Below are 57,671 nucleotides of genomic sequence, written 5' to 3' on the forward strand. Positions count from 1 at the left end.
AAAGAAAAAAATATATTGACAAAGCAATTTCTATTATGAAAGAGGCAAAAAAGATCTCTGCACCATCTGAATATAAAACTGCAGATAAAGAATATGAAAAATATCTAGATTTATTTGCTAAGTTAGTAGATGAAGCAAAAGGAAACCTTAAAAATGTAACTGCTGTACATAAAAGCTTTAGTGAAAAGGATTTAGAAAAGTTGGTTAAGCAGTATGAAGCTTTTGAAAAATCCTTAGGTAGTGATGCAAAAGAAAGTCTAATCAAAAAACAGCGGGAACACAGACGTGTAACACAAGAGGAATATATCGATGTAGTTAGGGTAGAAATTAGGAAGTTTTATGATTGTTTTGGAGATGGAAAACTATCTGAAAGAAGTTCATATGAAATAAAAACGCTTGAAAAAAATGCTAGGGAACACTTATATAAAATATCAGGTACTGTTCCACCTAAGAAGTTTGATGATGCAGAGAAAAAATATAGAGAAGCAGAAAAAAAATTCCACGAACTCTTAGATTTACTATATTTTGACCCAGAGATGAAAGAAAGTAAAACAGCTGAAAAAGTTCCTGTTTTATTTGATGAGGGTATGAAATTGAATAATGAGTTTATGGATATGTTAATAAAAGATAAATAATAGAATCAACTCAATTAGGTATATAAATTTCTGCACAAATTAATTCATTATGAAGTGAAGTGTATGGACTTATAAATCCATACACTTCTACTATTCTACTCACTCTAAATTAACGTTTTTAATCTATTAACCTTCTTGCCCTAATAGAATTTCTTCTTCACAATCTGTACAACATCATAATATTTGATAACCGCCTACAATTTTAGTATCATAAAAATCTGATTTTCTTCCACAAAATGTACACTTATTCATTATTCATTCTCCTTTCAATATCCCGTTTGATACTCAAAATCAAATTACATATTTTAAATAATTATATTTTATACCCTTATTTGTTAGATTAAACAGCTTTCTTTGTTCCTCAGTTACAGGAAATGCCCTGCTGTATCCCGTTTTCGCATGAAATACCATATGATGATTTAAAATCAAATATTGATTAACAATAAAATTCAACATATTATTAACCGCCAAAGCCGAGTATTGATTTGTAATGCTCCTTTGTGGCTGCGATACTATTACTTGATCACACGAAATATCACTGGGTGCTATTGTACCCTCATCTGTTAAAACATCTGGATACAATTCAGCAACAGGTGCTAAAATTGTTTCACCTTTCACTCTTAGCCCTGTTACTGTTTGCCCTGTATAACCGCTCTCTTCTTGTTGTTTTATAATTTCCTCATTTGGATTTCCTTTTATTAAATCCACTGCATCATTCCTTGTAATCTTGTGTAAAATAGTATAATTTCCAACTATTTTAGGCCGCATATAATCAACAGCTGCCACTATAGATTCAGGTTGAAAGTTCTGATCCAATAGCTCTTTAACCAAGAATGAATCTTCACGTATAAACTTTAGAACTTTTGCTAAATCAATAGGTACCATTAAATTAGCCACATCTGATTCACGATTATTCATCTCTAACAAACAATTCTCAAATTCTTTGTAATTAAAGACGGGCACTTTTTTTATCATTTTCATAGTCGATATATCCACCCTTCTTAGAAAATAAAAAAGACAAGGAATTGATCCTCGTCTTTTTTATAACTGCCATTAATTTTTCTCTTCATATTCAATTACTATAACCAAAAGCGGTTGGCCTTGTTCACGTTCCATGAACCGGCTTGGTGTTATTTTTTTAACTATTTTTCCATGATTAGTACAATACTTCAAAAAACCATTCACTTCTGCATCAATTCTTAATGCATCAGCAATAATAGTTCTAATTTGTACTAACATAATAAATTCCTCCTAATATTTTTTTATTTTAAATATGTAATTTCAGAAATTCGAAATCCATCTATTTCTGGTACATATTTAAATTCCAGAATTAAGTCGTTTTGTTTTACCAAAAACAATCCTTTTTTTACTTTTGTAACAGTTCTTGGTTCTTCATAATTAAATAGACTTGGTTTACTTTTATAAGTAACTTTGTAATTCTTATCTGTACTAAAATAGTCTGATGTAAATTCATCAGCTAATTCTGCAGTAGTTATATGATTTCCTAAAAACATTTCTAGTTCTTTTTTGTTTTGATAAATAGTTACGTGACCGTTCTTATCAATATCATCAAATATTAATTTGAATTGCCCACCTATGTCATTAATCACATTTTGTGATAATTCATCTTCAAGCAAATAATCGTATTGAATCTTTTTTTCAAATCTTCTACTTTGATTGAAGTTAAAGCATCTGTTTGAGGTTCATCCTTTATAAAGGTGTTATATAAAACAAACACCATAGCTAAAACGCCTAATACTAAAAATAATCTTTTAATCTTCATAAAATCTTGATCCTTTCACAATGTGATGTTCTCCAAAAAAACGCAAAAAAGCCCTTTTCGGAGTTATATTTAAAAAGAAAGTAAAAGTAAAAAACTCAAACTATCTTTGAAAATCGAAACCCCGAAAGGGCTATAGTAGTTATGGATATAAAAATTGAAATTAAAAAAAGGTATACTTAATTTTAACAAATTACACCTACAAAAACAACAATGTTCAGAATATTTAATCCATTAAATTTATGTTATGATGAATATAATAAACCCTCAGAATGGAGTTTGATTTATAATTGAAAAAACGTCTAATTTCTGTTTTTCCAATATTAATATTTATAATTGGCGTTACCTTACTTTTACTAAGACAGTTCGTTTTTTTTCCATATAAGGTTTCTGGAGTCTCTATGGAAAATACCTTATTTAATAATGACAAGGTTTTAATTAATCACCTCACCCATTCAATAGACGATCTGCAAAGATTTGATATAGTTGTTGTTAATCCCCACCTAGAAAACACTTCTAATAATAAAACAATTATAAAAAGAGTAATTGGTTTACCTGGAGATACAATAGAATATAAATCACAGCAGCTTTATATAAATGGACTTGTGGTAAAAGATCTATACGCAAAAGGTAATACAGCTGATTTTTCATTAAAAAGTATTTACGGTTTCGATAGGGTTCCGAATGATACAATTTTTGTATTAGGAGATAATCGCGAAGAAAGTTTAGACAGCAGATTTAAAGAAATAGGCTTTATAAATTTGAATAATATAGAAGGCAAGGTAGTTCTACGCTATAAACCACTCAATAAATTTATGAAATTGTAATAGAATTAATTAAACATATAAAAAAGCTCCAACTGTAGGACAGTCGGAGCTTTTTACAATATAATTTTGATTATTTAAGTTCGACTGATACAAAAACTGATAGATGAACCTTCTAAAATCTTATTTAGCTACATCATTAGAATTTAATGCAAGTAATCCATTACCCTGCTCTTTAGATGTTGTTTCTGCTGTTTTCTGTTCTGGCTTTTCTTTCTCAAGAACTACCACATTTACTGTTTCAGTTGAGCTGTTTCCTGCCTTATCAGTTGCCGTTACTTGAACTGATATTGTGCCTGGCTTACTTGTATCATATGCTCCTACTGTTACTACTGGATTTGAATCTTTATTATCTTTTACACTCGCTAAACTTCCTGGACTTAATTTATCTCCCACATGTACGGTTACAACTTGTTTCGCTGTTATTACTGGTGCTTCCGTATCCTTCTCCTCTTCCTTTTCTACTACTTTTACTGTTACCGTTACAGTTGAGCTGTTACCCGCATTATCAGTTGCTGTTACTTGAATTGATATTGTACCTGGTTTACTTGTATCGTACACTCCAACTGTTACTACTGGGTTTGAATCTTTATTATCTTTTACTTCTACTAAATCTTCTGCATTTAAGCTATCTCCTACATGTACAGTTACATCTTGTTTTGCTGTAATTACAGGTGCTTCTGTATCTTTTTCCTCTTCCTTTTCTACTACTTTAACGGTTACTGTTGTACTTGAGCTATTTCCTGATGCATCTGTTGCCGTTACTATTACTTGAATTTCCCCTGCTTTACTTGTGTCGTATGCTCCCACTGTTACCTCTGGGTTTGGATCTTTATTATCTCTTACGTCTACCAAATCTCCTGTGTTTAAGCTATCTCCTACATGTACAGTTACACCTTGTTTCACTGTAATTACTGGTGCTTCCGTATCTTTTTCTTCTTCTTTTTCTACTACCTTAACGGTTACTGTTGTACTTGAGCTATTTCCTGATGCATCTGTTGCCGTTACTGTTACTTGAATTTCCCCTGCCTCACTTGTATCGTACGCCCCCACTGTTACCACTGGGTTTGGATCTTTATTATCTCTTACGTCTACCAAATCTCCTGCGTTTAAGCTATCTCCTACATATACAGTTACACCTTGTTTCACTGTAATTACTGGTGCTTCTGTATCCTTTTCTTCTTCTTTCTCGACTACGTTGACAGTTACTGTTGTACTTGAGCTATTTCCCGATGCATCTGTTGCCGTTACTGTTACTTGGATTTCTCCTACCTTACTTGTATCATACGCTCCCACTGTTACCTCTGGGTTTGGATCTTTATTATCTCTTACGTCTACCAAATCCCCTGTATTTAAGCTATCTCCTACATATACAGTTACACCTTGCTTCGCTGTTATTACTGGTGCCACTGTATCCTTTTCTGGTTTTGTTGTACCACCACCATCATTATCTCCACCTGTTGGTGGTTTTGTACCGCCTCCACCATCGTTACCATCTCCGCCTGTTGGTGGTTTTGTACCGCCTCCACCATCGTTACCATCTCCGCCTGTTGGTGGTTTTGTACCGCCTCCACCATCGTTATCATCTCCGCCTGTTGGTGGTTTTGTACCACCTCCATTATTACCTTCACCACCTGTTGGCGGTTTCACTTCCCCGCCACTAGTGTCACTAGAAGTAGGTGGCTTTTTATCATTATTAATTGGAGGTATTGAGTTATCTGCAATAGCCACACCATCATTAATATTTAGATCGCCACCAAATACAAAGTTCTTACTATCCTTATTATCCGAGACAGAAGGATTGTTTGTTGCTGATGCAATTGAAGTATTTAAATCTGAAAAACGATTATTTGATTTATCACCGTCAATAACTGATGCTAAGTTTCGATCTGAGTTTATAGCTGCGGTTGCAATTGAATCTGTTAAGTCATCAAATTTCTTTTTGGTTTTGATATTTTCAATGATACCGGCTAAATTTTGATCAGAGCTACGTTTTGCATTATCAATGATTTCATCAAAATCATTAGTATTTAGATTTTCAGTCGTTTCATTCTTACTTTCATCTTTCTTCTCATCTTTTTTCTTTTCTTTTTCACTATCCTTTTTCTTTTTAGATACTGATGCCGTTTTAGTGCTCTTTTTTTCAGAAGAAAACAGCGAGCAGCCTGTAACTACCCCAACACTTAAGGTAGTTACAGTAGTCGTAAGTAACACTTTCTTTAAAATTTTCGAATAATCTAAAGGCACAATCAATTCCTCCTCATTACCTAACCTGCACTTATAGTTGCTACAGAAGTAGCAGAACTATTAGGTGTAGAATTATTAATTTTTTCGAGTAAATCCTTATTTCCAACCTTTTGAGCAAATTTTTTAGCTTCCTCAGATTTATTTAATTTCAAATAACTATTAACAATAATTCCTTCTCTTCTGCCATCTAGTGGCACTTGATCTCTTAAATTGATAACTTCTTCATGTTTGTTATCTAATGCAGCAATTTCAAAATTAATTAGTGGATTTTTTGTTTTTAATTCTTTTACTTTTATCAAATTATCTACAGCTATATAATATGAAACTACTGATTCTGCAAAATCTTGTTCTAAGTCAATTGCTTTTTGTGCTTTACCGCTTAATAGATACGTAAATAAAACTGCCTTTTTATCTTCTTTTCCTAACTTTTTATAATCGACTTTATCAAATTCCAAGGCAGCATCTTGATATTTTTGAACTGCAGATAATCTTAACCCATTTATTAAATTCGCATTAACTTCTAAACTATTTACATTATTTGCAGATGCAGCCTGTGAATTTTTCATATTGCTAAAGGCAAAACCTGCTACTACTAATAAAACAATTGATGCGATTCCTATAATAGCGTACTTTAATTTTTTCATATTATTTAAGATTCCTTTTTTATCGATTGCGACTTTCTCTTCTTGTTCAAATTTAGGTTCATTTGGTAGATTTCTTTCATTATTTAAATTAATTTCATCACTATCGGGCTCCCTTTTCACCACAGCTATTTTTTGTCTCTTTTGTGCTTCTTTTATTTTCTTTTCTTCCTCTAATCTTCTTTTTCTTACTTCTTCAAGTTTTTTCTCTTCTTCCTTCCGTCGTGCTTCTGCTTCTTTTCTTGCTTCTTCTTCAGCCCTTCTACGCGTTTCCGCTTCTGCTCGTTTTCTTGCTTCTTCTTCTGCCTTTTTACGTGCTTCCACTTCTTCACGTTTTCTTGCTTCTTCTTCTGCCTTTTTACGTGCTTCCACTTCTTCACGTTTTCTTGCTTCTTCTTCTGCCTTTCTACGTGCTTCCACTTCTTCACGTTTTCTTGCTTCTTCCTCTGCTTTTCTACGCGCTTCTGCTCCTGCTTGTTTTCTTTCTTCTTCTTCTGCCTTTCTACGTGCTTCTTCTTCACGTTCCCGTGCTTCTTCTATTTTTAAATCATTTTCAGAAGTGCCTGCCTGTTTTTGAATTGTAGTGATCCAAGCAAGAGCTGGGTTACTATTTGAAGGTTCATTTTTTGGTAAATTTACATTTACACTTTCTTCACGTTGGTTCCGCGGCTGTTCTGAATGCTCTTGTTGTATTTGCTCATTTATTGGATCTTTGTAGACATCCTCATATTGTTCTTCTTCCTCTGCTAGTAATCGTTCACGTCGTTCTTTTTCTTGTCTAATTCTTTCTTTAATTACGTTTCTTTTTCTATTATTTTGCATAAAACAACAACAGCCTCCTTTCTATCAGTACCTCATTAATGAGAGTAATTAAATTATTCATCCTTCATAATTAATCATTAGATATTTCCACAAAAAAACTAAGGAAAATTAGTGATAATATTATTTTTTAAGCATGATAAATTAAAAAAGGATAAATGGTCTGCACCCATTTATCCTTCTTTTTACTTTACATCTATTGAATTCATAGTACATGTTCTCCTCTTAATGCATCACTTTGTTTCAAATTTTAGATAAAAAAAGATACTACACACTTACTGCATTGAATATTCAGGGATATATGAGTTTATATTTTCACACCATATTAAGTTCATCCATAACTTTCAACTTTTCATGTAGTAGATTAAAAATTTCATCTTTATAGTCACATTTCTTCAATTTTTTAATTGCTTCTTCCTTTATTTGTGACACTCTTTCAGTTGTTATCATAAGTGCTTTTGCAATTTCTTTATGCAAATACACTTTACCATCTAAAAGACCAAAACATAGATTTAGTACCATCTTTTGTTTTGGGTTTAATACTTCATCAAATATTAACCATATCTCGTAATTTAAGTCTTCAATTACCATCTCATTTATTGAAGGAATTGCTGATTTATCATCATGGGATGAATTTGATATACCTATATCTTCATTTATTGTATCTATATCCAAAGTCATAGTAGTAGCTCGCTTATAATATACGTTGTGCCTAATGACTATTTCGCTAGTTACATCTAACTCTTTTACAACTTCCTCCACCGAAGGGGGTCTGTTGTACATTTGTAAATATTTATCTTCTAATTCGACATATTTTAAATTAAATTGATTCACATAGTTAGGTATTTTAAAAGGTCCCGACCTTTTTTTACATATAATTCCTAACATCCTTTTTTGTATCCACCAAAAAGCGTATGTGGAAAAGCAATAGCCTAAAGCTGGATTAAAATCTTCCATTGCCCGTAACATTCCCTCATTTCCTTCTTGAACCAGATCATCAAACTCTATATCAGGGTGCTTGTTTTTGTACTTTCTTGCAATAGATAATACTAACCCTACATTCACATGAAACAAATAATCACGTAGATCCTTTTCACCATGTTTGTACCGCTGAAATAAATTTAAACTTTCTTGTTTTGAAAGTACCTGATAATTTCCTATTTCCTTAATTTCAAAAGTGTTACCTTCTGGATAAGCCATTGGCTTAATACTTCTTGCAGTAGAACCTTGTGTTATAGTTTTATTTAATGACTCATAGCGATTCAAGCTGCTATATGATTGATTCATACTTATTCCTCCCTTCTCATTTTTAACGAATTGTTTCTAAAAACATCTTTGTCTCCTTTTGTACGTTACTAATCAACTTACAGTTCCTTGCGCATGTATTGGCAACTTCTTTATGTGCTTTCGTTTTTCTCAATTCTATATAAATATCGCATCCTTTGCAGATGCTACTAATACCTTCCATTATTTCTAATTGTCTTCTTCTTTCATATAAAAACTGCTCTTTTGTTTTCTTCTCGCTTACTCGTCTCCCCATTTGTTTCACCTCGTATACATAAATAGTATTATTTAGTACTTAAAAACTACTATCGGTATTACATAGATACGAAACTTCTCCTTCAAAACTCTTCCAAATTTCTCCTGTATGTATATGATATAGGATTATAACAAAATGTAAAATAAATTATTCTAAAAATTTCAAAAATTACCAGGATATTAAAATATCCATCATTTCCTTATGATTAAACTAATTATATATACAATTTAAACCCTGATGACTATCAAGAATACGTATAAAACAATGGATGTATTGTATTCTTCTATACAATACATCCTTCGATTTTATAAAACCCACTCATTCTAGTTATGGTATAGAAAAGTACTGAATCATTTCTACCCCTTATTAATATATATCCTAATTCACTTCAATTAAAATAGCGTTTATCTCACTTTCTCTATTGCTGGAATATAATCGTTTAACAGTAAATCATCTAGACCCTTTCCAAGATTAATATCCCAACTTGCATAATTAATACTTATCCCTTCTTGATAAAGCGCTTGCGCACATTCTAATAGCGACCGCTGAACATCTGAATTTGTAATCATATCCATATCTAAAGCGAACGTCGCCTGTCTAACTCCCATTTTTTTCAATGGTTCAATTAATATTCTCCATACTTTAACCCCTGGTATTGATACAACTGTGGTACCATACAATACTTTTTCCTCATTTGTTAGAAGCTCGTCTAAATTTTCTGCAGCAATATCAGACTTTAGAGCGCCTTCTGAAATCCATACATTATCCTTTTTTATTAGTTCTCCACGTTCCAAACTTTTCAACTCTCGACTAGGTACTGCTACATGTATTGGCAATGGGTTCCCAGCTCCTGTTCCATGGAATTTCCCACCTGAACTGATCCAAATATATTTACTTTCTAACTTTAATTGTACTTCACCTAATTTTTCACCTTCATAATTAATTTCATACCATTCTTTAACATCGATTTTACCTTTAAATATAGACTCTATCTTCCCATTGATTTTATAGGTCACCTCTATAACATTGGGTTGCTCAATAACTTCTGCCTTAAAGCTTGGTTTATGATTTTTTACAACTGTCATATATTCAGGATTATCAATTCTACATTGAAAACCGCATATCTGATTATATATATTTCTCTGCGGTATTAATAAAGAATCTCTCCTTCCTGCAAACGTAAAATATCTTCCATCCTTTGTTTCTTTTGCATAAAATCCTGGAATTCCAACAATATAGCTTGTTTTCCCTCCTACTTTTTTTATTAGCTCTTTCGTAGTATCCCAAGGTTTAATAGGAAAACTTTTGTAATTTCTAACATTTATTACTTCACTTGTAACCCTATGTTTCGATCCCATTAACATTTTAATATGTTCATCTCGCATGTCTAAAAATTCTAGGAATAAAGTATAAATAATATCAAGGTTGTAATCATTTTTCTTCCTATGTTCCTTAATCATCTGATTTTGAGAAAAGTCATATCCCCTTTTTTGATCTTCAGCTATTATATGTAAATAGCCTGCTTCCCCCAATACTGTTTCAGATGAAATTCGTCCACATATTATTTTAGTTTCAGAATCATTAACCATGCACCATCCTTGCTTACCACATATAGGGCACGTTGTTCTATAATATTCAAACCACCTCTCATTACTCCCCTTATTCATGCTTCTCACTGGCCTTAATATTCTACTTGCTGCTAACTTTTCAATTGACATCACATATCTCCTTTCCCCTTGAGCAAATAAAAAAGCCCTTTGGAATACGGAGGTTAAATACCACACAAACGTGTAATTTAATCCGTAACCCGAAGGGCTTCATGTAATCACTAGAAATTAAAAAAATTAACAAGTTATAATAAGAATATACTAAAAATTCTTTATTTAATCTAGAGGTTAATTATAATATTATTAAACTCCCACTATAATTATACATGGGCATCTTACTGCTTAACCCCTTTTGGACCTTTTGAAGCGAGAACTCCTTCGGAATTAAATACTATTTTAGCAATCTATATTTACTAAGCTATAAGGAGCCTCCTTATTAACCGTCCACTAATGTTTTTCTGCTAACTTTTTTTGGTACAGTATACTCTCTACTAACCAATTAATTGCGCTATTAAGGGCACCGTTGTTAACCATAATCATTTTCTTGTAAACAAGCATCATAAGATTATATTTTGTTCAAATTTAATTAATCCTACTCAAAAACACTTTAGAATACGGACTATAAAACAGTCATATAATTATCAATCTCATGTTGATACCAACAGAAAATCAACACATCTCACCCGCATTTGACATTGACATATCAGCTGAGATTAACATGTCAAATGAAGCGCACCAACTTTATCGCTAGTATCCACCGGTTAACATTAACATAACATTAACAAGCAGCTACTTATCAAAAACGTTTGTACCTATCTAAACTTCAAAATCTATATTAGATGAACATTAATCCACTCCAACTGATTGTACGGAAATAAGTTAATTAATAAACTACCTTTGCAAATGTTTAAATGCTAGTACGACATAAAAAAAGAAACACCATGAAACTATCAATCTCATGTCGATACCAATGAAAAGAGAAATGGTTTTCAATCTCTTATTTGTTATTAACATGTTAACTGAGATTAACATGTTAATTGATTATTTTCTTTTGTTATCAATATCATTTTGAATAAGATTGACATAACATTGACAATAAGATTTCAAAAAAGAAGAATCGTTTATAACTTTCAAGATTTCAAAATCTATATCGATTGAATTTTTTCTTCTTCGGCAGTTTTCTTGAAGTGAATCTAGTGATGATCTATTCTAGAAAATGTCTCGACACCATTAAAACATAGTTGAAAATTTAATTGGGATAATAAATGATGACAGCATTTTACCCTTTATTTATCATTGACATTTAGTCTAAAAACAACACATAGAAAGGAATACTGTTTATATTGTTAATCTCATATCAACAATTTGCGTTTAACATTAATATGACATTAACAATTAAGTAGTTAAAATACACATAAATACAGATCTTAGGTCTTCAAGATTTGTATTAGTTATAAATTTATCTACCACAACAGATTTCTATCGAAAAACCAAAAAACACTTTAATAGAACTATAATTTTGGTTAGAAGCTAACAAGAAATCCATACAATTGATGGTTTCTTATTAGTGACATCAAAAAATAACAGTTTTCTTTTCATTTATCATTAACATGTAACTTGAGATTAACATGTTAAGCACTCGTATTCTTTTGTTATCGATATTATTCTAATTGATGTTGATAAGACATTAACAATAAAGTATCAAAAGCGAAAGCGTTTATGGATTTCGAGATTTCAAAATCTATATCGGTGAAAATTTTCTTCTGTGGAGGTTTACTCGAAGCAAATTTAGTGATGATCTATCCTAAAAGATGTTTTCACACTATCAAAACATAGTTAAAATTTAATCGCAATGACATATAGTCTAAAAGCAAAACGTAAAGAGACATGCTATTGAATTATTAATGTTATATCAAAAATTTGCATTTAACATTAATATGACATTGACAATTAAATAGTAGAAATGCACATAGAAGCAGATTTCGGGTTTTTAAAATCCACATTAGTTAAAAATTTTATCTACTACAACAGATTTCTATTAAAAAACAAAAAGGAAAACACCCTAAAAGAACTATAATTGTGGATAGACATTAACAAGAGATCCATACAATTAATCGTTTCTTATTAATAACACACGAAAATTAACAGTTTTCTCTTTTTTATCATTGATATATAACCTGAGATTAACATGTTAATAGGGCTAGTTATTAATTAATGGTAGTTTCATATCAACTATTGTTGATTAATATTGACATAACATTAACAATTTCTGATTCTAAAGTTGAGAATATACATACAGATAGAGTTTTAGATTCTACATCTATTAAAGGACTTTTTTCTATAGTAAAATTCACTGCATTAACTGCAGAAGATATCATTCTTGAAAACATTTTAATAGTAATAAAAAATAATGAATCGCTTTTTATTACTTACGATTTAAAAATAGCAATTGTATAAATCAATTTTGATTATATAGAGATCACTTGTAAAGGGTGATACCCCTTAAAAAAGTAAGTTTATATTAAACCCACATAAAAATACTTCAATAACCTATAATAGCCTTTACGTGCATTCTAAAGACCTACTGAAACCAATTAGCTATACAGTTCTTGGTTTTCTACTACCGGGTATCATAAATTATAATAAATATAGGCCTTTATTTACTATTAGTATGGACTTTTCTCTTTAGATTTATACATGCTTTTTAGCTTTTAAGTCTTTAAGTTTAATGCTATATCCTCATAATTTATTTACAAATCACTAATATTTTCTTATCATTAGTATATTGTAGACTGATTTGTTAATTTCATAGCAACAATAATCATTAATAACTAACGGATTATTAATAGGACATTAACAATAGTTAATTCAAAAGCCTGATTTATCAACTTTATGTTAACAAGTGATACTTTATATATCAATGACACATTTCATGTGAATGTCAATCAATAAAGGTATTGAGGTTTATATCGTCGAAAGACACTTAACATGTTAATCTCACTTTATATGTTAATTACATTTTGCTATGGCCATTATATTTCAAGGAGGTATAACGATGATTGAACAAGATAACAAAAATACAAATGAACATATGGAGTCCAATAATACAAACTCTAGTCATGAAGATACTTTTGAAAAAGCTTGGCGAATAACAGAGTTTTCAAAACTAGTAGGCCGACATCATAACACTGTATACAATTGGTTCAATATCCTAGAGGAAAAGGGGTTACACGGAACATTAAGAACCAATAATACAAATGAAAAGCTATATAATACACTGGATTTAGACATAGCTTTATTTATCAAGCTAAAGAGGGATGAAAAGTGGTCGCTAGATGCAATTATTGAGCTTTTACCACATCAATTTGAACTAAGACCAGTTTCTCCAGAAAATCAAACCAGTGAAGTCTCAACCCAATTAAACATGCAGGAAGCTGCAGCGACTATTGAAAAAATAGTAGAGCAAAAGATTCAAATGCATTTACAAAACATTGAATTAGAGTATCAAGGAAAGTTTGAAGAGGCTATACGTGCAGTGCTACCTGAACCAGAAGACCCTGAAAAGTTAAAAGAGCGCCAAAGACAAGAAAGACTAGATAATATAATTATTCAGCATAGAGCGCGTACAGAGTTAAGAAAACAAGCTGAAAACGAGTGGAATACACAGCCAGAAGAAACTCGTATAAAAAAAGTTGGTTGGTTTAAAAAAGAAGAAGATCTTGCGAGAAAACAACTTTTCATAGAAAACTATATTGATGAGAACATGATTGAATACATGAAAAATGTAATGAAAATAGAAAAATAAGCCTGGAAGATTCCAGGCTTATTTTTTATTTAGTTCCGAACATCTTATCTGGATCCATAAATGCCGCTAATTCTTCATCATTTTGCGCTTGTGATTCTTCATCTTTAACTGGTTCTAATTCAAAGTAATCACCAAAGTTAATATTGAAATCATCATCCGAGTCTTGCGCTTCAATAGTATTAATTTGAGACTTTGTATATTGAATTTGACTTTGTTTTTCTTTAAATTCATTATATTCTTCAACTAATCCTTTAGATAAACGTGATGGTAGTGCATCTGTCTTATAGAAAGTATACACGCTGCCCATAAAATCATTTTTACTCACTAAATAACCATTAAAAACAGTTCCATTGATTGGTAGTTTATTTGTCACTTCTACTTTTGCATCATCCATAAATGAATCATCAATGTTCTTCTGTTCATCTAAAATTGCTAACATACCAAAATGATGCACCTTCGATGCCTCTAAATCTCCATTTTCATTTGTCTTCATCAGGTCAATAGGGTGATGGAATGAGCTTCCTTTCAATGATTCTGAGAACATATCTACAATTTCTTTACTGTTTTCAATTTGATTCATATTACGTGAAACCTTATTAATGACTAAACAGCCTGTTCTTTCTAGTAAAATTCGTTTAAAGTCCTGAGAATCTAGAATTACTGATGTTCCTGAACCATTTGCAGCTGTGTTTAACTCATGAATAATATCTCCAATACGCTGATTTGCATAGTCTCGTGAGTTTCCAATGCCTTTTTTCTCATTCTCGTTTAATCCTTTAAACTCATCATAGAAATGTTGGTTATCTGCAAATACAACAAATGCAACGCCTTTGGCTGGATCATTAGCTAACTTCCAAATTTCTTGTGAGAATTTATTTACCTGTCTTAGTACATCCGGTCCATCTGCTCTAACTGGAAGTGTAACCACAATACCCATTTTAATAAAATCTTTACGCTCAATAGCATTATTGAAAGCAATTCTTGCATACTTTTGTTGATTTTTTATTAATTCTTCTCTAGGAATTTTCATTGCCATACTTTTAAGTTCTTCAGCAATTACAGGTTTATTATGAAAAGCGGAGAATTCTTCAATTGCTTGAATAATTGTAGATGTACCTGTACCACCACCTAAACCAGCAAAAAATAGTACTAATTCATCAGTTGGTCTAACACGTTCCGTTATAAATTCTTTTAGTTTATCTTTAGCTTCTTCATTAGATTCTAAGACCTTTACAGCACGCTCAGGATTCTTACCTAAACCACCTAATTTTAGTGAAACTTGGTTACTTTTCGGCACATTTTTTAGTTCAGCTAAATCTCCATCATTACTATTCAATGCTAGACAATTATAAACTGCTGTACCGTCTGTATGCTTATACTCAGCAAATTTATCTACCATTCTAGTTCCAGCTTGACCAAAACCAACCATAGTCATTTTCACAGCTACTTCGTTTTTCAGAAAGTTTTTTGCCATTATTTTATCTCTCCCTTATTCTCATTACTTTTTTTACGTTTCCCTAATTCAACTAATACTTGTTGTCCCCTAATAGTTGAAATTAAAAACTTATACGGATGCATAATTTTTTCTGTTATTAATGACATTGAAGCTAAAGTAGCAACACTACCTTCTGCCGATCTTCTTGAAATGTTAGTTCTTTCAAGTTCTAATGAATAGGATTTACCCTTAGGTTTCTTTACTCTCCTATCAATAACAACACTTTCTACTATTTCATTTATTGAGATTCCTCTCATATACTTTGTCTCTTGGTATTGTTTGTTTACTTGTGACCCTATGTAATGAAATACATTGTAGAGTATTTCGTCTTCTTCAATAATGTCTGCAAACATTTCCACAACTTCTTCAGTGAATTTGTTTTGTTTATATTTTTCACTTAATACCTCGTTCAAGTTGTCCCCCCCTTAAAACGTTGGTTAATTATTCCTAAAAATATATTACATCATTGTAAGACGTATATCAAGTCATTATATATAAGTCTTATATTAAGTTGTTATATACAAGACTTATATAATATTTACAAAATGTAAAATCGAAGCAATGTTCTATATATCAATGTTAAATATATAAGACGTACATGAAAGTCGTTTATATAAGCAGTAAATAAAACATGTTAATATGAGGTTTCATATAACTAACAATAACTATTAAATTATAAATATGAGTGCAGTATTTATGTATATTTTTATCTGGAATTATAATTCCAATATATAATACTCCTAAAATAACCTACTATTATCATGGTTATTTCATTTATACGCCTTATATATACGAACTATATATAAGACGTATAAATAAAAACTTGTTATTAAAGGATTTATATGCTTTTATATTAATTTTATGTCAATAGAATATTACCACGATTTATTACACGCCCTATTTAAAGGTCTTATATGAAAGACTTATCAATAAAACGTGTATATAAACCTATAAAAAAGAGTAATACTTCTTAAGTATTACTCTTTTAACTATATAGTTTTATATAAAACACTTAGTTTATTAAACAGATCTTTATGATCCTGCTTCTTTTTCAATAACTCATTTTTCTGTTGGTTGTCTACAGAAAGGAAAGGGGATGTCAATGTCATGTTATATTTCGTTATTTCTTTTATTAATTCCGTAGTTATTTTTGAGATTTTTAGAAATAACACATAAAATTGTGATTCATTTTCATTCATTTGTTTTTCTCTAAAATTAAGTTCTACAAACTTGTCAGTATAACTTGTCAATTTCATATCAATATAATCACTATAACTCACATGTAAAGCCATAAAGCGATTAAACTCTGATAAACTAATTAATTTCTTTGTTAAACATAGATGTACTAAATAAATCTTATATACAGCTTTAAATGAAATAACATATTTAGTTCCTTTTTTTATTAACTGGATGTATTCACCGTATCTGTTAATTAAATACCTTAATTTATTAGGTTTCAGTCTCAATAGTCTACTAACTTGTGAAGTATTGTAGATTTTATAAGGATCTAGAGCAGCAAACTGTAATGGGATTATCTCATATTCGTTATTTAATGTGTTAGTTACCATGTTATAAAGAACGTCTGTTTCAAATTCACTTTGTATAATTGTTTTTATTAGCCCATATTCTGTGTTCAAATTCCGCATTTTTTCACCCCTTAAATCAGATTGTAACATGCAAAATATGAAATATACACAATTTTCATTTACTTTATTATGTTTATTTACTTATTTCTTTTATGATGTGATTTTTCCTTCTGATAAACAAATAGCTCTACAGAATTAAATACAATTTTGTTTAATACTTAATATCATCTATGCAAAAGAATATTCACTGTACATTTTATTTATTTTTGTTACTCTACACATATATGACGAGATACATATGCCGAACCCTTTTTTCATTATTAGAGTTCGTCATATGTTCTTTTATCTATGTCGAAGTACAAATGACGAACTCTAATAGTAAATTCTCACTTGATATCATTGATTTTAATTACCCACACCTGACGAAATAATATGTGTTTTTAAACCGAGATTTTATAGGGGATAATGGGTTACTTTTTTGCAAATTTCCGTTAAAATATACACTAATCATTTTTATGTACTGAACTGCTTAATTTATCCAACATTAATTACTTTCATTTCATGACAATCGCAACCGATTTTATGCAGATTCCCGTATATTATTTCCATATCAAGGGAGTGTTTTAAATTGAAAAAATCATTTGATCATGCCGTTAAATATATCGTCGGAGAGAATGACCGTGGAGTTTATTTTAATCGTTCTGACATTTTTACAGTCTTATTTTTATATGAACAACGAACAGTATCTCAAATTCAATTACGAAAATTTTATGAATTGATAAGTGGGGGGCCTATAAGTCGAACTACGTTTTCATCCAAGTTAACTAAGTGGGCAAAAATGAAATTAATAAAAAAAGAAAATATAAGTGTGAGAAAAAAACGTGGCTTTACATTGGATTTCGTTTCTATAGCTTCAAAGGGAGCAGAAATATTATATCGTTTAAAATTAATTACTGACTGCAACACCTCGTTTGTTACCAAAAGGCAATATGAACACAATATAGCTATTACACAATTTGTGCTCAATTTACTTGAAGCAGAATCCCAAAATGAACATACCGGTGCAATTGTAGGTGGTAATGGCGATTATCTTTTTCCATTAAACTCAATTGTGAAGCAAAACTTACATTTACCCAACCTAATGTATTCCGATTCAAATGATGTTTACTTCTTATACGAAGATGAAGAGTATCGCGAAATGTTTCAGCCAGAACTTCAACCCGTTTCCTTCCAACCAGATTTACCTCAACTCGTTTATTCATTTCGTCCATTTAAAGAGTTTTATCCAGACGCAAAGGGAGACCCATTAATCATTCCTGATTGGGTTCTTACATGTAATGATTCTATTATCAATATTGAAGTTGATACAGGAACAGAAAACATTCCATTTCTAGAAAACAAACTTAAAAAATATTTTGATATCGCTGCTTCTAATCCGTCTAAACAGTTTTACGTTTTATTTTCAGTAATCGATGATTCCTATCACACAATTTCTACTTACAAAAAAAGAACTACACGTGTAACAAATTTAAAAAAGGCTTTCAGCAATATACCACGTTTAAGTGTAGTGAATAACCTAAATGTTTACGTGTGCAATATGGGTGGATCTGCACTTGTAATAAATAATATTCTTCAAGAAATTCGCGAAATTAATAGTTTAAACAAAAGTCATTTGCTCAAAAAAATTGCTGAACGTTTAAGCATAAATTCTTCTTTCCCTTATTCGGTAGAGTGGATTTCTAATAAAAATAAAATTCAAGTGAAAGGGATTCAACATTCTAAACTACTTGAGCTAATAGATGACATTTTGGTATTACGAAAAAAAGCAACTGATGAAGAAAAAAAATCTTTAGATTACTTAGAAATATTATGTATATTAACAATACTTAAGGTAGGGGAGGTTAACACACACTTTAAATTACAGAAATTATCAGGATTGTTGGCCATGCAAAATCAACACCGAACACTCAACCCAATTAAGATTTTGGGGATATATGAAGCGGATGAATTAGAGCATGGGCAGCAAGCCATTTTTACTGATCTGTATCACAATTCCATAGCACCAGAGAATATATTATTGGCTACTTCTGTTGAATTGCTTAATTTCACCGCTGCTTTTTATTCATTAAAAGAGAGGGTGAAACAAGAATTTGGAGAATGCAGTTCAAAAGAACGCTGAACTCAATAATGCATCAGGTAATGGGGAAGATCCAAAAGCCGGAAAGAGAAAAAAAAATTCCTATACAGTTACAATCGACATTACAAAAAGCTGGAAATATCGTTTAGCGGCCCGCTCATCTTACTATGTTGTGACATTACTACTTCTGCTAGCTTGGTATTTTGCTTTTAGAGGAATTTATAAATACGCTTCTTTCTGGTCCATACAAATGGGGGCTCCATTACCTACTTTAAGTATCTTCGGTAATCAGTTTGAAACTACTTATTACATTGAAACCTTTTTTAGCTTTTGGATTTTAATTTATACTTGGCAACTATCAACCAAAGTTAAGACCTATCAGGAGATAAAGCGTCGATGGTTTATTTTCTCGATGATGTTAATTGGTATAGTTGCCCAGTACTTATGGGCGTTTAGTGTTCCATTAGCTAAGATATTTATTCCATTCTTACATTCGAAAGCTGGAGAGGTTTCACTAAATGACAAAGGATTAGAGGATACTATACTTTCAAATTTTAGTAATATCATGCACCTTGTATTTGCTATACCTGTAATTATTATTATTCTCGTACTCTTATGGCTCTTTAAGATTTTTTATGAACATAAAAAAGAGCTTATAGATGAATTCGGAAAATGGGAATACGTATTTAAAATACCTGGTTGGATGCTTTCCTTTTTGAATGATGATCGTCAACGAAAACTTGCTACTTCATTACACAGATTTTTCACTGAAAAAAATCCATCAAAATTGCCAGAACCCGATATCTTTCTTGGCCCTAACAGTGCTACACGGGAAATGGCAGTAATACAGGGCAAGTCTCTAACGCTTAATATAATGATCATCGGTAACATTGGTACAGGTAAATCAGCTGCACTAGGTTTGCCAATTGCCAATCAAATTCTTGACTATATGGCTTCCATGATTAATAATTTTAAAACTTTATATGCAAGAAAAGATTATCATTCAGAGGATGTAAAAGGAACGCAGGTTAATGGTCTTACAGTTATCGAGCCATCTAATGACTTCTGCGAAAAAGTATATAAATTGGTATTAGCACATAAGATTCCCGAAAGTGTTATTTTCTATTTAGACCCAACAAATCCTGATACCCCTTCAATAAATTTTGTACGTGGTCCAGTTGATAAAGTTGCTGAGATGTTATGTTCAGTATTAACGGGTCTCTCTGATAATGGAGCAGGAAATCCGTTCTTCGTTCAATCTGAGCGTTCCCATCTTAAACAACATATTTATTTGTTAAAACTCCATGATTCTAATTTTGAAGCTAGGTTTGAGCATTTAATTGATATGTATAATGATGCTAATCTCGTGTTTGAGATGCATCTCAAATTAAAAGAACGACTTCCAAATGATATTGAATCCATTCCAGATAGGGATGAACGAAACCATTTCCGCATAATGAAACAAGTTGATGAATGGTTTAATTTAAATTATATTCCTGAAATTTCTGGTGGCCGTAGGGGAGGGGAAGTTGTTTATCATACTGAAGGGAAATACTATGGTCAACCCAAGATAATTGATAAACAAGAAACCTTTGTTCGCGGTTTACGAAACACATTAAATGATATTTCTGCTCAACCTCTGCTCCGACGTGTTTTATGTGGTCCATCGGATTTTGATTTTGGGAAGCATTTGGAATTTGGAGGTATTCTGTTAGTCAATACAGCGAAAGGAGAACTTTCTGATTTATCTGATGTATTCGGTAAATTGTGTTTATATGCCGTACAGAACGCTGTTTTCCGTCGTAAGCCTAACGTATCTCCTTATCATCCGGTTTTAGTCGATGAGTTTGCGGATTACATTTATAAAGCATTTAAAAGTTTTCCTGCTCAATCACGTAAATATAAAGCACCTTTAATTGTTATTGCACAAACCATTAGTCAATTAGCAATTGAACATGGCCCAAGATTCATGGATATTTTGTTAGGTACATTTCGTAATAAACTTGTTTATGGTGATGTTACAAATGAAGACGCTAAATTGTTTAGTAAGCTAATGGGTACGAAAACAATTTATGAGGCACGTGAAGGTGATCAAGAAATTGATATGGTAACAGCAGAAACGAAAACACAAAGTACACGTAGAACATCCTACTCTTATTCGAAAACAGAGGTACCCATTCTTTCTGAAAATGATATCTTAATTCAAAAAGCATTCCAGTGTGCCGCTAAAATTGTAAAAGATAATGCTCCTCAAGGAGGGATACAAGTAAATGCTAACTTTGTTCCTGCCTCTGAGTTTAAAACAGCTAAGATTCAAGTTGATGCAGAAGCAGCTGCTTATTGGTTAAAAATTCGTGAAGAGTCATTGAATACGGAAATTAAATATGATGATTATGTCACAGATACAGATGTTGATAGTGAAGAAACTGTAATTGAGGAATTGAGTACACCTAAAACAGCACCTACTGCAATAGAAGGTTGGTTACAAACGTTAAACCCTGATACTTACGATTTTTATAATAATGACGATGATACTGACAGTGAAGGTGAGTTAACAAATAATCAGTCTGTACAAGATTACTCAAGAAATTCCGCTCCTAAGCTAAAAAAGGCGAACGCTACGGCATCAATTGCTACTTCTACTACAACAGAACCCGCAAAAATTAATGAAGTAATCAATGTTAAAAAAGAAAATATACCAGACAAAAGTAAACATAGAGAACCTATTGAAATTAACAAAAAAGCATCAGTTATTACTGAAACCTCAATAGAAGTGCCAAGGGCGAAGCATACACCACAATATAGAGAGCCTGCTTACACATCGACTGTAACTCATAATCAGCAGGAACAAGAAATTCAACGAACTGCAGAAATCAATGGTAAAAATACAACATCTAACTTAACAATGCAATGGTTACAACAAATGGCTGCTACTGTTCCTCAAGATGATGAAAATATATTACCTTTAGATGAAATGGACGGAGGCTCTCGTCTTCACAATCGTAAAGTAGCAGAAGTAACTCCAGAAAGTACGGCAATTAAGGATAAACTCAGTCAATATATCGAAGGTGACATTGATCATGATTGATACACTAAGCATATAACAAATATTCTTACTGATAAAAAGGTGTGGGTCGTAAATATTGATTTGAAATAAAGATTAACTGTTTATAAAAAAGACGCGATGTTTTAAATAAAGTCGCGACGTTTATAAAAAAGTTGCGATGTTTTGCCCCTTTGGATTTGTTTATCTAAAGGGGTGTTTTTATAGTGAAAAGTGAAAAGTAAAAAGAAGATCTGAGCTGAAAAGCGGATTAAGGAACCGTTGAGTAGCAATAAAGTTACTCAACTAAAGGGCCTGTTTGTGGAGGATTTTAACAGGTTTTTTAGAGTTATTATTTAAAAAAGGATTTTGAAGTCTTTTGGTGAAAATTAAATATTAAATCTATAAAAGATAGAGGTTGTTGTGATGTTGAAACTGTTTCAATATAACTGGCAAGTTCGTGATGATTGGTTTACATTGTGCGAAGACATACCAGATGAAGAACTATTAAAGAAACGGGTCGGTGGGTTCGGCAGTATACTACATACCCTATTTCACATTGTAGATGTGGAATATATGTGGATCTTAGGTTTGCGAGGTGCACCAGTGCCTGAGGAGCCATTGTTTGAGGATTATGCTAGCTTACAAAAAGTGAAAAATCTTTCAGCTCAATACCATGAGAAAGTGAAGCCATTTGTAACATCTTGGACAAATGAAATGGATTCTCGGAAACTTTCAGAAACTGATTTCAATGAAGAACCGATTAGCTCTAGAGACGCACCAATCAGGCGCCGAGTCATTGAATGTACACACGGAGAGATCATACGTCATGTCATTGTCCACGAAATCCACCATATTGGCCAGTTATCTATATGGGCACGTGAAATAGGAAAGGAGCCTGTTTCCGCAAATCTGAGAGGAAGAGGGCTATTCGATAATTAGACTGCCTTTGCCAATTTCACAAACAGGCGCGATTGTTGAACAACATAGGTAGAAATGATCAAACTTTTTTATAAAAACCAAACTTAAATCTGCTGGGGAAGAATCCATTTTGATTAATCTTTTTCAAAATCGATTCTTTTTATTTATCGTAAAACTTTGGATTGCGAGGTATTTTTAATCAAACTTTATTTCACAGCTACAGTAAACTCATACCTTTTTATTATTTCATATGTAACTTTCACTAAGGAGATTATTTCTTTATGCTAAAATTTAATTGAGTTTGTGTTGAAGGAGAACATGGATTAAATAATAAGGGGGGAGAAAGGACATTGGAAATAGAAAAATTAAATTTACCCATTGATGGTAAGCATTTTTTACTTACTCATCAAATTAAAGAAAATGAATTTGAATGTCTCAATATTGAATTTTACAGCTATTCTAATGGTTTTCTTTTAGATGTAGTGGAATGGACAAAACAAAATGATTTTTCTTTATCAATATTGGATAAAGAATTTACAGAAACGTTTTTAGCGAGTTTAGAGAAGTTTAAACCATACCTTGTTATTGGGAGCAATATAGACTCAGGTAATCTAATTACTATCTACCAGCCCACAGGAGAAATATATGAGCTAGAACATGAGATTACGGAAAGAGTAGAAAGATATTTTGTTAATTCTTCTATAGAGAAAATGTATTGCTGCTTCAATTATTTTAAAAAATGTTGGATTCAACTATTAGAGCAAGAACACTACATAAGTCATAATCTAATGAACACTTTTTATGAATTAAAGAACAAATTAGTGGAGTTTGATACTAACATATTAATAAATGATAATGACTACAATAGACAATTTTGGAATTGTTTATATCACAGTAATTTAAACTTTCTTTTGGAAAAGTCAAACGAGAAATAGATTATCTCTGATTGAAATAAACGTTACTTCAAAGTAAAAAACGACTTTTTAAGAAACAAAAGCAGATTAAGGAATAGCTCCTTACTGGTTAAAATTTCACTAAAAAATAAAATAACAGTAAGGAGTGGTTTCTTAATCCCGCATTGCACCTGCTTCACGGGAAGTCATTGCTCCTTGTCCTTCTCTTACATCATTTTGAATTTGTTGTTTCACTTTTTGCGCATCAGTTTCTGCAAAATTTGGTTTCATAATAGAACTAGACTTTTCTATAGCTTTTTTATTATGTTGCATACAAACCCTCCTGACTTTAACGTTTATCTAACTTATTATGTGCAAATGTACACATGATATCCACCGAGCAATCGAGCGCATTTATGGATTAATACAGGCAGATATGGGGCAGGCAGAGCTATTTAAAAGTGACGGCGATTTTACCTAAAAAGCTGATATCAGAAATTCAGAAGTATGTTCAATAAGAAACAATATATATTCCTAAATCTAAAGCCTCTCATCAGAGACGGGATACACGTTCCGGAACAAGAAAGCTAATCGATGAAAGAAATGCTTCTATTAAACGGTAGAACGATTAATCAAATAGCTGATGAATATCACCTCTCCATTAAAACAATCAAAAAATTATCTACTCTAAATGAATAAAAAGGAAGTACTGGTGAAATGATGCTCATTGCTTTTTCTTATGGTGAATTTGTTTCTTAATTATTTCCTACATTTTATATCATTCACCAATCATGTAATGTTAAGAGAGATGACAAAAGAAAGGAAGAATGTACAAATGAGTATAGTAAAAAACGGAACACTGCAAGTACTTGGAGCGAGCATCTATTATGAGGTGCGTGGCTCAGGTCCAATTCTTCTTTTGATCCATGGTGGGGGTGGTGATGCCGACAAGTTCCATAATATCGCCGATCATCTTGCTAAATGGTATACCGTTGTTACTTACGATCGCCGTGGTCATTCCCGTAGCAATCTCGTCAATAAAACTGAGGATTATCATGTACACACACATAGCGAAGACGCTCATCGGCTGCTAGCCAATCTGACCAATGAACCAGCTTATGTATTCGGAAGTAGTTCCGGTGCTGTCATCGGACTTGATTTGTGCATACGCCATCCTGAGCAGGTACAGTTACTAATCCCACACGAACCGATTTTATTACAACTTTTACCTGAAAATGAGTTGAAGCAAGCTATAAATTTCATAGAAAACCTTAAGAGAAATCATAAAAGTGAGGTCATGAAGTTATTGTCAAATATTGATGAAAGTAATTCCGGACCATCAAAGAATATGTTAACAGAGCGACTACTCGTTAATTCGACTTATTTCACTGAGTATGAAATCCCTGGAATTCTCAGCTATACTTTAAACATCGATGCATTAAAGTCCCCATTAAAACCTGTATCGATACAGGTACTTCCATCCGTCGGAAGTAATTCACGAGAATCTTTTCCTTACCATTGCGCAGTCAACTTAGCAGAACACCTCGAAACAGAATTCGCAGAGTTTCCCGGAAACCATGTGGGCTATAACACAGTGCAACATAAAGAGTTTGCTGAGAGGTTACATGATGTTATTGAGAATTAATCGGGAAACTACCAATGATTAGTGTATAAACACAATAGCACGAATAGATATTCATGGAGCTACAAGACAATACGTAATTTAGGATTTTGTCTATATGTCTAAATTTATTTCAAAGCATCAGCAGAATATGAACAACTAAAAAGAAGCAGCTACCTCTCCATTTAAAGGTATCTGCTTCTTTTTACATAGATTCTATAATCATTTGTCTTTCATACCACTTGTTTAGTTTTTCATTAACGCTTTTTGAAATACGCTTCATTTTGTTATTACAGAACCTTGATAGCGTAGCAGGGGATAGACCTATTTCATCTGCTATCTCACGCATTGTTTTATTTTGATGCATATGCTGATACATAATTTTTTCTCGTATCACATCTTCTGTTCCTTCAGGAGTTTGTTTTACTGTCTCTGCAATATAATGATCTTCCTGTTTCTCTTGCATACCTATTGTTTTTTTCTTTACCATGCTATCTATATTATTCATCAATTCTTGTGGTGGTAAGATAATGATTCCTAATTTTGAATAGTAATTCTTAAACCAATTACGTTCTCCTATCTTTGTTTCATCCAATTCCTCTGCATACGCCCAATGTGAAATTACATTTTCTTTTTCTAAATCATTTAGAACATTTTCTAGTTGTTCACGAATTCGAGTTGGGCGCCCCTTTGTAGTTGTAATGCCCATTACAGATAGTAAACCTTTTTCTCCACCAATGGAGTATGGTCTTTTTAAAGTACTGTATTGTTGACGGATTCGCCACTGCCAGGATAAATAACGTATTAAACGTTTATGAAACTTGTGTCTATAGCTATTATACTCTAATGCTTTTTTGGATAATAAAGCAGTTGTGCTATTAGATCCATACAAATAGCCCGATAAAAAACTACCTGGTTTAATCTTACAGGATTCTATCCCCATATATTCATTAGTATTCTTATCTCTCCATAACACTACAGAGTCCAGCACGAATAGCCTTTTGATTACTTCACGTTTTACTTCAAATTTTTCCCCAGTTTCAGCTTGATCGTTCAATACTACAACTTCATTATCATCATTCAAATAAATAAAGATGCTTGCTAACGCTGCAATACGTTGCGCTACTTTTATCTTATCTTCTGCACGATAATACTCTACACCGTTTGCTGAGGCTTTCGGCATATTACATAATTCCAACACATTTTCATAACTAAAATCTATGAATTCATCTGGAGATTTAGCTTGATTTAACCATTGTATTGTAATGGTATCCAAACAGTCTGCTGTAAGATCATCCATATTACTAATTACTCCATCAACTAATATAGACCATCTTTCTGCTTCGTTTGTATTCACTAATCTCAAATCCTCATCCTTATGTGAAGATAGTTGTGCAACTCCGCTTGAATTTTTTGTTTCTAATGGCAGTACCGGTTTTGCTACTGCTTCATCTTCCTCAAAATGATTTTTTGCTATTCCATCACGTAATTGATAGTACATTGCGTCATTGGTTACAGGATAGTAATCATCAGATATATCTTCTATATGTTCTGTTACCTGACTATCTTCAAAAATTGAAATTTGAGTTGGTTCAACTGCTTCAACTTTTCCTCCGAATTCTTGTTCAATGATCTTATCTAGTACATTTTGAATCTCAATTTTATATTTATTCAGATTGGCATAAATGTTTAACAACGATATTCCTTGCTCTTGTTTCTGACCTAACCAAGAAACCAGCGTCGAAAAGGAAGGGGACATATTAGCTGATGTTACTAATTTATCGTGATTCTCTTGTACTTCTTTATAATATTTATTCCATTTGGCCCATAACTGCTTGTTTTCTTCATAAATTGGAGCAGCAAGTAGGAGGGCATCACTAAACAATGCTAACACTTTCTCCATATTTAAATACCTCCTAACAATATTAATTACAAATATAATTTGAATCTTAAAAATGTGAAACGTCATAGCTATATGATGGCTATATAACCTTTAAGTTGAAATATTATCAGAATAATCAGCACAATTGTTGATTTTTACTTGTTCTATTATGGATCATTTAAATTCTCTTTACTTGTCTTTAATTATATAAAACTGCTTCTATTTGTAAAATCATTACTTTACAATACAATTTCAATTTTTAAAAGTGTTTAATGCTCAAATTTAGTTACTGTTACATTTTTAACATCTATATCTTTGATTCAAAAAGTTGTAAACCCGAGTGGTAAATATGTTGATGCAAGTCCTTGAATATCGTATTCTTCAGTCTTCCATTCCCTAAATCTTCTTCATCAACAATAATAGTTTTTGGGGCGACTCGATTTGTTAGCTTGATAATTATGGGGCTTTCCTCTAAAAGAACCAAAGTAAACAATAAAAGCGCTTGCATAATTAAAAATACGAGTTATAATACTTGTATACAAGTATACTTGATTAACATGAGGTGAATTTATGGCGAAATCAATGGAATTTCTTTATCCTGAAAAATGGCTTTCAAAAGCTTCTACAGGTGATCGTGTTGCGAGCGAACTGAGAATGCGCATTATTGCAGGGGAGATTGAAAGCGGTACCATCCTGTCGGAAAATAAATTAGCTGCCGATTTTTCTGTAAGTCGGTCACCTGTTCGTGAAGCATTAAAAGTACTAGCTTCTGAAAATATTATTCGCTTAGAAAGAATGGGCGCAGTTGTCATTGGTTTAACCGAGAAAGAAATCGAAGAAATATACGATGTTCGTTTACTTATAGAAAAGTTTATCTTTGAGCGACTTGTAAAGATGGACACAAATGATTTAGTAAGAGAACTAAATAAAATAATGGAAATGATGAAAATCGCCATTAAATATCATGATTCTGATGAGTTTTCTTATCAAGATCTTTTATTCCATGAAACGATTATTCTAACCATTGAGCATTCCTACATCCTGATGATTTGGAATAATTTAAAGCCTGTTATGGAAAGCTTAATCCTTTTATCAATGCGTACTCGTTTCAAGGAAAAGTACGAAGACTTTGAACGGGTTATTAAAAATCATGAGCTTTATATAAAAGCAATTGAATCAAAAGATCGAGCCCTCATGATTGAGGCCTTACATCTAAACTTTGATGATGTTCAAGGGAAAGTTGAAGATTTCTGGATGTCACAACAAATGTTATCTAAAGGAGTAGAGCAAGGACATGAGTAGCTATATGTTAGGTATAGATATCGGTACAACAAGTACGAAAGCAGTTTTATTTACTGAAAAAGGCGAAGTCATCCAAACCGAGAATATTGGTTATCCACTTCGCACACCGGATATATCCACAGCGGAACAAGATCCAGAAGAGATTTTCCAAGCTGTTTTACAAGCAATATCAAATATAACGAAACAGCATTCAGATAAAAAACCATCGTTTATTTCATTTAGCAGTGCTATGCATAGTGTCATAGCTATGGATGAGAATGATCATCCGCTGACACCTTGTATCACTTGGGCAGATAATCGTAGTGAGGCATGGGCACATAAAATCAAAGATGAACTGAATGGCCATGAAGTTTATAGACGAACAGGAACACCTATTCACCCAATGTCACCATTAAGTAAAATTACATGGATTGTGAATGATCATCCGGAAATTGCTATTAGAACGAAAAAATATATTGGAATCAAAGAATATATCTTCAAACAATTCTTTGATCAATATGTTGTTGATCATTCCATCGCATCGTGTATGGGTATGATGAACTTAAAAACAATAGATTGGGATGAGGAAGCTTTAAAAATTGCTGGTATAACACCAGCTCAATTATCTGAACTCGTACCAACCACCCAAACATTTAGCAACTGCAATCCAGATTTAGCCCAAAAGATTGGTATCGATTCACAAACACCGTTTGTCATTGGTGCCAGTGATGGAGTGCTTTCTAATCTAGGTGTGAATGCAATTCGAAAAGGTGAGATTGCTGTCACAATTGGGACAAGCGGTGCTATTCGGACCATCATTGATAAACCACAAACAGATAAAAAAGGAAGAATATTTTGTTATGCCTTAACGGAAAAGCATTGGGTAATTGGTGGACCGGTAAACAATGGAGGGATGGTCCTTCGCTGGATTCGTGATGAACTTGCTTCATCAGAAGTAGAAACTGCGAAAAGACTAGGAATTGATCCATACGATGTATTAACTAAAATAGCTGAACGTGTGAGACCTGGTGCAGACGGATTATTATTCCATCCATACCTCGCAGGGGAACGTGCACCATTATGGAATCCAGATGTACGTGGCTCCTTCTTCGGTTTAACGATGTCACATAAGAAGGAACATATGATTCGTGCAGCTTTAGAAGGTGTTATATATAACTTATACACTGTATTTTTAGCATTAACCGAATGCATGGATGGTCCTGTAACTCGTATTCAAGCAACAGGCGGCTTCGCAAGGTCTGACGTTTGGCGACAGATGATGTCCGATATTTTCGCATCTGAAGTCGTTGTTCCAAAGAGCTACGAAAGCTCTTGTCTAGGTGCATGTATATTAGGTCTCTATGCCACAGGAAAAATTGATTCTTTTGAAATCGTTTCCGAAATGGTTGGCAGTACCTACAAACATACACCGAAAGAAGAAGCAACAAAAGAATACAGACAATTACTGCCTATATTTATTAACCTATCAAGGGCGCTAGAAGATGATTATACACGAATTGCAAATTATCAAAGAAATTTAATAAAGTAAAACTTTCATCAGTAATCCCCCACGCCTCGCTTCTATCTAAATCTCGAGGTGGGGGGCCTTACTTCCCGCGAATACCGGGATAAATACAAATACAGCTAAGATTAGGGGGGAACTACGATGCCATTAGTCATTGTAGCAATTGGGATTTTAGCATTACTTTTACTGATTATGCGCTTTAAATTAAATACCTTTATTTCATTAATCATTGTATCGGTCGGGGTTGCTTTAGCACTTGGAATGCCACCAGAAAAAATTTTTAAAACCATTGAAGCGGGATTAGGCGGAACACTTGGTCATTTAGCACTCGTTTTTGGACTTGGTGCGATGTTAGGTAAGTTGCTTTCAGATTCTGGGGGCGCACAACGTATTGCCATGACACTTGTGAAAAAATTTGGTGAAAAGAACATTCAATGGGCTGTTGTGACTGCCTCATTTATTATCGGGATTGCATTATTTTTTGAAGTAGGATTAGTATTATTAATTCCGATTGTATTTGCGATTTCAAGAGAATTAAAAGTTTCTATCTTATATCTCGGTATTTCGATGGCAGCAGCTTTATCTGTAACACACGGATTTTTACCGCCACACCCAGGACCAACTGCTATCGCTGGTGAATTGCATGCAAACATCGGTGAAGTATTACTTTACGGTTTTATGATAGCGGTTCCAACGGTTGTGTTAGCTGGACCTATATTTACTAAACTTGCAAAAAAACTAGTACCTGATGCGTTCACAAAAACCGGTAATATCAAATCTTTAGGTGAGCAGAAAGTATTTAAACTTGAAGAAACTCCTGGCTTTGGAATCAGTGTTTTTACCGCTTTACTGCCTGTTCTTTTAATGGCAGTCGCTACAATTATTACTTTGCTGCAAAAAACAATGGGATTCAAAGATAATAGTTTACTAGCAACGATCGAGTTTATTGGGAATGCGGATACTGCCATGTTGATATCCTTACTGGTTGCAATCTATACAATGGGATTGGCAAGAAATATTCCAATCAAAAACGTGATGGAATCTTGTACAACAGCAATCTCTAATATTGGGATGATGCTTTTAATTATTGGTGGAGGCGGCGCTTTCAAACAAGTATTAATTGATGGCGGCGTTGGTAACTATGTAGCCGAATTATTCAAAGGAACTTCATTATCACCGATCTTGCTCGCATGGATTATCGCTGCCATCTTACGTATTTCATTGGGGTCTGCTACGGTTGCTGCATTAACAACTGTCGGTTTAGTGATTCCGATGTTAGGTCAATCTGATGTTAACCTTGCTTTAGTTGTCCTTGCAACAGGGGCTGGTAGTTTAATTGCTTCACACGTGAACGATGCTGGTTTCTGGATGTTCAAAGAGTACTTTGGTTTAAGCATGAAAGAAACATTTGCAACATGGACTTTACTTGAGACTATCGTTTCTGTAGCCGGATTAGGGTTTACTTTATTACTAAGTTTATTTGTATAGATCTTTCTAAACAGTAAAAGGGATACGGCAGCTGTTAAATGTGATTTTTCATAATTAACCGGTTATTCTTCATGATTGATTAATAAGGATGAAAATTTCTCTTTATTTTTTAACTTGATAGTGATGTGCCGTGTCCCTATAACCTTTTGCACGAATACTGGCAGAGCCTATTGAAATGAAAAAGATTGATTATTTGATTAAAGTGTTATTTTAGGTATATATACTATAATACAGAGTAACATACATGGAAAGGAACGATGGAATATGAAAAAGTTACAAATTGGAGTTGTTGGTGTGGGCGTTATGGGAAAAAGCCTCGCACTTAACTTTGAGAGCAAAGGGTATTCTGTTGCCCTATATGATATTTCAAAGGAAAAAGTTGATGAAATTATTGAGGAAAACCGTGGTAAAAACTTAGTTGGTACTCATATAGTTGAAGAGTTTGTTAACTCACTTGAATCACCTAGAAAGATTTTATTAATGGTTAATGCAGGGGAAATTACAGATAAGGCGATTGATTCTCTAGTCCCTCACCTCGATAAAGGTGATATTTTAATTGACGGTGGTAATACATACTTTGTCGATACAATTCGCCGAAACAAACGTCTTGCCGAAGAAGGAATCAATTTCATCGGGGCAGGTGTGTCAGGCGGCGAAGAGGGTGCATTGAAGGGACCATCTATTATGCCAGGCGGACAGAAGGATGCATACGAAAAAGTAAAGGATATGCTTGAAAACATCTCTGCAAAAGTGAATAACGAGCCTTGCTGTTCTTATATCGGCCCTAATGGGGCAGGCCACTATGTAAAGATGGTTCACAACGGTATTGAGTATGGAGATATGCAATTAATTTGTGAAGCATATTTCTTCTTGAAACAAACACTTGATTTGACTGCAGAAGAGTTCCATGAAATATTTGCTGAATGGAATAAAGGTGAACTGAACAGCTATCTAATTGAGATTACAGCCGATATCTTCAAGAAGAAAGATGAAGAAACTGGTGAGCCATTAGTGGATGTTATTCTTGATACTGCAGGACAAAAGGGTACAGGGAAATGGACAAGTCAAAGCGCACTTGATTTAGGTATCTCTCTTCCTATTATCACGGAATCTGTATTTGCACGTTGCATTTCTGCTTTAAAAGAAGAGCGCGTGAACGCAAGCAAAGTTTTATCTGGCCCTAAAGATAAAACAGCGATTGGAGTTGAAAAAGCTGAATTAATTGAAGCAGTGCGCCAAGCTTTATATATGAGTAAAATTTGTTCTTATGCACAAGGATTCACGCAATTGAAGGCAGCTTCTGAGGAATATGATTGGAACCTTGATTTTGGCAGCATTTCTATGCTTTGGAGAGGCGGATGCATTATACGTGCTGCCTTTTTACAGAACATTAAAGAGGCTTATGAGACAAACACTGACCTACCGAACCTTTTACTTGATCCATACTTTAAAGAAATTGTAGAGTCATATCAAGGCGGATTACGCCAAATTATCTCAATGGCGGTACAACAGGGCATTCCGATACCTGCATTTTCAGCAGCAATTTCTTATTATGACAGCTATCGTACTGCCAAACTACCTGCAAACTTGTTGCAAGCGCAGCGCGATTATTTTGGAGCGCATACGTATAAACGAGTAGATAAAGAAGGTACATTCCATACAAAATGGATATAAAATAAGAAATGGACTAAGATTAAATTCTTAGTCCATTTTTCATCCCACAATTCGCAGGCTATAAGACTCCCACTGATGGAAGTTCACTTTAAACGAATAACTGAATCAAAATGCGTTTATTTTTCCCATTTAGATGAAAAACCACACATAACCTTTAAGGTGAAATGTTATGTGTGGTTTTTACTCCTTTTATTTTGGATCATTTAAATCCTCTTTACTTGCCTTTAATTATATAAAACTGCTTCTATTTGTAAAATCACTACTTTACAATACAATTTCAATTTTTAAAAGTAAATTAGTTAAACACACTTATTTTTTGCTTAACGCCTAGATAACTTGTTACTCTAAGTCAAAATTCAAATACCCCAGCTGCTTCTTACTTAAAACTACATAGCCTTATCTTGGCTATAAACTCTTATTTGAAACTATATGGCTTTATCTTGGCCATAAGCTATTATTTGAAACTATATAAGCCTTATCACAGCTATAAACTCTTATTTGAAACTATATAGTCTTATCGCGGCTATTACTTCTTTCTTGAAACTATATAAGCCTTATCACGGCTATAAACTCTTATTTGAAACTACATAGCCTTATCATGACTATAAACTCTTATTTGAAACTACATAGCCTTATCTTGGCTATAAACTCTTATTTGAAACTGCATAGCCTTATCACGGCTATAAACTCTTATTTGAAACTATATAGCTTTATCGCGGCTATAAGCTCTTATTTGAAACTATATAGCCTTATCGCGGCTATTACTTCTTACTTGAAACTATATAGCCTTATCACGGCTATTACTTCTTACTTGAAACTATGTAGCCTTATCGCGGCTATTACTTCTTACTTGAAACTATGTAGCCTTATCGCGGCTATTACTTCTTACTTGAAACTACATAGCCTTATCTTGGCTATTACTTCTTATTTGAAACTACATAGCCTTATCTTGGCTATAAGCTATTACTTGAAACTGCATAGCCTTATCGTGGCTATAAGCTATTACTTGAAACTGCATAGTCTTATCACGGCTATTACTTCTTACTTATAATAATGAATAGCTATATTGTGGTTATAATTTCGTAATTTATGAAACGTTATAGCTATATGATGGCTACAACTAAAAAAAAATGAAACGAGAATATCCTGAAAATCATTCGACTAAAAAATTTTTATTCTATGTAATTTACTAATAAACGTTGATATAAAGCCATTTCATTAAATATGAAAGAAAAAACGATAAAATTATTATAGCTATATGATGGCTACAACTTTCACTTTAAAACTTCAAACAAATCTATATATACCAAGGGTTACAGCAACTTTCAATAAAATATAACTTATTTTAAAAACATGAAACGTTATAGCTATATGACGGCAGGAAACATGAAACGAAATGAAACGATTATAGCAGTATGATGGCTACAACTTTTCATTTAAAAACAGTTATAACTCCCTATATATCAGTGTTTATACGAAATCTATAGAAATTTCTTAGTCAATCCAAAATATGAAACGTTATAGCTATATGATGGCTACAACTTTAAAACAAAATTAGCATAAAACCCTATAAAATCAATGGTTGAGTAAGATTTCTCCCGCAACATACTACGTTTCATATTCAAAAAACTTCATAGCCCTATGGTGGCAACAAACTTTTTTTTATGAAACGTCAAATCCCTTGTCCCCCAAGGGATTTGGGCACGTTTCATTTTTTTATTTTTCCTCTTAAAGGGACAGATTTCACCAGTATTCGATTTGATATAATCAAAAATGAAATTCTATATCTAATTGTGGGGAAAACTGCAACTTAACATAAAAGGAGGTGAAAAAGATGGCAAAACCTTTCGTTATAAAGAACAAACGTAGTTTGAATGGTGAAACAACAACACCGGTAATTGTAACAATTAAATCATGGCAAAAGTTAGTAAATGCTTTAGAAGGTAAGTATTACAGTTTTAAAGATACTTATCTAGAAGACATTGTGAATTCAATGTCCTATGAAGAACGAATTGCAGATGAAGAGGGGTTTGTTGCTAAAGCAAAGCCATCTTTTTCACTGAAAATGAAAAAGATTGTAGATAAAGTAAGTGAATTTGATAAAAACGAAGGCAGAAAACATAAGCTATATGGAATTACAAATGCTGATTTAGAAGTATTTCTATTTCTTCATAAAAAATGTAATACATATGGTGAGCTTTCGCATGTATCGATCCATATGCTTTGGGAAGATTATAAAAATTATAAAGAAGCATTTGCACATATTCACCACTCACAATTTTATGTAGCTTTGAAGAAGTTAAGTTTCCATAACATCATTACAATCGAAAATGAGTACAGTGGTAAATATAAAATCACCTTAACTGATTTCATGAATAAAGAAACGAATAAAGCAAATGCATATACATTTATTAGCCCGATAGTATTTACCAAAGAATTCTTTGAGTTATCCATTGCAGCTAAGAAACTATTCATGGATGTAGCAATGCAGCAGAAACGCGAAACTACCCTGAAACGTTCTTTATTCAAAGTTGATGAACAAGGAAACTCAACACACTTTGGTGGTATGTATCGTTACTTACATAAGAAATACCCACATCAGATTCGTGCTGTACTTGAGGAATTAGAAACAAAACTTTCTGCTACTGGATCTCCTTTATTTAAAATTTGCAAGTTAGAAAAAGGGAAGCAGAATAAAAAGCAATACACAACATTGCATTTATCTGTACATCCTGATTTCTTATGTGCAAAAGAAGAAGGAGCAGAATACCGTGATCCATTTACACCACGAGATACATATAAGCGTAAAGCTAAATTCATAGAAAACTTGTTAGTTGAAATGAATATTTCTGAATTTGCAAAGGATATGAACCAATTCATTAACGTTTTAAAACACTCCTGTCATCGTCAAATTCGCCAAGTAGTTCGTGGCTTACGGGAAATGATTGATCGACAAGAAGGATATCCGAAAAAGCTTGTTTATACACTAAGTAAATTATTAAAGCAATCTTCTCAATATCGTGTATTAGACACAGCTGCTAAAACTGGTATTTATCCTTTAATTACACACAATGTACCTAAACATGAACAAGAAGAGGCCATTTTTAAATTTGGTACTCATTTTGCTATATACTCTTTACGCAATGTTCAAAAGCTATTCCGTAAAGCGCATGACCTGCTTCATGCGAAATATGCTGTACCCGTAACTATAGATGCATATCATCGTAATTACATGCAGTATCAAGAGGAATCACTATTTAGAAAATATGCTTATGAGCAGGGCGTAAATATTAACGCATATACAGCATTAGAAATTGAAATTCGCGAACTCTTAAAGGCTAGTGGACATAAAGGAAATCAAATCCCTAGCGATATTCGTGAACTGTTCATTGAAAAAATTGATAAATTGCCGAAGGAAAAGATTCGTGTAATTGAAGTCCCTGAAGACTTTGATTTAATTCCGTTCCTACAATCTTTAGAAGCATATTACCGTTCAACAAATGAAATACCACATACGGTTGATCAGCTGCTTCCAGCAATGCAATGATACAGCTCTCTATTTTTGAAAAAAGCAAAAGTGGAGGGCTATTCGTGTTGGAGATAACATGTGAAGAGTATTACTTCAAACAAAACAGAGAGTAAGTTTTCAATTTTAATGATCACGACTCTCTATTTTTTATGCAATTACATACATTGCACGTAAATCAAAATAAGATATTCACAATTTCTGTTTTTTAAAATCTGAATTTTCGATTCTTTTGTGTCATTTTATCTACAAAAAAGCATAAATATTTTTTTATAATTCTGTTGATATCTTAATAATTTTGACCTGATGTGTATAACATAAAGCCTTAAGTACTGTTCTTATCATGTTTTACCTCTAAATCTACTTAAAATCAGAAAAACTTCTGTTAGTTATGTTTAAAAAGTGGATTCTGTTCCTAACTTTGACCTATTTGTTAATAAATTGTGTGTAGTTTTTAAGAAATGTGGAAAGCTTGTTCATAAATCAGCAAAATTTACATTTATTATTTATTCATTTACTCGCATCAAATTAACGATGATTATATGTAGTTTTTATATACCTACTTTACGATATTTTGTAGTTTTTAATCATCATCCAGCTCATTAAGTTCATTCCCAGTATTTACTTTTTATGATTTTTTACGGCTAGAGTAATGATGAACCCTTAGCACAGCAATGTTTTAAGACGATTTTTTCTCTGTATAAAAGTTTTATCTTTTTTCTTTATATATATTAAAGATATATATTATATTAGGTTTTTATATTGTGTAATACTTACTATAGAGAATAGATCCTGTGTAAAACCAATTTCATTTCTTAATGGAATTGGTTTTTTTATGTACTTTAATAAACAGTATATTTAGTTTTAATCATTCTAAAAAATTTTTGATATAAAACACAATTTTTTTTATTTCTCTTAGATTTCCGAAAAAAGTAAATCATACTTAAAGTAGATAGTTGATTAGTGGAAATTACAATGAACTTGGTAATCTCCTAACCATTTAAAAAGAGAGGTGAAGACATGGTAAAAAAGAAATCCCAGGAAAACGCGGAAAAAAAGAAATTTACATTCTTTAAAAAAGCAAAGAATAAAACAACTGAAATATTAGATATGCAACAAGAAAATTCAGAAGCACTTAAAGAAAAGAAGAAACGTAAAACAAGGGAAAAAGTTCCAGCGATAACAGGAAGAAAAGTAGGTAAGGTTACATTTTGGTGTGTGATGGGATTCGTGTTTGCAGGAAGCTCCCTTTCATTTATCCAACTTGCCGGTCCTCCTAGAGCAGTAGCTGTTCAGGAAAAGAAAGAGGAACCCGTAAAAATTAAAATGTCAGAAGCAGAATTAATTGCATATGCGAATAGTTTTGCCACCAATTATTTTAATTGGAAAGTTGATATGAATGTAGCTGAAGAGCGAAAAAAACGATTAGAGAAATTTCTAGTTGATGGATCCAATGAGCAAGGTGGATTAAATAGGGATACTTTAAAAAACGCTTCTAGTACTTTAGTCAAATCGGAAGCAGTAGAAGTCCGGCAAAAAGGAAATGAAGCAGAAGTTACATTGAAGATCATTCAGAAACTAGAACCTGTAAATAATCCTGCTCCTGGAACGACACAAGCTCCAGACACACAAAAAGAACCAAAAGAAGTTACAAGGTACTTCTCTATTCCAATTTTAATGGAGAAAGGGAAGATGGTAGTCCCTAACAACCCTACAATCGTTCATGGAGAGAGAGAAAAGGCACCTTATAAAGTAGCCACTTTCAAATCAGAAGGACGAGAAATTAATACAGAAGCAGAAATAAAAAAAGTAGAACAATTTTTACATTCTGTATTTAAAGTGTATACAGAAGGAACACCAGAAGAAATTGCTTACTACTTTGAAAAAAGTAATATAACAAATGGACTAAAAGGTATTATGACATTTAGCAAATTAGAAAACCTACGAATTTATGAAGATAAGGATAAAGGATACAGAGTCTTAGTTGATGCCAAGTTAAAAGACAATGATAGCAGCTTAGAGTACACATACACATATGATTTAAATCTTGTAAATAAAGATAACAAGTTTTCAATTAGCTCTATGAAGAAATTTGAAAACACATTAGAGAAAGTGGAGGGTAAATAATTATGGAGCTTTTGGGATTAGATATAGTTGCTCAGCTATTACCTGCTATTACAGATGCCGCGGTTCTAGGGAACATTAATTTTGGGGTAAATATTAAAAACTGGTTAGTAGCTCAGTTAGGTCCAATCTTTTTAGTTTGTGCAATCATCGGTGTAATTGTTCTACTTGTAAAACGACAAATGGCAGGTTTAATTGGTTGGCTGGTACTTTGTGCAATTGTTTCAGTATTTGTATTCTCACCAGACGTATTTAAAGACCTTGGAACAAAATTATATAACTTAGTTTTCAAATGATAACTATTAAAACTCATAAATTTTTAAGGAGTTGGTATAAGTGACTCAGAAACCTACTCGTAAGGAAGTAAGGACTTATAACTCTATTTGGGATATTCCAAAGAGTTTATATGGGATAAGGGACATAACACTCCCTTTCCCAGTCCCTTACAGACAACTGGGAATCTTTGTTGGGACACTTTTAGTAATTATATTTTTAAATCAGTTTTTACCCTTAGGAGAGAATGTCTTTTTCAAATATTTGATATTACCTGGTGGTATAGCGTACTTCTTTGGAAATGTAGAATTAGATGGAAAAAGCCCACACAAATTTATGTATCGATTCTTTGTATTCACATTTGAAAGAAAAAAGTTGAGTCGTTATAAAGATACAACTGGTAATATTGGAAGCTATCAATATAAGACAGTAGTTCGATTTAAGGATGATTTAATTAAGAAGAAGTAATTAATTAATCTATACAGAAGAATTAGTTTAGTCTCATATTCTTCTCTAAGGAGGCACAAATGAATCAGGTTGAATTTCCAGTCAAATATTTTCATGATAATTTGATTTTTAACCAAGATGGTTCTTGCTGGGCGTATTATGAGGCATACGGGATTCCTTACGAATTTAAAGGAGACGATGATAAAAATACGTTGTTTATGCGACAACTCGGATTATTTTGGAATTATGAAGAAGAAAAACATCTCTTAATGATACCTGTTTATCAGAATTTCAAAGAAAAAGCCGATGAGTTTAAACAAACAATCAGTGGAGAACTAAAAGAGCTTGCAATCGATCATACTGATGACGTTGTCCATGAGTTAGAAAGGAAATTTGGTAAAAACGCTGTAGAATATCGTTATTTTATTGGTGTGAAATTAAAAGTAAGACACATACAAGAAGGACTTAAAGAAATGCTTTATACAGCATTTCATACCTTTAAAAATACTGCAGAACAGTTTGGATTACTTGGTGATACCAAAATATTAAAAACTGATTTAGAGATGTTTAAACGGGAATCTAGCGCTTTTAAAAACAAAATAAGAAAACATTTAGCAGTAAGAAGTTTAGAAACAAATGAAACACAATGGATTGTTTTACGAAACTTCTATCGTACATTGGAAGCACCTGTTACAGCAGGGTGGACGCCACCTGTAGTTGATGATGATTCTGCTATCTTTCCGAATCAAGAGAGTTTATTACGCTTAACAGAATCCGAAATAGACGTTAAAGGAAGACATATAGAAATGTCCCAAATCGGTTCTGATGGATTAGAGTATCCAGCATATATGAGTTTCTTATCGGCATCGAAGATTCCATACACAATGGAATTTCCAGACCAAGAGTGGATGTATATGATCCAAAATATAGATTTCCCAATCGAACTAAGTGTTCGTACAGAAAATATTAACCATCGTAAAGCTCTATCTAAACTTAATAAAAAGAAAAAAGATTTAGAAGATCAAGAAGCACATGCAAGGGAAAATGCACAAACTGTTGGGTTAAACGTGTATGAAGGTGTTCAAGAAGCTACTGAATTACAAGCCCTTATACAAAAGACACGTATGCCACTAGTTAAGACATCAGTATCTTTCTGTATATGTGCTGAAGATTTAGATACAATGCGCCGAAATACCAATTCACTTATTTCTATTTATAGAGAGATGATGATTGAGCTAGTTAGACCATATGGGGATCAGTTCCTGCTGTTTAATGAATTTATCCCTGGTGCTAGAAGATATGTAAATGATTATATACATTTTATGGAGCCCGGAGTTCTGGCAGCCGGTATGTTTGGTGCAACACAAGATTTAGGTGATAATATCGGATTTTATATAGGTACAACTGGTATTTTAAACAAAGCAGTTTATATGACACCTTCTCTCGCAGCGACAAATACTGTTGCAAATCAAAAAACGAGCGCACTTTCAGTTGCGGTAACAGGAAGTACTGGTTCTGGTAAATCATTTGGAACGAACTTAATTGTTTACCTAGCAGTACTAGGAGGAGCTCAAACACTGATAGTCGATCCAAAAGGTGAGAGGGGGAACTGGACAGAAGATCTACATGGCTTAGAAGGTAAGGTAAATGTAATTACACTAGGGACTGATAGACGAGATGAAGGGAAACTAGACCCATTTATCATTCATAAACATAGCCGAAAAGATGCAATTGAGTTAGCAATGACAATTCTTACTTTCATTACAGGTATTAAACCAGATAACTCGGAAAAATTCCCGCGCTTAGCTTCAGCCGTAGAATTCGTAGCAGGAATGGAAGAGCCATGCTTAACAGCTGTATCTCAATACCTTGAAGATAGTGAGGATAAAGTGGATCAACAATTAGCTGCTCATATTCAAGCATTTGAGAATTTATCCTTTGCACACTTAATCTTTGGTGATGGGACAAATAGAGATATTGAACTTGATACAGCAGTAAATATCATACAAATTCAGCATCTTGATATGCCAGACATTCAAAAAGATCCGAAAGATTATACCTTACAAGAAAATTTATCAGTTAGTATGTTGATGTCTCTGTCTTCTTTTGCAAGAAAATTCTTTCAAAAGGACCCTACTAAATTCAAAATTGTTCTATTAGATGAAGCATGGGCAATCATGGGAACTTCTCAAGGGCGAGAGTTAGCTCGTAAGCTAGTTCGTGAAGGTCGTGCTTTAAACTCTGCAGTATACTTTGCTACTCAAAGTGCAAGTGACCTAGGAGATGAGACGTTTAAAAATAATATCGGTATGAAGTTCTCATTCCGTAATACCGACAGTAAAGAGATTTCTTCAATCTTAGATTTCTTTGGATTACCTGATAATGAGGAAAATCATGCGATTGTTACTAATTTAGAAACAGGACAATGCTTATTCCAAGATATCCAAGGAAGAACAGGTGTTGTCACAATGGATGTAGTGTTTAAGGATTTATACGATGCATTCGATACAAGACCAATTGCAAGAAAGAATTATAGAAAGTCAAATGATGATGAAAAGCAGGAAGTTAATGCAACCTTTGTCGAAGAAGGGGGAGAAAAAATAAATGTAGGAGTGAGTTAACATGGTAAAAACTAAACTAAAAAAATTAATGCTATCTAGCCTATGTGCTGGCGCTCTAATTCTGAGCGCGGCATGTGGAAATAGCGAAACAAATGTAGGAGAAGAAAAAGATAAACAGGGGCACACTCCAAGAGAAATGATGCTTGATTTTGTAAAGGCCGACTTACAACATGATTATAAAACAATACGTAAATTAGTTGTCGATGGGGAGAAAAATAAAATATTGGACCCTAATAAAGGACCTCAAAATAATTTATCTTACAAAGATTACACTGTAAAAGAATATGTGGTAGATAAGGACACAATTATGTATAACTTTATTTCAAAGAAGCCCCCTAAGAATATCGATAAAGCAGTGAAATGGGTAAGAGTAGTTCGTACAGAAGATGGGTTCAAAGTTCGAAGTTATACCGGCCCTGAACGAAATGAAATTGATGAAGTAGCAAATACTAAACCGACAAATGAGTTTAGTTCGAAAGATTAATAGGTTTCCCATAAAAGGGGGAGTAACATGTAATGAAAAAGTTTATTACCCTATTGTTATTCATTTGTACTTTGCTTTTAGCATTTAATTTACTTTTTAAAGCTGCTCCAGTATATGCAGAGGAAGAACCCAGACCTTCTCTTATAGACGATATTATTCCAAAGAATAAGGAAAAATTAAAATATGAAGAATACCCTCCAAGTAGCTATGGGATTGATATTTATACACCAGAAGGTGGATTTGGTGAATCCCTTAAGTTTTGGAAATGGGGGGATAAAGTTAAAGAACAAATGGTTGCTGTATTATTTAGTCTTATAAGTATTGGATGGACCATTAATCTTGGAATTAGTACTTTTGTTACAAGTATGGTCGGCCAATCTATGAGTTTCAATATTGTAGCTGATGTAGGAGATAAATTAGGCGATGTAATATCTAAAGCAGCAGGGTTCAATGGTTCTTGGGGTAATGGAATATATAGTGAATTAATTGGACTTATGTTAGCTTTATTAGCCTGCTGGGTTATCTGGGTAGGTTTTGTACAACGACGTCAGTCAGAGATGCTAGGAGGATTGTTAAAAGCATTAGGGATCTTAGTTTTTACTTTAGGTTTTTTCGCAAACTCAAGTTATATTATCAAAGGACTAAACACTTTCTCCGAACAAGTAAATAAAACTGTTCTTGATTCCACTCAAAGTATTAATGGAGCAAGTGAAGGATATTCAAGTGGTGTCGATTCTATCACTGATTTAACACATACTCTATTAATCAAACAACCTTATACGTTATTACAGTTTGGTACAACAGATATGAAGAAAATTGGTGATGAGAGAATTAAGAAAATGTTAACAACGACAGATCCTGAAGAAAGAAAAGCTCTTTTAAAGGATGAAGTTGAGGTTCAGAAAAACCAAACACTCTCGTTAGATGCTACTTTTGAAAGAGGGGCACTTGTATTATTACTTGGAGCAATTAATCTACCTTTATGGATCGTTCTTGGATTATGCAGTATGGCGATGTTATTCTATCAATTAATGTTTATTATTGTAGCTTTAATGTCACCTGTAATGTTATTAATGGCATTAGTTCCAGCCTGGACTGGAACAGCTAAAAGGTTCTTAGCTGAATTATTTAGAACACTTTTAATGAAAGTAGCAATAGGCTTTCTGGTTACTTTAATGTTTTGGGTATCGTCAATCCTATTTAGCGCTACCGACAAATATGGGTATTTAGTTGTAGCTGCATTACAAGTACTTTCATTCTTAGGTGTTTGGTTATACCGTAAAACAATTTTTGATGCTATTACTACAGTACCAGCAAGTACAGGAGCTGCACGCGCATCAGATGCTATGAGTAATATTAGGCAGAAATATCGTGATGTTAGACGTGGATCTAAGTCAGTTGGAAGAGGTGTAGCAGTAGCTGGAGCCGCGGGTGTTGCAAGTGCGGCAATGGCCGGAAAAGTAGGTAAATCAGGCTATAGTAAGTTTAAACAGTTGAAAGAAAACTATGCTGATAGAAAAGAAAAGGTAGCAGATGGTAAGCGCAAGGAAAAAGAGCAAGAAAGGGTTAAGGAAGAAGTAGCCGCAACTAAAGAGAATCAGGAATTAGCAGTACGAGGGAAACATCAAGATAATGATTCTGAAATACAACAAGCAGAACTAAAAGATAAAGAAGAAGATGTAAAAGCGGAAGTAAAACCAGTAGCGGCAATTAAAATACCAACGGGTCAAACTAAGTCAACGGATGATAAACCGATTATAATACCACAGTCAGGGACGATACCAATACCAGCGAATCCGATTGAGAGTAAACCAATTACAACACCACAGTCAGGAACAACACCGTTACAATCGAATCCGATTGAGAGCAAACCAATCACAACATCACAGTCAGGAACAACACCAATACCAGCGAATCCGATTGAGAGCAAGCCAATCACAATACCACAGTCAGGAACAACACCGTTACAATCGAATCCGATTGAGAGCAAACCAATCACAACACCACAGTCAGGAACAACACCAATACCAGCGAATCCGATTGAGAGCAAACCAATCACAACACCACAGTCAGGAACAACACCGTTACAATCGAATCCGATTGAGAGCAAACCAATCACAACACCACAGTCAGGAACAACACCAATACCAGCGAATCCGGTTGAGAGTAAGCCAGTTACTACTTCCCATGTGAGTACACCACAAAAACAAGTAGAGGTAAAACAAGTTAATCAACAACAAAATAAAAATATTCCTAAAGTGAATAATCAACAACATGTAAAAGAAGGAGCAGATATTAAGAAAGTTAACGCAAAAGCACAAACACAGCAAGAAGCTTTAAAAAATGTAAAAGCAAAAGAAACCATAAAACTAAAATAATTCAGCTCGTGAGGGAGGGTTTATACATTGAGTGCGGAACCAAATCGCGACTTTGAAAATGAACATTATCCTGAAGCTGAACTAGGGAATGCTAAGCCTGCCTTGAAAAAGGCAGGCCATTCTTTAGGGAAGACGGCTGGTAAAGGAACAAAAGTAGCGGGTAAAGCAGTTGCACAAGTAGGGAAGAAAGTAGCAGTTAAAGTAGCTCAAAAGGCAGCTACAGTTGCTGTTGCGAATCCATTATTAATAATAGCCGGTATTATTCTAGCTGTTGTTGCCGGTTTAGGCATTGTGATATTTTTATTAACTGCGAGTATGAGTGAAGATGAAGTCAGTCCTGGAGGAATTGGTGGTCCTTTTGCCCCAGGTACTGCAAGTGTTAGTCCTGAAGTAATGAGATGGGAGCCATTGGTAAGGAAATATGCTGCACAGCATGGTATTGAAGCAATGACTCCTTTAATTCTTGCTCTTATCCAACAAGAAAGTTCTGGAACACAATTAGATGTAATGCAAAGCTCGGAATCACAGGGGCATCCTCCAGGGTATTTTACTGATCCAGAGGAAAGTATAAAATATGGTTTAATGCATTTTGCTGATTGTCATAAAAAATCCAATGGTGATCAAAATACCACATTACAATGTTATAACTACGGAACTGGATACGCTAACTATGCAGTTTCGAAAGGTGGATATACACACGAGAATGCAAGAGCATTTTCTGCAGAGCAATCAGCTAAAAATGGGTATAAATGTGGTTCGTGGCGAAGTGCAGAGGCTGTAGCTAATAATTGGTGCTATGGTGATCCCGATTATGTCCCACATATTATGAGATACTATCAACCTGGACAAACTCCTGGTGGTTCTGGTGGAATTGCTGGTGGTAGTGTTTTAGGTGATGATGTATTCCAAGCAATTATGGCAGAAGCACTAAAGTATCAAGGATGGCCATATGTTTTTGGAGGGCGAACGCCAAATACATCATTTGACTGTAGTGGAATTATTGAGTATACGTATTCAAGGGTTGGTATTAATTTATTTGGTACTGCACAAAACCAATGGGATAAAACCCAACGTGTAACAGATCCTAAGCCAGGAGATTTAGTATTTTTCCATAGCACTTATGCTACAAGTAACTACATTACGCATGTTGGCATTTATGTAGGAAATAATACAATGTATCATGCTGGCGATCCAATTGGCTATGCTGATTTAAGTAAACCGTATTTTCAACAGCATTTTGCAGGGTATGGTCGTGTAGTTAGATAATAGTGCATGTAACACCTAGCAACTTATGAAACTGCGAAAAGGAGGTAAATCATGAAGAAAATCACCATTATACTAACAATTTTATTAATAGCTAGTATAGGTTTCTTAATAAAATATCAATCTGATAACGAAAAACTTAAAACTGATAATATAAAATTAACGAAAAAAGTGGAAAAGGTGGAGGCACAATACATCGATACGAAAAAGGAATTGTCAGCTCTAAAGAGTAATAATCAACAACAAGTAAAAGAAGCTGCAGAACGATTTCTTAAAGCTTTCCGTACTTATGATACAGGTAAAGGCGAATCTTACCTTGCTAATATCGATGCATATATAACACCAAATGCAAAGAAAGAATTAACACCACCAGGTGAACCAACGCAATCTGCTCCTGGAACTGGAGATGAGAAAGAAAAGAAGAAAGTTTCATTTCAATCTGAATACACAGGTGGCGAGTTGTATTATGCATTTTTGGATACTACAAAAGCAAATGTATTGGCAAAAGTGAAAAGTAAAATTACAGTTAATGGTGTTTCATCTGATAATATGTCATTAATGCAAATAAATCTTATCTATGATGGAAATAAGAAATTATGGCTTGTCGACAAGCTTATACCTTTAGCAGATTTAAAAGATCGTATGCCTTAGGATTTGTACACACTTAACATGTAGATTAATAAAAAAATCCTCCTCTTTTTATTTTTTATAAGAGGGGGATTTTTGGGATTTTGTAAACTTAAAATAGGGACGTGAAGTAATTACTAATGTAGGGGTGTTTTATCTCTTCAATTATGTAGATAACACCTGATGTTAAGGGGGTAAGTTGAAGAAAGGCACCTTAGAATGTCTTTTTTATGATTAGCAATAAGTTTTAAATTTTGCAATGACATCCAACGAGCTTACGAGGAGCTAGACGGACGTCAGCAAGGGCATTTCGCTAAACAATTAGCGTTGTATGTCAAAATGTTGCAAAACAACAGGGATATACTATGATTTGATTTCATCATAAAAGAAATCATTTCCAATATCCACAGGTGTTTTTTTACAAAACATTACCAAATTATCCAATGAGGGCTTCGGCGCTCTTTTTTATTTACTCTTTTTAAACTAGAACCTTTTTATACAACCTTCATAATATATATGGGACAACCTTAAACTCTTTTTTGAGAGGAATGATTAGATATGGCAGATTATTTCTGCAAAGATGGAAAGAAATATTACAAGAAAAAAGATAAATCATGCAACCCTTCAAACTCCAAAAACTGTTTCATAGAGACATTTACAATTTTCGGCTCTGAAACTACCCCTACAAGTCTTGAAATTCCACCTGGTTCTACAATTACCCTATTTGAAAATTTTACAACTAATCACAATAAAACTCTAATTCGCTTTAGTTTTAGCCCTGTATTTGCTGCGTTTGTTACATTGACTATTAGAACATTTAATTCCACAACGCCACAAACAATTACATTAACACCAGGAGATAGAAAAACTTTCTTATTTGAGGATGTTCAAAGTATAACTTTCTCAAATGCCACTACAGCTAACGCTGAACTTAGTCCATTATTTATCCAACAAACAACATGCATCTGCTGTGGTAATTCAGATTCATATTATTATGAATCTAGTGGGGATAATTATTGATAAATGATTTTAGAGAGCTCCGGCTCTCTTTTTTATTTTCATTCGACAAAATATGACAATATAACAATTAATAGTTTGCTATGATAAGCTCTGAAATCTTACATTTTGACCTGAAATTATCAGAAAAGGTGGATGAAATATGGAAACACTAGCGGTATTAATTTTTCTAGCTTCAATAGTTCTGTTTGTGTTATTTATCATTGCTCTATTCAAAAGAAAACCTAAGGCGAAACTATTTATTAGTTCGATTGTATGCCTTGTGTTAGCTATGATATTAATACCAACAAAGGATAAAGAAGAGAAACCTAAAGCTAAAGAAACAACTCAGCAAGCTTCTACAGAGGTAAAAGAAGAGCCTAAAAAAGAAGAAGTGAAAAAGGAAGAACCTAAAAAGAAGGAAGAGCCAAAGAAAGAAGAACCTAAAAAAGAGCTTTCTAAAGAGGGAGAATCTTCTAAAGTGAAAATTACTGTAGGATCTGTTGAATCAGTAGACTCTGTTGGTGGAGAATATTTAAATGAAAAAGCACAAGGTATATTTAAAGTAGTTGAAATTTCAATTACAAATAACCAAAAAGATGCTATCACTGTAGACGCAAATAGCTTTAAATTAATGGATAATCAGGACCGTGAATTTAAGTATTCTACACAAGCTCAAACAGCTTATGATATTGGAAATGGTGGTAAATCGGATTTCTTCCTAAAACAACTTAACCCCGGTTTAACTCAAACAGGTAAAATCATTTTCGATGTTCCTACTGACGCACAAGGCTTAGTTTTAAAAGCTCGTGGCGGAATGATGGGTAAAGAAATTAAATTAAAAGTAGAATAGTTGAAGGCACTCGAAAGAGTGCTCTTATTTTGCAGATTACTTCTAGGAAAAACAACAGGAATTGAGGAAAGTTATGAAAAGAGTCATTTTAACTATTATCATGGCAATGTTAGTTTTATCGGGTTGTGGTGGCCCAGAGCAAACCACCGAGAATTTGGATAGTATTGTTTCCGAAATCCCGAATGATAAAGAGATTAAAAAGCACCTAAAATCCGCAACATATAAAGAAATAGAAAAATCAGATCAAAATGCTAAAAATCCATATTATTATTATGATATCGTAGTTTATCTTAACGATTCATTTGATAACTTACAACCTAAAGAACAATATGAATACTTGGTATCCATAGGTAAAATCATCAAGAAACAAAGCGAAACGCCACAAGGTAAAGATGGTGAGGGAGAATTATACTGTGGAAAAGGCGTTAGATGTGAATTGTTAAATGTTGTATTAAAAACAGAGAAACACGAATACTACGCAAATTATAATCTACCTGGCTTAATTGGAGATTGGCTTCACTTAGATGATAAAGGAAAAAGTGTCGCTGAAAATAATATCATTTACGATGCAAGTGCAAAAGATGGAAAATATATCAGACCTGAAAATAGTAGTCCATCACCTTCAACTAGTACTTCCTCATCAACTAATGAAGAAGTAGAAAAGATTAAAGGCGCAACCGGTAGGGATTGGGTTAATTTGTCATTTGATGATAAGTTCATATATGTTCAAACTGTGATTGAGTCCATGAAATCTTCCGGTAGATCAGTAACGGCCGATGCATATTGGTTTATTGATGCATTAAACGCCTACTATGGAGGCGGAGAAGAAGCCACTGTATCGGATAAAATAATTGATATTATGGCAATGTCTGGAGTTTCTGGTGATGTAATCAAGTAAATCAGAAATATAGATTTGAACCATATTTCTCAATGTACAATATTACTTAATATGGTAAAATAATAATTGGATGGGATTCCAATACATATTATTAAAATTAAAGTGGTTCAAGTCGGAAGGCACCTTTGGGTGTCTTTTTTTATAAAAAAGGACTCATAAAATGCCTTGAATTATTTAATTTAAATATTTATATTATATTTATACATTATAACTAAATATATTGATATAAAATACTAAAAAATTGTTATAATTAGTAAATAATTATATTAATTAGATGGAGAGGATACAATATTATGGGTTATAAGTTTCGTAGAATTATCCAGTTTTCCCCGGGTATGAAAATTAACTTTACGTACACAGGTATGGGAGGGAACTCCATTCCACCTGAATCAAGAACAACAACTTATGTACCTGGAACTGGAATCTCGTATACACCACGAATAGCTGAGTCAAACAACTATTATATACAACGAGGGTATCAAGGACCAAACACTTCCTATCCCACTATGGATGAACAAGATTACAATACGGTAAATGCATTTGAGCCAATAAAAGAAACCCAAACTTACCTTGTTACTGCTTTTCGTAAAAAGGATAATCAAGTAAACTCTGTAGGTAGAAAACTAATGAAACCACTTTCCATAATTACAGGCTTGTTTGCGGGCCTATTCTTAATTATGATGCTTATTATACCTGCTCTAATCATGGCATTCTTTTCTTTCCTATGCTATAAAAATATAAAAACACCATTTGCAGTTGTATGCCCAGAATGTGATGCTGAAAATCTATTCATTTTTGAAGAAGAGAAGATTGCTTGTCGTAAATGTGAGAGTACTCTTATAATCCAAAAATAAATGGTTCTCAAATTAACGTCTCTTTATTAGTCAAAACAATATAAATCTAATTATAAATATGAATAGATAAAAAAGAGGGATAAGTGAATATCATTATTAACTTTGAAGCGTTTAATCCAACTATAAACGACTTAGCTATCAAACTTGCTATGGTAATGTTTATACCGTTATTCTTAGCATTGATTGTCAAAGTGATACTTATGAAATTTATGAAAGAATCAATTGCTGGCAGATTAGCAAGTCTATCTTTGTTATTCTTTATGTACTATGTATTTAAATTTATTACAGCGTAAAAGGCACCTTAGGGTGTCTTTTTTCTGCATTTTGTGACTTTGTATTTGCAAACGATGATATTATGACAAAACTCCTTAATCCCCAAACTCTCTGATCGTTCGTCTTCAATACGCTTAAAATGGTTCTATGTATACTAGTCTAAAGTACGAGCAGCTGCATAGAACGATCCAGAACCACCATTTCTGTGAGTAACTTTAAGCTTATATTTACCTTTTGGAAGAGTATTGTACGTATTTGTAAAACCCTTTCCTGCTGCTAACGATCCAGAACCAATAACATTACCTTTTGAGTCTTTTAAAGACCAGTCAAGTGTACCTTTAGTATTGTTTGTCATATGAACTCTCATATCTGCTTTTTTTACATGCTCAAACGATACTTCTCTTTCACCATTTATTAGACTGAAATCATCTTTAAGTATTTGGGTACGTTGGATAATTGGTGCTGAATTTTTAGTATTATCTACACCTTCTGTACTTGCTGATGCTGCTCCAATCCCTCCAGTTAATGCGATACCAGTTGCTAATGTTCCTACTACTAATTTCTTAAACATAATAAATCCTCCTTAAATGTTTTTTATAACTCGCACCTTAAATATATCACTTTTAAACTTTTGTAAATATTTTTAATTTTTAGAAATATTTATTTGAATTTTGGTAATACACTTTATCAAATGGAAAATAGAGGGGGTTGTGATGATATGTAATAATGCATGTTCATTCGGCAAAAGAATATGATAAACTCTAACCACCTGTTCTATTTTTTCAGTTATCTTGGAAACCTTACTTCTTATTTACCCAAATGGGAGGCGCTTTATGGCGTCTTTTTTTTATTTTTAAGAGGACCTGCTCAATTCATTCCTAAATACATAAGGTAATGTGAACCCATTAAATCACATGGAATGAACCCTATTTTTACCTTCTGATCTAAAGGAGGCACCATTGTTATGGGATATGGTGGTAGTTGCGGCGAAGGCTGTGGCTTTGCAGGAGGATTTGCTTTATTAGTTGTATTGTTCATATTATTAATTATTGTTGGAGCTTCTTGCTTCTGCTAAAAAACTATTAGAAAAGGCACCCTTATATGGGAGCCTTTTCTTTATGTATATTATCTATTATCCGATTCATCAGTTTTATTATAAACACATTTAGCTTCTCCAAAAAGACCGCCAGTGTCCCATTCGCCACCATAATGAGCACACTTCAAAGGGGTACGATCGTTTCGCATACTTGGATTTGAAGGTGGTTCATAACCATTATTTACAATACTACCAACAATAAATACCCCTCCGATTACAAATACCACAGCAACAATTAAGAGTGTTTTCCCATTAGGACCGGTAACAATGTCATTTACAACTTCTTTTGCTTCTTGCTGAGTTTCACCTTTTGAAAATAATGAAAGAATAATAGAGATTATAAATATGAAAAATAACACTATTATAAATACCATTACTTATGTACCTCCCTAATGCACGCTATTAATTTCCTTATACTTTTTAATCTAAGATATCTGAAATCATAATAATAATAAATATATCCCCCCGATTAAAAGTGCCGCAGCAAAGACTAATATTATTATTCCATCAGGACTATTAAGAATTTCTTTTAAATTTTTTTTTGCTATTTGCTTAGTTTCTCCACTTGAAAAGAGATAAACAATGGAATAGAGAATTAGTAAGAAAAATGCCGAAACTACCTCTAACATGGCTTATGTACCTCCTAATATATATGTACCTTTAATTAACCAATAGTTGCCTTATACATTATATCAGCTAGGGTACATAGAAGTATAACAAATTATTTTTATAATTTAATTTATTAATCGGGATGGCATTTATACAGGATAGTTCAAGTCGGAGGAAGGCACCTTAGGGTGTCTTTTTTTATGCATAAAAAAGCCTTATCTTCCTATAAAAAGATAAGGCCTTTATATACTACCTATTATCCGATTCATCAGTTTCATAACACATTTAGCTTCTCCAAAAAGACCACCAGTGTCCTATTCTCCACCATAATACGCATACTTCAAAGGGGTACGATCGTTTCGCATACTTGGATTTGAAGGTGGTTCATAACCATTATTTACAATACTACCAACAATAAATACCCCTCCGATTACAAATACCACAGCAACAATTAAGAGTGTTTTCCTAAATAAAAAACAAGAGTAATCACAAAGACTACTCTTGTTTCTTTTCCTTCTCTTCTTTTTCAATTTCAGATACCGACTTTTCAGGGTCTTTTATAAGTTTTCCAAGTTCTCCAGAACGTGTAAAATCATCTTCGAAATTTTCTGTAGTACTAATATAAGCTATAAAATCCAATTCTTCATTATTATTTATATAACCTTTTAATCTGGGAACACCCATTGGACTTACACTGTGTTCTTTAAATGTAATAGATTTTACATCTTGAATATTGTAATGAATATACTTTTCTACTCGTGCCTCTTGTGCCTTCCAAAACTTTTCTTCTTTTTCTTTTTGTTTTAAGTATTCCATTGTAAAATATCCTCCTGCTATGATCACCACAGCAGATACAACCAAAATCATTACTTTCTTCATTAGAAATTCCCCTTATAAAAAACTTACCATTGCATTCTTCTTAAAATGGGATAGAAAAGAAAAGAGTAGTGCAAAGACTACTCTTGTTTCTTTTCCTTCTCTTCTTTTTCAATTTCAGATACGGACTTTGCTGGTTTTTTCATGTAGTTATCATATAGTTCTCCAGAACATCCAAATTTACTTTCAAAGTCCTTTGTAGTACTAATACTAGCATTAAACCACAATTCCTTATCATCATTTATATATCCTTTTATATAAGGAATACCCATTGGATTTACTTTATGTTCTGTAAATGTGATAGATTTCACGTTTTTAACATTATGATGAATATACTTTTCTACTCGTGCTCCTTGTCGTTTCCAAAATTGTTCTTCTTTTTCTTTTTGTTTTAAGTATTCCATTGTAAAATACCCTCCTGCTATAATACAAATAATGGATAAAATAATTACCAATTTCTTTTTCATTTAAAATCCCCTTGTATTTGAATATAGTTAAAATATACCATGAAACGAGTTGAAACATATGGGTGAATTCAAAAAGAATACCATTGCCACAGATGAAGATTATTTCGAATTATCAAGTAGCGTTTATGACGATGATTATTTACAAAAAGGAGCCACAATAGAAGGGGCTAATGGGCAAACCTGGAGGGTCATAGAATCAATTGATGCAGATTATCCAAAAGTTAAAAATGGATTAGAAGCTATCGCAGTAGTACCAGCAGACAAATATGATGAAAATGCAACACATTATGATGAGATAATCCTAGCATTTCGTGGGACAGAGCCTAACCAATTAGCAGATTTCGAAACAGATATCGATCAGATTACGTTTGGAATTAAAACACATTCTAAAGTAATTACTCCAAGTAACAGTCAAACTATAAAACCTGATTCTGAAACATCATTTGATACTGGATTAAAATGGACAAAAAATGACATCGTAGCAAAATATAACCCTTCTTCTCTTCATACCACTGGACATAGTAAAGGTGGTGCAGAAGCAGACCTTATCGCTGCAGAATTAGATTGTTATGCAACTACATATGCTGCACCGAATCCCTATCGTATACTAAGTCCTGAAGCAAAAAGACGAGTAGATGAAGGGAAAATGGAGAATAAAGCAACTGATTATACACATGAAAATGACCCGATTGGTAACCACACTCAATTCGGTGCACCTCTAATTGGTAAGCAATACACAGTGAGACAGAACGATACAAAACAAGGACTTTTTACACGTTTAACTATGGACGGACACGGCAGAGATACATTTAAGGGATCCTTTCATTCAAATGGAAGTCCCATATTAAAATTAGAACCTGAAGACATTATAAGACAAGCAAAAAAAATTCAAACACTCAGCAATCGATTATCAGATATCGCAAAAAATATAGAAGAGTTTCAAAGAAACGAAGCTGAAGCAGTTCAAAAGTTAAAAAATCAATTAAAACATGAAACAGGGCCAGGTGGAAGATATCATTTATTAGAAGAACACGAAGTAGATGAAGCCATCTCACAAATTGCTAAAATTAGAAAAGGTGGAAATGACTATTTTCATGACGCAAACCTAGCAGAAGAATTAATCCATCTTTTAAAAAAAGAACAAAAGAGTTTAAGCCGATTCGGAGATGATATTAGTGATGCAGCAAATTCACTAAGAGATAAAGACAACCAATTAGCATCAAATTTTCAAATTAAATAAGGGGATAATTATATGATCGATTTTATGGGAGAAATTAAAAAGATAGAAAAACAAATCGAAAATGCTGCAGGAGCTGCGGGAGATTTAGCAAATCAGGTTGTTGATGAATTACAAGCTGCTAAAAAACAAATTGAAAAAGAAATGCAGCGTATGATGTTAAAAACAGAGGTAGAGTTTAAATCAATAGATATTATAAAAGAAGATACATATGCTCTTCAAAAAAACATAGGGATATTTCACGATTTACAAACAAATACAAGAGATATAGCATCAGAACTAGAGAAAAGTTTCGAAAGTAAAACTGGTAGTAAAATAAATGAAACATTAAAAAAATATGAAAAACAAATTAACAACAAAATTTTTAATGAGCATGTTCACTTGGCAAACAGTTGCGGAAAAAAATAAGGGAAATAGAAAAAAAGTCCTCTTAGTATAGGACTCTTTTTTTGTTATTCCTGAAAGTAAACTTTTGAATATTAGTTTACTTTCAAATCCTCTAGAACGTTGCGCCCCAAACCAATTCCCTTGATATCATCAAAAATGATAAAAAAGTATACATTCAAAACGCTGTAAATAACCAAGAAAAAGCAAAACTCTGCATTCTAGTATTAACTGCTCCTGTGCCTGCAGCAAGGTATGTAATAAAGAAAATGAAATCATAAAATGTAGTTATCAGGTCGGAGGAAGACAATTTAGGTTGTCTTTTCTTTATATTTATAACTTTTTTTAGAAAGTATTTGAAATATTATATAAAATAATATTTCATTATATAGTAATTTTTTCTAATTATAGAAATATTTAGGGGGATTTTTAATGAAATTAGGTAAATTAGCATTGGTCGGAGCATTAGCATTAGGCGGTTTAACAGCAGTTGGCACGCTTGATGCAAAAACAACGGCAGCAGCAACAAATGTACAACAAGCACTAACAACTGAGGACTGGGGTTTTAAAACAATTTATGACGTAGAAGTTGGAGCTAAAATGATGCCTAGCATTTACACACACAATATGCAATCCAGCTATAAAACTGGTGGTCGTCCTATTTTTATCACTGTACCTTGGGAAGATAACACATTCACATCTGAGGATGTAATCAAAGTCTTCAAAATCCTACCAGGTGGTAACTTAGCTCGTTATAAAACAATGAACTGGAAACAAGAACATGATTACGGCTCAATGAAAAACTTTGCAACATTTGAAGCACAAATTACAGATGCTTATGATGCAGGCAACTACATTGCAGTAGGATATGTTAAAGGTGAGTTTGTAAAAACTGACTTCTTTACTATCAATAAATAATTTCAATAACCGCTTCCTTAACAAATAGTAGGCTAGTTATGTTTTTGTGTAAACATATATTTTCTCAATATTATATGATGACCTTTAATACATAAAATATGGTTATCAAATCGGAGGAAGGCACCTTAGGGTGTCTTTTTTTCATTTCGACATAATATGACAAAATAGTTGTGATTATATTTGTTATGATAGTTCAGGTAGATCTTACATTTTAAACGCTGGGGGATACATACTATGAACAAAAAACTATTAACAACACTTACTTGTTTCGCTTTATTTATGGGATTAGCAGCATGTTCATCTAACGAGACAGTAAGTACTTCCAAAGAATCTAAAGCTGAGCAAGAAGCACAAAAGGAAGCTGAGAAAGCGAAGAAAGCTGAAGAAAAAGGGACTGTGAAAAAGGAGAAAGCTGAACAAGAGACGACGGCTGAAAAGCAACGCAAACAGCAAGAAGAGGCTACAAAAAAGGAACAACCAACAACTACTTCTGGTAACACTATTAAAGGCTTAAAAGACGAACTATCCATTGGTATGCCATTTAAAGATTATCTTGCTAAAAAGAAATCATTAAATGTAGAGAATCCCTTTAGTATTTCACTCGGAAAAGGTAATGTAGGTAGTGTTCTTCAAGCTCAAGATGGAGTATTAGTTGTATGTATTGATGGAGAAAAGATATTCGATTTAAAAACATTTAAAAATGTTGATGAAGCTAAAGAATACGAAAAGAGCTTAAAAGTAAAACAATAGATTCAATTCATATTTCTCAATCACCAATATTATTAAAATTAAAGTGGTTCAAGTCGGAGAAAGGCACCTTTGGGTGTCTTTTTTATTGCGGAAAAAATATTAAAAATGCATTATACAAATAAAAAGATTAAAAAGAAAGGAAGTGAATATCATCATTAATTTTGAACCGTTTAACCCAACTATAAATGACATCGCAATCAAAGTCACTATGGTACTGTTTATACCATACACCAAGTGTACAAGTAAAAGAAGACATCTTAATCGATGTCTTCT

General features: G+C 33.0%; 48 protein-coding genes and 4 pseudogenes (1 of these 52 only partly in view). 33 read left to right on the top strand and 19 right to left on the bottom strand.

Translation table 11 applies throughout. The annotated features are described in order from the left end of the window. On the top strand, positions 1–635 hold the 3' portion of the coding sequence (locus ACTFRU_RS23570; protein ID WP_048538505.1) for a hypothetical protein. It extends 187 nt beyond the left edge of the window; the window shows 635 of its 822 coding nt (coding positions 188–822); its start codon lies beyond the left edge, outside the window; its stop codon occupies positions 633–635. 291 nt (positions 636–926) lie between these two features. Here the strand turns inward: ACTFRU_RS23570 and ACTFRU_RS23575 are convergent, their stop codons facing one another. From ACTFRU_RS23575 to ACTFRU_RS23585, 3 genes and pseudogenes are all read right to left on the bottom strand, one after another. Then, positions 927–1,616 carry a hypothetical protein gene (locus tag ACTFRU_RS23575; protein WP_095211140.1) on the bottom strand — a complete coding sequence of 230 codons (690 nt, stop codon included), beginning with the start codon at positions 1,614–1,616 and terminating at the stop codon, positions 927–929. A gap of 72 nt (positions 1,617–1,688) precedes the next feature. After that, positions 1,689–1,874, bottom strand: coding sequence for a hypothetical protein (locus tag ACTFRU_RS23580; RefSeq protein WP_048538506.1), 186 nt, complete (start codon positions 1,872–1,874; stop codon positions 1,689–1,691). Between the two features lie 23 nt (positions 1,875–1,897). Beyond that, positions 1,898–2,418 (bottom strand): annotated as a pseudogene (locus tag ACTFRU_RS23585) (peptide ABC transporter ATP-binding protein). Positions 2,419–2,705: 287 nt separating this feature from the next. Between ACTFRU_RS23585 and lepB the strand changes: the two are divergent. Next, complete coding sequence (lepB, locus tag ACTFRU_RS23590) at positions 2,706–3,242, top strand: signal peptidase I (RefSeq protein ID WP_048538507.1); 537 nt, start codon at positions 2,706–2,708, stop codon at positions 3,240–3,242. A gap of 120 nt (positions 3,243–3,362) precedes the next feature. On the opposite strand, the gene ACTFRU_RS23595 is transcribed toward lepB, so the two are convergent. The 5 genes from ACTFRU_RS23595 to ACTFRU_RS23615 all read right to left on the bottom strand — a co-directional run bounded on the left by ACTFRU_RS23595 (position 3,363) and on the right by ACTFRU_RS23615 (position 10,204). Further along, positions 3,363–5,486 carry an adhesin gene (locus tag ACTFRU_RS23595; RefSeq protein WP_048538508.1) on the bottom strand — a complete coding sequence of 708 codons (2,124 nt, stop codon included), beginning with the start codon at positions 5,484–5,486 and terminating at the stop codon, positions 3,363–3,365. Between the two features lie 20 nt (positions 5,487–5,506). Further along, positions 5,507–6,949, bottom strand: a complete 1,443-nt coding sequence (locus tag ACTFRU_RS23600; protein WP_440037909.1) for a hypothetical protein — start codon at positions 6,947–6,949, stop codon at positions 5,507–5,509. Between the two features lie 312 nt (positions 6,950–7,261). Next, positions 7,262–8,233, bottom strand: coding sequence for a sigma-70 family RNA polymerase sigma factor (locus ACTFRU_RS23605; RefSeq protein WP_069604111.1), 972 nt, complete (start codon positions 8,231–8,233; stop codon positions 7,262–7,264). Between the two features lie 22 nt (positions 8,234–8,255). After that, positions 8,256–8,486, bottom strand: a complete 231-nt coding sequence (locus ACTFRU_RS23610) for a hypothetical protein (protein ID WP_000533697.1) — start codon at positions 8,484–8,486, stop codon at positions 8,256–8,258. Positions 8,487–8,890: 404 nt separating this feature from the next. Then, entirely contained in the window at positions 8,891–10,204 is a 1,314-nt protein-coding gene (locus tag ACTFRU_RS23615) for a DUF3854 domain-containing protein (protein ID WP_048538511.1), read from the bottom strand. Between the two features lie 2,944 nt (positions 10,205–13,148). Between ACTFRU_RS23615 and ACTFRU_RS23620 the strand changes: the two genes are divergently transcribed. Further along, positions 13,149–13,898: a MerR family transcriptional regulator gene (locus ACTFRU_RS23620; protein WP_000572414.1), complete on the top strand. Its 750-nt coding sequence runs from the start codon at positions 13,149–13,151 to the stop codon at positions 13,896–13,898. Positions 13,899–13,923: 25 nt separating this feature from the next. Here ACTFRU_RS23620 and ACTFRU_RS23625 read toward each other — a convergent pair whose 3' ends face one another. The 3 genes from ACTFRU_RS23625 to ACTFRU_RS23635 form a co-directional block, all read right to left on the bottom strand. Next, the gene (locus tag ACTFRU_RS23625; RefSeq protein WP_048538512.1) at positions 13,924–15,372 is read right to left on the bottom strand and encodes a cell division protein FtsZ; all 1,449 of its coding nucleotides are present in this window, start codon (positions 15,370–15,372) and stop codon (positions 13,924–13,926) included. Beyond that, positions 15,372–15,806 carry a hypothetical protein gene (locus tag ACTFRU_RS23630; protein WP_001006720.1) on the bottom strand — a complete coding sequence of 145 codons (435 nt, stop codon included), beginning with the start codon at positions 15,804–15,806 and terminating at the stop codon, positions 15,372–15,374. Before ACTFRU_RS23630 ends, ACTFRU_RS23625 begins: the two co-directional genes overlap by 1 nt. A 576-nt stretch (positions 15,807–16,382) precedes the next feature. After that, the gene (locus ACTFRU_RS23635; RefSeq protein WP_406904446.1) at positions 16,383–17,069 is read right to left on the bottom strand and encodes a hypothetical protein; all 687 of its coding nucleotides are present in this window, start codon (positions 17,067–17,069) and stop codon (positions 16,383–16,385) included. 538 nt (positions 17,070–17,607) lie between these two features. Here ACTFRU_RS23635 and ACTFRU_RS23640 point away from each other — a divergent pair. From ACTFRU_RS23640 to ACTFRU_RS23655, 4 genes are all read left to right on the top strand, one after another. After that, positions 17,608–19,158, top strand: a complete 1,551-nt coding sequence (locus ACTFRU_RS23640; protein WP_406904447.1) for a replication-relaxation family protein — start codon at positions 17,608–17,610, stop codon at positions 19,156–19,158. Next, positions 19,130–22,204 carry a type IV secretory system conjugative DNA transfer family protein gene (locus ACTFRU_RS23645; protein WP_048538515.1) on the top strand — a complete coding sequence of 1,025 codons (3,075 nt, stop codon included), beginning with the start codon at positions 19,130–19,132 and terminating at the stop codon, positions 22,202–22,204. Before ACTFRU_RS23640 ends, ACTFRU_RS23645 begins: the two co-directional genes overlap by 29 nt. A gap of 381 nt (positions 22,205–22,585) precedes the next feature. Beyond that, positions 22,586–23,101 carry a DinB family protein gene (locus ACTFRU_RS23650; protein ID WP_000915546.1) on the top strand — a complete coding sequence of 172 codons (516 nt, stop codon included), beginning with the start codon at positions 22,586–22,588 and terminating at the stop codon, positions 23,099–23,101. Positions 23,102–23,430: 329 nt separating this feature from the next. Further along, positions 23,431–24,015, top strand: a complete 585-nt coding sequence (locus ACTFRU_RS23655) for a hypothetical protein (protein ID WP_048538516.1) — start codon at positions 23,431–23,433, stop codon at positions 24,013–24,015. A gap of 132 nt (positions 24,016–24,147) precedes the next feature. Here the strand turns inward: ACTFRU_RS23655 and ACTFRU_RS23660 are convergent, their stop codons facing one another. Continuing rightward, positions 24,148–24,306: a hypothetical protein gene (locus ACTFRU_RS23660; protein ID WP_164876550.1), complete on the bottom strand. Its 159-nt coding sequence runs from the start codon at positions 24,304–24,306 to the stop codon at positions 24,148–24,150. Between the two features lie 101 nt (positions 24,307–24,407). On the opposite strand from ACTFRU_RS23660, the pseudogene ACTFRU_RS23665 reads away from it, so the two are divergent. Then, positions 24,408–24,672, top strand: a pseudogene (locus tag ACTFRU_RS23665) (CD3324 family protein). 136 nt (positions 24,673–24,808) lie between these two features. Then, positions 24,809–25,618: an alpha/beta fold hydrolase gene (locus ACTFRU_RS23670; RefSeq protein WP_048538517.1), complete on the top strand. Its 810-nt coding sequence runs from the start codon at positions 24,809–24,811 to the stop codon at positions 25,616–25,618. Between the two features lie 181 nt (positions 25,619–25,799). Here ACTFRU_RS23670 and ACTFRU_RS23675 read toward each other — a convergent pair whose 3' ends face one another. Further along, complete coding sequence (locus tag ACTFRU_RS23675; RefSeq protein WP_048538518.1) at positions 25,800–27,497, bottom strand: helix-turn-helix domain-containing protein; 1,698 nt, start codon at positions 27,495–27,497, stop codon at positions 25,800–25,802. 549 nt (positions 27,498–28,046) lie between these two features. Here ACTFRU_RS23675 and gntR point away from each other — a divergent pair. The 19 genes and pseudogenes from gntR (at position 28,047) to ACTFRU_RS23770 (ending at position 51,081) form a co-directional block, all read left to right on the top strand. After that, entirely contained in the window at positions 28,047–28,778 is a 732-nt protein-coding gene (gntR, locus tag ACTFRU_RS23680) for a gluconate operon transcriptional repressor GntR (RefSeq protein ID WP_001130025.1), read from the top strand. Further along, a complete protein-coding gene (gene gntK / locus ACTFRU_RS23685) occupies positions 28,771–30,306 on the top strand; it encodes a gluconokinase (RefSeq protein WP_048538520.1) in 1,536 nt (511 codons plus the stop codon). Before gntR ends, gntK begins: the two co-directional genes overlap by 8 nt. Before the next feature lie 117 nt (positions 30,307–30,423). Next, positions 30,424–31,770, top strand: coding sequence for a gluconate permease GntP (gntP, locus tag ACTFRU_RS23690; RefSeq protein ID WP_440037910.1), 1,347 nt, complete (start codon positions 30,424–30,426; stop codon positions 31,768–31,770). Between the two features lie 264 nt (positions 31,771–32,034). Next, positions 32,035–33,444, top strand: a complete 1,410-nt coding sequence (gene gndA, locus ACTFRU_RS23695; RefSeq protein WP_173602547.1) for an NADP-dependent phosphogluconate dehydrogenase — start codon at positions 32,035–32,037, stop codon at positions 33,442–33,444. A gap of 1,834 nt (positions 33,445–35,278) precedes the next feature. Continuing rightward, positions 35,279–36,991, top strand: a complete 1,713-nt coding sequence (locus tag ACTFRU_RS23700) for a hypothetical protein (RefSeq protein ID WP_173602548.1) — start codon at positions 35,279–35,281, stop codon at positions 36,989–36,991. Positions 36,992–37,990: 999 nt separating this feature from the next. Continuing rightward, a complete protein-coding gene (locus ACTFRU_RS23705) occupies positions 37,991–39,097 on the top strand; it encodes a conjugal transfer protein (RefSeq protein WP_098593322.1) in 1,107 nt (368 codons plus the stop codon). 2 nt (positions 39,098–39,099) lie between these two features. After that, positions 39,100–39,390: a hypothetical protein gene (locus ACTFRU_RS23710; RefSeq protein WP_098529585.1), complete on the top strand. Its 291-nt coding sequence runs from the start codon at positions 39,100–39,102 to the stop codon at positions 39,388–39,390. A gap of 40 nt (positions 39,391–39,430) precedes the next feature. Next, positions 39,431–39,835, top strand: a complete 405-nt coding sequence (locus ACTFRU_RS23715; RefSeq protein WP_078386609.1) for a TcpE family conjugal transfer membrane protein — start codon at positions 39,431–39,433, stop codon at positions 39,833–39,835. 59 nt (positions 39,836–39,894) lie between these two features. After that, on the top strand, positions 39,895–42,435 hold the full coding sequence (locus ACTFRU_RS23720) for an ATP-binding protein (RefSeq protein ID WP_440037911.1): 2,541 nt from the start codon (positions 39,895–39,897) through the stop codon (positions 42,433–42,435). A 1-nt stretch (position 42,436) separates the two neighbouring features. Then, positions 42,437–42,919 (top strand): hypothetical protein, encoded by a 483-nt coding sequence (locus ACTFRU_RS23725; RefSeq protein WP_071680271.1) that lies wholly within the window; start codon positions 42,437–42,439, stop codon positions 42,917–42,919. A gap of 32 nt (positions 42,920–42,951) precedes the next feature. Next, complete coding sequence (locus ACTFRU_RS23730) at positions 42,952–45,297, top strand: CD3337/EF1877 family mobilome membrane protein (RefSeq protein WP_440037912.1); 2,346 nt, start codon at positions 42,952–42,954, stop codon at positions 45,295–45,297. Positions 45,298–45,324: 27 nt separating this feature from the next. Beyond that, a complete protein-coding gene (locus tag ACTFRU_RS23735; RefSeq protein WP_440037913.1) occupies positions 45,325–46,563 on the top strand; it encodes a lysozyme family protein in 1,239 nt (412 codons plus the stop codon). Between the two features lie 51 nt (positions 46,564–46,614). Next, entirely contained in the window at positions 46,615–47,211 is a 597-nt protein-coding gene (locus ACTFRU_RS23740) for a hypothetical protein (protein ID WP_078386613.1), read from the top strand. A 234-nt stretch (positions 47,212–47,445) separates the two neighbouring features. Further along, positions 47,446–47,556, top strand: a pseudogene (locus ACTFRU_RS23745) (XRE family transcriptional regulator); the annotation flags it as partial. A gap of 189 nt (positions 47,557–47,745) precedes the next feature. Further along, complete coding sequence (locus ACTFRU_RS23750) at positions 47,746–48,207, top strand: hypothetical protein (protein WP_069604147.1); 462 nt, start codon at positions 47,746–47,748, stop codon at positions 48,205–48,207. Positions 48,208–48,346: 139 nt separating this feature from the next. After that, entirely contained in the window at positions 48,347–49,036 is a 690-nt protein-coding gene (locus ACTFRU_RS23755; protein ID WP_069604148.1) for a DUF4352 domain-containing protein, read from the top strand. A gap of 73 nt (positions 49,037–49,109) precedes the next feature. After that, a complete protein-coding gene (locus ACTFRU_RS23760; RefSeq protein WP_069604149.1) occupies positions 49,110–49,934 on the top strand; it encodes an NADH dehydrogenase in 825 nt (274 codons plus the stop codon). Between the two features lie 293 nt (positions 49,935–50,227). Further along, on the top strand, positions 50,228–50,788 hold the full coding sequence (locus tag ACTFRU_RS23765) for a DUF4236 domain-containing protein (RefSeq protein ID WP_078386615.1): 561 nt from the start codon (positions 50,228–50,230) through the stop codon (positions 50,786–50,788). Between the two features lie 83 nt (positions 50,789–50,871). Beyond that, a complete protein-coding gene (locus ACTFRU_RS23770; protein ID WP_426937886.1) occupies positions 50,872–51,081 on the top strand; it encodes a hypothetical protein in 210 nt (69 codons plus the stop codon). A gap of 134 nt (positions 51,082–51,215) precedes the next feature. Here ACTFRU_RS23770 and ACTFRU_RS23775 read toward each other — a convergent pair whose 3' ends face one another. Beyond that, positions 51,216–51,632: a hypothetical protein gene (locus tag ACTFRU_RS23775; protein WP_000473846.1), complete on the bottom strand. Its 417-nt coding sequence runs from the start codon at positions 51,630–51,632 to the stop codon at positions 51,216–51,218. 393 nt (positions 51,633–52,025) lie between these two features. Between ACTFRU_RS23775 and ACTFRU_RS23780 the strand changes: the two genes are divergently transcribed. Beyond that, positions 52,026–52,136: a YjcZ family sporulation protein gene (locus ACTFRU_RS23780; RefSeq protein WP_000540373.1), complete on the top strand. Its 111-nt coding sequence runs from the start codon at positions 52,026–52,028 to the stop codon at positions 52,134–52,136. A gap of 50 nt (positions 52,137–52,186) precedes the next feature. Here the strand turns inward: ACTFRU_RS23780 and ACTFRU_RS23785 are convergent, their stop codons facing one another. The 5 genes and pseudogenes from ACTFRU_RS23785 to ACTFRU_RS23805 form a co-directional block, all read right to left on the bottom strand. Then, positions 52,187–52,531, bottom strand: coding sequence for a hypothetical protein (locus ACTFRU_RS23785; RefSeq protein WP_163061992.1), 345 nt, complete (start codon positions 52,529–52,531; stop codon positions 52,187–52,189). Between the two features lie 66 nt (positions 52,532–52,597). After that, positions 52,598–52,786 (bottom strand): hypothetical protein, encoded by a 189-nt coding sequence (locus ACTFRU_RS23790; RefSeq protein WP_440037914.1) that lies wholly within the window; start codon positions 52,784–52,786, stop codon positions 52,598–52,600. Positions 52,787–53,015: 229 nt separating this feature from the next. Beyond that, positions 53,016–53,230, bottom strand: a pseudogene (locus ACTFRU_RS23795) (hypothetical protein); the annotation flags it as partial. 31 nt (positions 53,231–53,261) lie between these two features. Beyond that, entirely contained in the window at positions 53,262–53,645 is a 384-nt protein-coding gene (locus ACTFRU_RS23800) for a DUF1433 domain-containing protein (RefSeq protein WP_131252047.1), read from the bottom strand. A gap of 77 nt (positions 53,646–53,722) precedes the next feature. Next, positions 53,723–54,109 carry a DUF1433 domain-containing protein gene (locus tag ACTFRU_RS23805; RefSeq protein WP_131252045.1) on the bottom strand — a complete coding sequence of 129 codons (387 nt, stop codon included), beginning with the start codon at positions 54,107–54,109 and terminating at the stop codon, positions 53,723–53,725. A gap of 58 nt (positions 54,110–54,167) precedes the next feature. Here ACTFRU_RS23805 and ACTFRU_RS23810 point away from each other — a divergent pair, with 58 nt between their 5' ends. The 4 genes from ACTFRU_RS23810 to ACTFRU_RS23825 all read left to right on the top strand — a co-directional run bounded on the left by ACTFRU_RS23810 (position 54,168) and on the right by ACTFRU_RS23825 (position 57,398). Beyond that, positions 54,168–55,349, top strand: a complete 1,182-nt coding sequence (locus tag ACTFRU_RS23810; RefSeq protein ID WP_440037915.1) for a cytoplasmic protein — start codon at positions 54,168–54,170, stop codon at positions 55,347–55,349. 12 nt (positions 55,350–55,361) lie between these two features. Next, a complete protein-coding gene (locus ACTFRU_RS23815; RefSeq protein ID WP_000564895.1) occupies positions 55,362–55,754 on the top strand; it encodes a hypothetical protein in 393 nt (130 codons plus the stop codon). A gap of 408 nt (positions 55,755–56,162) precedes the next feature. Further along, positions 56,163–56,648: a DUF5065 family protein gene (locus ACTFRU_RS23820; protein ID WP_440037916.1), complete on the top strand. Its 486-nt coding sequence runs from the start codon at positions 56,163–56,165 to the stop codon at positions 56,646–56,648. A 234-nt stretch (positions 56,649–56,882) separates the two neighbouring features. Next, the gene (locus ACTFRU_RS23825; RefSeq protein WP_440037917.1) at positions 56,883–57,398 is read left to right on the top strand and encodes a hypothetical protein; all 516 of its coding nucleotides are present in this window, start codon (positions 56,883–56,885) and stop codon (positions 57,396–57,398) included. The last annotated feature ends 273 nt before the right edge of the window (positions 57,399–57,671 follow it).

The sequence above is a fragment of the Bacillus cereus group sp. MYBK220-1 genome (assembly GCF_051916445.1).
GTDB lineage: Bacteria > Bacillota > Bacilli > Bacillales > Bacillaceae_G > Bacillus_A > Bacillus_A cereus.

Bases quoted from the DNA above. Each gene is read 5' to 3' on its own strand.
- ACTFRU_RS23820 (WP_440037916.1), top strand. From the start codon at position 56,163: ATGAAATTAGGTAAATTAGCATTGGTCGGAGCATTAGCATTAGGCGGT.
- ACTFRU_RS23615 (WP_048538511.1), bottom strand. From the start codon at position 10,204: ATGTCAATTGAAAAGTTAGCAGCAAGTAGAATATTAAGGCCAGTGAGA.
- ACTFRU_RS23755 (WP_069604148.1), top strand. From the start codon at position 48,347: ATGGAAACACTAGCGGTATTAATTTTTCTAGCTTCAATAGTTCTGTTT.
- ACTFRU_RS23740 (WP_078386613.1), top strand. From the start codon at position 46,615: ATGAAGAAAATCACCATTATACTAACAATTTTATTAATAGCTAGTATA.
- gntP (WP_440037910.1), top strand. From the start codon at position 30,424: ATGCCATTAGTCATTGTAGCAATTGGGATTTTAGCATTACTTTTACTG.
- ACTFRU_RS23720 (WP_440037911.1), top strand. From the start codon at position 39,895: ATGAATCAGGTTGAATTTCCAGTCAAATATTTTCATGATAATTTGATT.
- ACTFRU_RS23580 (WP_048538506.1), bottom strand. From the start codon at position 1,874: ATGTTAGTACAAATTAGAACTATTATTGCTGATGCATTAAGAATTGAT.
- ACTFRU_RS23815 (WP_000564895.1), top strand. From the start codon at position 55,362: ATGATCGATTTTATGGGAGAAATTAAAAAGATAGAAAAACAAATCGAA.
- ACTFRU_RS23760 (WP_069604149.1), top strand. From the start codon at position 49,110: ATGAAAAGAGTCATTTTAACTATTATCATGGCAATGTTAGTTTTATCG.
- ACTFRU_RS23660 (WP_164876550.1), bottom strand. From the start codon at position 24,306: ATGCAACATAATAAAAAAGCTATAGAAAAGTCTAGTTCTATTATGAAA.
- ACTFRU_RS23575 (WP_095211140.1), bottom strand. From the start codon at position 1,616: ATGAAAATGATAAAAAAAGTGCCCGTCTTTAATTACAAAGAATTTGAG.
- ACTFRU_RS23725 (WP_071680271.1), top strand. From the start codon at position 42,437: ATGGTAAAAACTAAACTAAAAAAATTAATGCTATCTAGCCTATGTGCT.
- ACTFRU_RS23825 (WP_440037917.1), top strand. From the start codon at position 56,883: ATGAACAAAAAACTATTAACAACACTTACTTGTTTCGCTTTATTTATG.
- ACTFRU_RS23605 (WP_069604111.1), bottom strand. From the start codon at position 8,233: ATGAATCAATCATATAGCAGCTTGAATCGCTATGAGTCATTAAATAAA.
- ACTFRU_RS23670 (WP_048538517.1), top strand. From the start codon at position 24,809: ATGAGTATAGTAAAAAACGGAACACTGCAAGTACTTGGAGCGAGCATC.
- ACTFRU_RS23625 (WP_048538512.1), bottom strand. From the start codon at position 15,372: ATGGCAAAAAACTTTCTGAAAAACGAAGTAGCTGTGAAAATGACTATG.
- ACTFRU_RS23775 (WP_000473846.1), bottom strand. From the start codon at position 51,632: ATGTTTAAGAAATTAGTAGTAGGAACATTAGCAACTGGTATCGCATTA.
- ACTFRU_RS23635 (WP_406904446.1), bottom strand. From the start codon at position 17,069: ATGTTACAATCTGATTTAAGGGGTGAAAAAATGCGGAATTTGAACACA.
- ACTFRU_RS23710 (WP_098529585.1), top strand. From the start codon at position 39,100: ATGGAGCTTTTGGGATTAGATATAGTTGCTCAGCTATTACCTGCTATT.
- ACTFRU_RS23620 (WP_000572414.1), top strand. From the start codon at position 13,149: ATGATTGAACAAGATAACAAAAATACAAATGAACATATGGAGTCCAAT.
- gntR (WP_001130025.1), top strand. From the start codon at position 28,047: ATGGCGAAATCAATGGAATTTCTTTATCCTGAAAAATGGCTTTCAAAA.
- ACTFRU_RS23600 (WP_440037909.1), bottom strand. From the start codon at position 6,949: ATGCAAAATAATAGAAAAAGAAACGTAATTAAAGAAAGAATTAGACAA.
- ACTFRU_RS23730 (WP_440037912.1), top strand. From the start codon at position 42,952: ATGAAAAAGTTTATTACCCTATTGTTATTCATTTGTACTTTGCTTTTA.
- ACTFRU_RS23675 (WP_048538518.1), bottom strand. From the start codon at position 27,497: ATGGAGAAAGTGTTAGCATTGTTTAGTGATGCCCTCCTACTTGCTGCT.
- gntK (WP_048538520.1), top strand. From the start codon at position 28,771: ATGAGTAGCTATATGTTAGGTATAGATATCGGTACAACAAGTACGAAA.
- ACTFRU_RS23705 (WP_098593322.1), top strand. From the start codon at position 37,991: ATGGTAAAAAAGAAATCCCAGGAAAACGCGGAAAAAAAGAAATTTACA.
- ACTFRU_RS23800 (WP_131252047.1), bottom strand. From the start codon at position 53,645: ATGAAGAAAGTAATGATTTTGGTTGTATCTGCTGTGGTGATCATAGCA.
- ACTFRU_RS23785 (WP_163061992.1), bottom strand. From the start codon at position 52,531: ATGGTATTTATAATAGTGTTATTTTTCATATTTATAATCTCTATTATT.
- ACTFRU_RS23765 (WP_078386615.1), top strand. From the start codon at position 50,228: ATGGGTTATAAGTTTCGTAGAATTATCCAGTTTTCCCCGGGTATGAAA.
- ACTFRU_RS23810 (WP_440037915.1), top strand. From the start codon at position 54,168: ATGGGTGAATTCAAAAAGAATACCATTGCCACAGATGAAGATTATTTC.
- ACTFRU_RS23650 (WP_000915546.1), top strand. From the start codon at position 22,586: ATGTTGAAACTGTTTCAATATAACTGGCAAGTTCGTGATGATTGGTTT.
- gndA (WP_173602547.1), top strand. From the start codon at position 32,035: ATGAAAAAGTTACAAATTGGAGTTGTTGGTGTGGGCGTTATGGGAAAA.
- ACTFRU_RS23790 (WP_440037914.1), bottom strand. From the start codon at position 52,786: ATGTTAGAGGTAGTTTCGGCATTTTTCTTACTAATTCTCTATTCCATT.
- ACTFRU_RS23780 (WP_000540373.1), top strand. From the start codon at position 52,026: ATGGGATATGGTGGTAGTTGCGGCGAAGGCTGTGGCTTTGCAGGAGGA.
- ACTFRU_RS23610 (WP_000533697.1), bottom strand. From the start codon at position 8,486: ATGGGGAGACGAGTAAGCGAGAAGAAAACAAAAGAGCAGTTTTTATAT.
- ACTFRU_RS23805 (WP_131252045.1), bottom strand. From the start codon at position 54,109: ATGAAAAAGAAATTGGTAATTATTTTATCCATTATTTGTATTATAGCA.
- ACTFRU_RS23700 (WP_173602548.1), top strand. From the start codon at position 35,279: ATGGCAAAACCTTTCGTTATAAAGAACAAACGTAGTTTGAATGGTGAA.
- ACTFRU_RS23750 (WP_069604147.1), top strand. From the start codon at position 47,746: ATGGCAGATTATTTCTGCAAAGATGGAAAGAAATATTACAAGAAAAAA.